The 57,671-nt window shown below is 48.4% G+C and carries 40 protein-coding genes; 35 read left to right on the top strand and 5 right to left on the bottom strand.

The window, feature by feature from the left end:
• Nucleotides 1–83 precede the first annotated feature (83 nt).
• Entirely contained in the window at nucleotides 84–899 is an 816-nt protein-coding gene (locus M1D70_RS28870; protein WP_456288569.1) for a flagellar motor protein MotB, read from the bottom strand.
• Nucleotides 883–1,677: a flagellar motor protein gene (locus M1D70_RS28865; RefSeq protein WP_009594287.1), complete on the bottom strand. Its 795-nt coding sequence runs from the start codon at nucleotides 1,675–1,677 to the stop codon at nucleotides 883–885. The genes M1D70_RS28870 and M1D70_RS28865 overlap by 17 nt, the downstream gene beginning before the upstream one ends.
• 304 nt (nucleotides 1,678–1,981) lie before the next feature.
• On the opposite strand from M1D70_RS28865, the gene uvrB reads away from it, so the two are divergent.
• The 7 genes from uvrB (at nucleotide 1,982) to M1D70_RS28830 (ending at nucleotide 14,736) form a co-directional block, all read left to right on the top strand.
• Nucleotides 1,982–3,973 (top strand): excinuclease ABC subunit UvrB, encoded by a 1,992-nt coding sequence (gene uvrB / locus M1D70_RS28860; protein ID WP_145039219.1) that lies wholly within the window; start codon nucleotides 1,982–1,984, stop codon nucleotides 3,971–3,973.
• Between the two features lie 100 nt (nucleotides 3,974–4,073).
• A complete protein-coding gene (uvrA, locus tag M1D70_RS28855; protein WP_009594289.1) occupies nucleotides 4,074–6,941 on the top strand; it encodes an excinuclease ABC subunit UvrA in 2,868 nt (955 codons plus the stop codon).
• Between the two features lie 334 nt (nucleotides 6,942–7,275).
• Nucleotides 7,276–8,853 carry an S-layer homology domain-containing protein gene (locus M1D70_RS28850; RefSeq protein ID WP_456288568.1) on the top strand — a complete coding sequence of 526 codons (1,578 nt, stop codon included), beginning with the start codon at nucleotides 7,276–7,278 and terminating at the stop codon, nucleotides 8,851–8,853.
• Nucleotides 8,854–9,071: 218 nt separating this feature from the next.
• Nucleotides 9,072–9,281 carry a hypothetical protein gene (locus M1D70_RS28845; protein ID WP_009594213.1) on the top strand — a complete coding sequence of 70 codons (210 nt, stop codon included), beginning with the start codon at nucleotides 9,072–9,074 and terminating at the stop codon, nucleotides 9,279–9,281.
• Between the two features lie 244 nt (nucleotides 9,282–9,525).
• Entirely contained in the window at nucleotides 9,526–10,602 is a 1,077-nt protein-coding gene (locus M1D70_RS28840; protein ID WP_456288567.1) for a S1C family serine protease, read from the top strand.
• The gene (locus M1D70_RS28835; RefSeq protein WP_456288566.1) at nucleotides 10,602–12,533 is read left to right on the top strand and encodes a stalk domain-containing protein; all 1,932 of its coding nucleotides are present in this window, start codon (nucleotides 10,602–10,604) and stop codon (nucleotides 12,531–12,533) included. Before M1D70_RS28840 ends, M1D70_RS28835 begins: the two co-directional genes overlap by 1 nt.
• A gap of 247 nt (nucleotides 12,534–12,780) precedes the next feature.
• A complete protein-coding gene (locus M1D70_RS28830) occupies nucleotides 12,781–14,736 on the top strand; it encodes a GTP-binding protein (protein ID WP_456290511.1) in 1,956 nt (651 codons plus the stop codon).
• Between the two features lie 227 nt (nucleotides 14,737–14,963).
• On the opposite strand, the gene M1D70_RS28825 is transcribed toward M1D70_RS28830, so the two are convergent.
• Nucleotides 14,964–16,172: an MFS transporter gene (locus M1D70_RS28825; RefSeq protein ID WP_009595037.1), complete on the bottom strand. Its 1,209-nt coding sequence runs from the start codon at nucleotides 16,170–16,172 to the stop codon at nucleotides 14,964–14,966.
• Between the two features lie 299 nt (nucleotides 16,173–16,471).
• Between M1D70_RS28825 and M1D70_RS28820 the strand changes: the two genes are divergently transcribed.
• The 3 genes from M1D70_RS28820 to M1D70_RS28810 all read left to right on the top strand — a co-directional run bounded on the left by M1D70_RS28820 (nucleotide 16,472) and on the right by M1D70_RS28810 (nucleotide 20,952).
• A complete protein-coding gene (locus tag M1D70_RS28820) occupies nucleotides 16,472–16,699 on the top strand; it encodes a hypothetical protein (protein ID WP_456288565.1) in 228 nt (75 codons plus the stop codon).
• 1 nt (nucleotide 16,700) lies between these two features.
• On the top strand, nucleotides 16,701–17,798 hold the full coding sequence (locus tag M1D70_RS28815) for a DNA alkylation repair protein (protein WP_036660303.1): 1,098 nt from the start codon (nucleotides 16,701–16,703) through the stop codon (nucleotides 17,796–17,798).
• Nucleotides 17,799–18,438: 640 nt separating this feature from the next.
• Nucleotides 18,439–20,952 carry a U32 family peptidase gene (locus M1D70_RS28810; RefSeq protein ID WP_332294782.1) on the top strand — a complete coding sequence of 838 codons (2,514 nt, stop codon included), beginning with the start codon at nucleotides 18,439–18,441 and terminating at the stop codon, nucleotides 20,950–20,952.
• Nucleotides 20,953–21,008: 56 nt separating this feature from the next.
• Here the strand turns inward: M1D70_RS28810 and M1D70_RS28805 are convergent, their stop codons facing one another.
• Nucleotides 21,009–22,055 (bottom strand): acyltransferase family protein, encoded by a 1,047-nt coding sequence (locus tag M1D70_RS28805; RefSeq protein ID WP_456288564.1) that lies wholly within the window; start codon nucleotides 22,053–22,055, stop codon nucleotides 21,009–21,011.
• Nucleotides 22,056–22,532: 477 nt separating this feature from the next.
• On the opposite strand from M1D70_RS28805, the gene galU reads away from it, so the two are divergent.
• Nucleotides 22,533–23,405, top strand: coding sequence for a UTP--glucose-1-phosphate uridylyltransferase GalU (gene galU / locus M1D70_RS28800; RefSeq protein WP_009595034.1), 873 nt, complete (start codon nucleotides 22,533–22,535; stop codon nucleotides 23,403–23,405).
• Nucleotides 23,406–23,478: 73 nt separating this feature from the next.
• On the opposite strand, the gene M1D70_RS28795 is transcribed toward galU, so the two are convergent.
• Complete coding sequence (locus tag M1D70_RS28795; protein ID WP_456288562.1) at nucleotides 23,479–25,938, bottom strand: Wzy polymerase domain-containing protein; 2,460 nt, start codon at nucleotides 25,936–25,938, stop codon at nucleotides 23,479–23,481.
• Between the two features lie 96 nt (nucleotides 25,939–26,034).
• Here M1D70_RS28795 and M1D70_RS28790 point away from each other — a divergent pair, with 96 nt between their 5' ends.
• The 24 genes from M1D70_RS28790 (at nucleotide 26,035) to M1D70_RS28675 (ending at nucleotide 57,626) form a co-directional block, all read left to right on the top strand.
• Entirely contained in the window at nucleotides 26,035–27,327 is a 1,293-nt protein-coding gene (locus M1D70_RS28790; RefSeq protein ID WP_456288561.1) for a glycosyltransferase, read from the top strand.
• 3 nt (nucleotides 27,328–27,330) lie between these two features.
• Nucleotides 27,331–28,410, top strand: a complete 1,080-nt coding sequence (locus tag M1D70_RS28785; RefSeq protein WP_456288560.1) for a mannose-1-phosphate guanylyltransferase — start codon at nucleotides 27,331–27,333, stop codon at nucleotides 28,408–28,410.
• 33 nt (nucleotides 28,411–28,443) lie between these two features.
• The gene (gene gmd / locus M1D70_RS28780; protein ID WP_456288559.1) at nucleotides 28,444–29,445 is read left to right on the top strand and encodes a GDP-mannose 4,6-dehydratase; all 1,002 of its coding nucleotides are present in this window, start codon (nucleotides 28,444–28,446) and stop codon (nucleotides 29,443–29,445) included.
• Between the two features lie 28 nt (nucleotides 29,446–29,473).
• Nucleotides 29,474–30,382, top strand: a complete 909-nt coding sequence (locus tag M1D70_RS28775) for a GDP-mannose 4,6-dehydratase (protein ID WP_456288558.1) — start codon at nucleotides 29,474–29,476, stop codon at nucleotides 30,380–30,382.
• A 14-nt stretch (nucleotides 30,383–30,396) separates the two neighbouring features.
• On the top strand, nucleotides 30,397–31,041 hold the full coding sequence (locus M1D70_RS28770) for an acetyltransferase (RefSeq protein WP_456288557.1): 645 nt from the start codon (nucleotides 30,397–30,399) through the stop codon (nucleotides 31,039–31,041).
• Nucleotides 31,038–32,156, top strand: coding sequence for a DegT/DnrJ/EryC1/StrS family aminotransferase (locus M1D70_RS28765; RefSeq protein WP_456288556.1), 1,119 nt, complete (start codon nucleotides 31,038–31,040; stop codon nucleotides 32,154–32,156). The genes M1D70_RS28770 and M1D70_RS28765 overlap by 4 nt, the downstream gene beginning before the upstream one ends.
• A 31-nt stretch (nucleotides 32,157–32,187) precedes the next feature.
• Nucleotides 32,188–32,973, top strand: coding sequence for an ABC transporter permease (locus M1D70_RS28760; RefSeq protein ID WP_456288555.1), 786 nt, complete (start codon nucleotides 32,188–32,190; stop codon nucleotides 32,971–32,973).
• A 19-nt stretch (nucleotides 32,974–32,992) separates the two neighbouring features.
• Nucleotides 32,993–33,736 carry an ABC transporter ATP-binding protein gene (locus M1D70_RS28755; protein WP_456288554.1) on the top strand — a complete coding sequence of 248 codons (744 nt, stop codon included), beginning with the start codon at nucleotides 32,993–32,995 and terminating at the stop codon, nucleotides 33,734–33,736.
• A 22-nt stretch (nucleotides 33,737–33,758) separates the two neighbouring features.
• The gene (locus M1D70_RS28750) at nucleotides 33,759–35,987 is read left to right on the top strand and encodes a hypothetical protein (protein WP_456288553.1); all 2,229 of its coding nucleotides are present in this window, start codon (nucleotides 33,759–33,761) and stop codon (nucleotides 35,985–35,987) included.
• Nucleotides 35,984–37,570, top strand: a complete 1,587-nt coding sequence (locus tag M1D70_RS28745; RefSeq protein ID WP_456288552.1) for a glycosyltransferase — start codon at nucleotides 35,984–35,986, stop codon at nucleotides 37,568–37,570. Before M1D70_RS28750 ends, M1D70_RS28745 begins: the two co-directional genes overlap by 4 nt.
• 6 nt (nucleotides 37,571–37,576) lie before the next feature.
• The gene (locus tag M1D70_RS28740) at nucleotides 37,577–38,164 is read left to right on the top strand and encodes a hypothetical protein (protein WP_456288551.1); all 588 of its coding nucleotides are present in this window, start codon (nucleotides 37,577–37,579) and stop codon (nucleotides 38,162–38,164) included.
• 23 nt (nucleotides 38,165–38,187) lie between these two features.
• The gene (locus M1D70_RS28735; RefSeq protein ID WP_456288550.1) at nucleotides 38,188–38,931 is read left to right on the top strand and encodes a sugar phosphate nucleotidyltransferase; all 744 of its coding nucleotides are present in this window, start codon (nucleotides 38,188–38,190) and stop codon (nucleotides 38,929–38,931) included.
• A gap of 18 nt (nucleotides 38,932–38,949) precedes the next feature.
• A complete protein-coding gene (gene rfbC / locus M1D70_RS28730) occupies nucleotides 38,950–39,498 on the top strand; it encodes a dTDP-4-dehydrorhamnose 3,5-epimerase (protein ID WP_220683738.1) in 549 nt (182 codons plus the stop codon).
• Nucleotides 39,499–39,510: 12 nt separating this feature from the next.
• Nucleotides 39,511–40,533, top strand: a complete 1,023-nt coding sequence (gene rfbB, locus M1D70_RS28725; protein ID WP_456288549.1) for a dTDP-glucose 4,6-dehydratase — start codon at nucleotides 39,511–39,513, stop codon at nucleotides 40,531–40,533.
• Nucleotides 40,530–41,414, top strand: coding sequence for a dTDP-4-dehydrorhamnose reductase (rfbD, locus tag M1D70_RS28720; protein WP_456288548.1), 885 nt, complete (start codon nucleotides 40,530–40,532; stop codon nucleotides 41,412–41,414). Before rfbB ends, rfbD begins: the two co-directional genes overlap by 4 nt.
• 129 nt (nucleotides 41,415–41,543) lie before the next feature.
• Complete coding sequence (locus M1D70_RS28715; RefSeq protein ID WP_456288547.1) at nucleotides 41,544–42,473, top strand: glycosyltransferase family 2 protein; 930 nt, start codon at nucleotides 41,544–41,546, stop codon at nucleotides 42,471–42,473.
• A 109-nt stretch (nucleotides 42,474–42,582) separates the two neighbouring features.
• A complete protein-coding gene (locus tag M1D70_RS28710; RefSeq protein WP_456288546.1) occupies nucleotides 42,583–43,494 on the top strand; it encodes a glycosyltransferase family 2 protein in 912 nt (303 codons plus the stop codon).
• Nucleotides 43,491–44,891 carry an undecaprenyl-phosphate glucose phosphotransferase gene (locus tag M1D70_RS28705; protein ID WP_009595033.1) on the top strand — a complete coding sequence of 467 codons (1,401 nt, stop codon included), beginning with the start codon at nucleotides 43,491–43,493 and terminating at the stop codon, nucleotides 44,889–44,891. The genes M1D70_RS28710 and M1D70_RS28705 overlap by 4 nt, the downstream gene beginning before the upstream one ends.
• Before the next feature lie 458 nt (nucleotides 44,892–45,349).
• Nucleotides 45,350–45,955: a class I SAM-dependent methyltransferase gene (locus M1D70_RS28700; protein WP_456288545.1), complete on the top strand. Its 606-nt coding sequence runs from the start codon at nucleotides 45,350–45,352 to the stop codon at nucleotides 45,953–45,955.
• 130 nt (nucleotides 45,956–46,085) lie between these two features.
• The gene (locus M1D70_RS28695; RefSeq protein ID WP_009595040.1) at nucleotides 46,086–46,967 is read left to right on the top strand and encodes a phosphatidylinositol-specific phospholipase C/glycerophosphodiester phosphodiesterase family protein; all 882 of its coding nucleotides are present in this window, start codon (nucleotides 46,086–46,088) and stop codon (nucleotides 46,965–46,967) included.
• A 407-nt stretch (nucleotides 46,968–47,374) separates the two neighbouring features.
• Entirely contained in the window at nucleotides 47,375–48,064 is a 690-nt protein-coding gene (pcrB, locus tag M1D70_RS28690) for a heptaprenylglyceryl phosphate synthase (protein ID WP_456288544.1), read from the top strand.
• Between the two features lie 306 nt (nucleotides 48,065–48,370).
• On the top strand, nucleotides 48,371–50,701 hold the full coding sequence (pcrA, locus tag M1D70_RS28685; RefSeq protein WP_456288543.1) for a DNA helicase PcrA: 2,331 nt from the start codon (nucleotides 48,371–48,373) through the stop codon (nucleotides 50,699–50,701).
• An 80-nt stretch (nucleotides 50,702–50,781) separates the two neighbouring features.
• Complete coding sequence (gene ligA / locus M1D70_RS28680; RefSeq protein ID WP_456288542.1) at nucleotides 50,782–52,794, top strand: NAD-dependent DNA ligase LigA; 2,013 nt, start codon at nucleotides 50,782–50,784, stop codon at nucleotides 52,792–52,794.
• Between the two features lie 362 nt (nucleotides 52,795–53,156).
• A complete protein-coding gene (locus tag M1D70_RS28675; RefSeq protein WP_456288541.1) occupies nucleotides 53,157–57,626 on the top strand; it encodes a S8 family serine peptidase in 4,470 nt (1,489 codons plus the stop codon).
• Nucleotides 57,627–57,671 lie beyond the last annotated feature (45 nt).

The following is a 57,671-nucleotide window of genomic DNA, read 5'->3' as shown; positions in this document are numbered from 1 at the left end:
TTATGCGGATGTATTACGTGTATTATGGATTGCATTCAAACGCATAGCTTGGGAGTACATTTGTCGGTCATTGCGGTAATCGCCTACTCCTTCAGCTGCCGCAACACCGTGATTTCAACTCGGCGGTTCTTCTGCTTGCCTTCGGCGGTCGCGTTGTCCGCGGCCGGCCTCGTATCGGCATAGCCTGCATACTGGAAGCCTCCCGGGTCCAGCTTGCTGTGCTCCAGGAAGAATCGCAGTACTGACATCGCCCGGGCGCCGGAGAGCTCCCAGTTGTCCTTGTAGCTGGAGTAGCGGCCGATCGGCACGTTGTCCGTATGCCCCTCGATGCTCACCGTGGTGTTTAAATCGCCGAACAGGCTGGCTAATTTGCCCAGAACCGGAGCGGCTCCAGGTTTAAGCTCGGCCTTGCCGACATCGAACAGGAAGCGGTCGCTTAACGTAATGGCAATCCCCTGCGGCTCGTCCGAGATGAAGATGTCCTCTTCGAGCTGGTTATCCTTCACGTATTTCTGAATTAGCCCCATAAAGTTCGCCAGCTCTTCCTCCTGGGCACGGAAAGCGAGCTCGCGCTCGGTTAGGGGTTCTTGCCCTGTATCCTTGTCCTCGCCTTCCTCATCGGCAGCAGGCTTCGGCGGAGGATTCTTATGGTTCTCCGTATCGGCAGTGCCGGTAATCCCCGAGCCCATCTCCAGGATGCTGTCCCCGCTCTGGAAGGTAGCCTGCAGGGATTGGGTGACGAGCTTGTATTTTTCCGTGTCGAGCCGGCTCATGGCATACATCACAACAAAAAAGATCAGAAGCAGCGTAATCAGGTCGGCATAAGTAATCATCCAGCGGTCGCGCTGTTCGCCTTCGGCCTGTTTGCGCTGACGCCGCCGTCTATTCGGCTGTCTCATGCGCGATCCCCCTTGAGGACGGAATGTCCGTGGTGCCTGCGGAAGCGAAGGAGGCTAGCTTTTTGCGAACCAACAGCGGGTGCTCTCCGTTCTGAACGGCCATGATTCCTTCGAGCAGCAGCTCCATTTTTACAATTTCTTCTTCGGAACGTGCTTTAATCTTGGACGCAATGGGCAAAAAGATAATATTGGCACTTGCGACGCCGTATAAAGTGGCGGTAAACGCGACAGCGATGGACGGGCCGAGACCGGTCGGGTCCTGCAGGCTGCCCAGCACGTGGATCAATCCCATGACGGTACCGATGATCCCCATGGTAGGGGCATAACCCCCGGCGGACTCGAAAATTTTGGCATAGCCTTCGTGCTTCTGCTCGGCGGCATTGATATCGAGCTCCAGGATTTGACGCACCATTTCCGGGTCGTTGCCGTCCACGACCATCTGCATGCCTTCCCGCAGGAACGGATCCTCGTGTTCGGCCGAGATGCGCTCGAGCGCCAGCACCCCGTCTCTTCTGGCCGTTACCGACATATCGACGATGGCATCAATCAGCTCGTCCGACGAACGGTTGCTGCGGCCGAAGGCCAGCTTGAGCGCAGCGGGGATCGTGCGGAGCCGGGTGGCGGGGAAACTGACGATGACGGCGGCGATGGTCCCGCCGAATACGATGAGCGCAGCCGCGCCTTGCAGCAGGCCGCTCAGATGCCCGCCTTCCCATAAAAACCCTCCGATCAACGCGGCCAGACCGGCGAGAATGCCAAGAATAATCGTAATATCCATAACGCTGTATCATCTCCTTAAGGAAGTTAATTAAGATCATCGATTTCGTATGTTGCCAGTTCGACATGAACGATGAAGGCTCCCGAAGTCGTGGAAGCCGGGGACTTAAACATTTGCCCTGGAACTTATTGAAATTTTCATTAAACTGTTTGCATCAAAAAAACGTAAAGGGTATAATGAGACGGGAACAAATATTCTTATTCCTTACGCAGACACCACTAATTTCCCATAGTATATCATCGGGAAGTTTCGACATATCTTTTAGCATGAATTTCATTTTAGAGTATGAGGGTGATGAAGGGCAATGAGCGATTTAGTTGTCAGTACCAAATCCTTTGAGATCCAGTCTGAATTCCAGCCGCAGGGCGATCAGCCCACGGCTATTGATGCGTTGGTCGAAGGACTCCGCCAAGGGAAAAAACATCAGACGCTGCTAGGTGCAACAGGAACGGGTAAGACGTTTACGATCGCGCAGACAATCGCCAAGGTAAACCGTCCCACACTCGTCATCGCGCACAACAAGACGCTGGCTGCGCAGCTGGCCAGCGAGTTTAAGGAATTCTTCCCGAACAACTCGGTGGATTATTTCGTGAGTTATTACGATTACTATCAGCCGGAAGCCTACATTCCTTCCTCTGATACGTATATCGAGAAGGATTCCAGCATTAATGAAGAGATCGATAAGCTTCGCCACTCCGCCACGAGCTCGCTGTTCGAACGGCGCGACGTCATCATCGTGGCAAGCGTATCCTGCATATACGGTTTGGGTTCGCCGCACGAGTACGGGGAAATGCTGCTTTCGCTCCGGGTAGGCATGGAGAAGCCGCGCAACGAGATTCTGTCGCGGCTGGTCGATATCCAATACCAGCGGAACGATATCAACTTCGTGCGCGGCACGTTCCGCGTGCGCGGAGATGTCGTCGAGATCTTCCCGGCCTCGAAGGGAGAGCATGCCGTTCGCGTCGAGCTGTTCGGCGACGAAATCGAACGGATCACAGAGATCGATGTTTTGACGGGCGAGCTGGTTGGGGAACGCGAGCATATCGCCATCTTCCCGGCGTCTCACTTCGTCACCCGCGAAGAGACGATGCGGGTAGCGCTCGTGAATATCGAGCGCGAACTGGAAGAGCGCCTTGAACTGCTGCGCTCGGAAGGCAAGCTGCTGGAGGCTCAGCGACTGGAGCAGCGCACCCGTTACGACATCGAGATGATGAAGGAAGTCGGATTCTGCTCCGGGATCGAGAACTATTCGGGTCCCCTGACCTTCAGGGAGCCTGGGGCTACGCCATATACGCTTCTCGACTACTTCCCGGACGATATGCTGTTCGTCATTGACGAGTCGCACGTTACGCTGCCGCAAATCCGCGCGATGTACAACGGTGACCGGGCACGTAAAACGGTGCTGGTCGATCATGGCTTCCGCTTGCCGTCCGCGCTCGATAACCGGCCGCTGAAGTTCGAGGAATTCGAGGAGAAGGTGAACCAGATCATCTATGTATCGGCCACGCCGGGACCGTATGAGATGGAGCACTGCGATACGATGGTCGAACAGATCATCCGGCCGACAGGCCTGCTTGATCCGATCATCGACGTGCGCCCGACCGAAGGGCAGATCGATGACCTGATCGGCGAGATCCATGACCGCGTGGACCGGGACGAGCGCGTGCTCGTGACCACGCTCACGAAGAAAATGGCCGAGGATCTGACCGATTACCTGAAGGAAATCGGAATCAAGGTCCGTTACATGCACTCCGATATCAAGACGCTGGAGCGGATGCAGATCCTGCGCGATCTGCGGCTTGGTACATTCCACGTGCTGGTGGGTATTAACCTTCTACGGGAGGGACTCGACCTGCCGGAGGTTTCCCTCGTAGCGATTCTGGATGCGGACAAGGAAGGTTTCCTGCGCTCCGACCGCTCGCTTATCCAGACGATCGGACGGGCGGCCCGGAACTCGGAAGGCAAGGTTATCATGTACGGGGACAAGATCACCGATTCGATGGATCGGGCGATCAAGGAAACCGAGCGCCGCCGCAGCATCCAGGTTGCTTACAACGAGGAGCACGGCATCACGCCGCAGACGATCCGCAAGAAGGTCCGCGATGTCATCGAAGCGACGAAGGTCGCCGAGGGCAAGGCGGATTACCTGGCGGGCGAAGGACAGAAGATGTCGAAGAAAGAGCGTCAGAAGCTGATCCAACGCCTCGAGGCCGAGATGAAGGAAGCGGCGAAGAATTTGCAATTCGAGCGTGCGGCCGAGCTTCGTGACGCGCTGCTGGAACTGCAGGCCGAGTAATATGGAGAGACGAATGACAAGGGGGACGGCCTATGCGGTCGTTCTCTTTGTGAAATATAAGCACCACATGCATGCCATATGGAGTAGGAGATGATATCGTTTGGCCAGTGAAAAAATTGTGATCAAAGGCGCCCGCGCACACAATCTGAAAAATATCGACGTCACGATACCGCGTGACAAGTTTGTCGTTCTGACGGGGCTTAGCGGCTCGGGCAAATCCTCCCTCGCATTCGATACGATTTATGCCGAGGGGCAGCGCCGTTACGTGGAATCCTTATCCGCTTATGCGCGCCAATTCCTCGGACAGATGGAGAAGCCGGATGTCGATTCCATTGAAGGCCTGTCGCCGGCGATATCGATTGACCAGAAAACCACGAGCCGTAATCCGCGTTCGACGGTAGGCACCGTGACGGAAATTTACGATTATTTGCGTCTGCTGTTCGCCCGGGTCGGACACCCGCACTGTCCGGAGCATGGAGTGGAGATTACCTCCCAGACAGTCGAGCAAATGGTAGACCGCATCATGCAGTATCCCGAGAAGACGAGACTGCAAATTCTCGCCCCGGTCATTTCCGGCCGCAAGGGCGAGCACAAGAATCTGTTTGCCGACATTGCGAAGCAGGGCTTCGTTCGGGTGCGCGTCGATGGGGAGCTTCGCGATCTGTCGGAGAACATCGAGCTCGAGAAGAATAAAAAGCATACGATCGAGGTGGTTGTGGACCGGATCGTGGTGAAGGATGATATCGAAGCACGCCTCGCCGATTCGATCGAAACGGCATTGAACCTGTCAGGCGGCCAGCTCCTGGTCGATATCATGGGTCAGGAGGAGCTGCGGTTCAGCTCCAACTTTGCCTGTCCGATCTGCGGCTTCAGCATGGAAGAGCTGACGCCGAGAATGTTCTCCTTCAATACGCCATTCGGTGCTTGCCCGGATTGCGACGGCTTGGGCGTGGAGATGATCGTGGATCCCGAACTGCTTGTGCCGGATATGAGCAAAAGCGTCGAGGAAGGCGCCTTTGCCGCATGGAGCGGGGGTACCTCCACGTATTATCCGCAGTTTCTGAAATCGGTCTGCGCGCATTTCGGCATTCCGCTGGACAAGCCGGTCAGTACCTTTAGCCAGGAACAGATGAATAAACTGTTGTACGGCACGGGCAAAGAGAAGGTTCACTTCCGTTATGAGAATGACTTCGGTCAGCGGAAGGAAGCGCACGTCACCTTCGAGGGCATCATTCCGAATCTGGAACGCCGCTACCGCGATACGAACTCCGAGGGCATACGCGAATACATCGAAGGCTATATGAGCAGCAAGCCGTGCGATGTGTGCAAAGGCCATCGTCTCCGCAAGGAAAGCCTAGCCGTTACGATCAATGATCGCAACATGGCCTATGTTACCAGCTTGTCGATCGGAGAATCCCTGAAGTTCTTCGATCATCTGGAGCTTAGCGAGAAAGAAAAACAGATTGCCAATCTCATTCTGAAGGAGATTCACAGCCGCCTGGGCTTCCTGGTTAATGTCGGGCTGGATTACCTGACCCTCAGCCGTTCGGCGGGAACGCTGTCCGGCGGCGAAGCGCAGCGGATCCGGTTAGCCACGCAGATCGGGTCGAGCCTCATGGGCGTGCTGTACATTCTGGACGAGCCCAGCATCGGGCTGCATCAGCGGGATAACGACCGCCTGATCTCGACGCTGGAGCATATGCGGAATTTGGGCAACACGCTGATTGTGGTCGAGCATGACGAAGACACGATGATGGCTGCGGACTATATCATCGATATCGGTCCGGGCGCAGGCATTCATGGCGGCCAGGTCATTGCGGAAGGAACCCCGAAGGAGATTATGAACGACCCCAACTCGCTGACGGGCCAATACCTGAGCGGCCGTAAGTTCATTCCGGTCAGCAGCAAGCGCCGCAAGACCGATGGACGCTGGCTGGAGATTAAAGGCGCGAAGGAAAACAATCTGAAAAATATTAACGTGAAAATTCCGATTGGCGTGTTCACGGCGGTAACGGGCGTATCCGGATCCGGCAAGTCGACGCTGGTCAACGAGATCCTGTACAAGACGCTTGCTCGGGATTTGAACAGGGCGAAGGTACGTCCGGGGCAATACCGTGAAATGAAAGGTCTGGAGCACATCGAGAAGGTCATCGACATCGATCAGTCTCCGATCGGCCGTACGCCGCGTTCCAACCCTGCAACCTATACAGGCGTCTTCGACGATATCCGGGATATCTATTCCCAGACGAATGAAGCGAAGATTCGCGGATACAAGAAAGGCCGCTTCAGCTTTAACGTGAAGGGCGGACGCTGCGAGGCCTGCCGCGGAGACGGCATTATCAAGATTGAGATGCACTTCCTGCCGGATATCTACGTGCCTTGCGAAGTGTGCAAGGGCAAGCGTTACAACCGCGAAACGCTGGAAGTCAAATATAAAGGCAAGAACATCGCCGAAGTCCTGGAGATGACGGTGGAGAATGCAACGGACTTCTTCCAGAACATTCCGAAAATTCACCGTAAGATGCAGACGCTGATGGATGTGGGCCTGGGCTACATTACGCTGGGTCAGCCTGCCACCACGCTGTCCGGCGGCGAGGCGCAGCGCGTGAAGCTGGCTTCCGAGCTATACCGTCGCAGCACAGGCAAAACGATGTATATCCTGGATGAGCCGACCACCGGCCTGCACGTGGACGATATCGATCGTCTGCTCGTCGTGCTTCACCGCCTGGTGGAATCCGGGGAGTCCGTCCTCGTCATCGAGCATAATCTCGATGTCATTAAGACAGCGGACTATCTGATCGACCTGGGTCCGGAGGGCGGCAGCGGCGGCGGTACCATTATCGCTACGGGAACGCCTGAGGATCTGGTCAAGGTGCCAGAGTCTTATACAGGCAAATATCTGAAGCCGATTCTGGAACGCGATACGAAGCGAACCGAGGAATTGAACAAGGTGGAAGCAGCCCGCTAATAAACGTTAGCGGACGTAAAGTTGTTCTTTGTCGGCATAGGAATTGCCTGACCATGAAATGACCGCCTCGCGATTTTCAATCCCGGGGTTAGTAGAAAAAGGAGAGGAGTCCCTGGTGGAATTGCCAGGGACTCTTTTTTTGTGATGGTCGACAGCCATCGAAGCATGCCCCGGACCACGAGCCCTCCGGACAGGGAGCGGTGCGAGCAAGTCATTTAGAGAAACCTTCAAGGAATGCACCTATGTCCGGCGTTATTTTCATGCTATCCTCCAATATCTTCGCATTCCAGGATATGGTATGATCTTGGTGATTTCGTTAAAACGGAGGGATTGTATGAAGAGGATCACCTGTTCCATTCTGATCGTTTTGGCAGCAAGTGCTTTATACATAAACTCAACCGACGGCGTACAGGCAGAGGTAGGGGTACCCGTTTCGGATCGCGTGCAGGCAGAGATGGGAGTATCCGTTACGGATGTGGAACACTTCGATGCACAGGAAGCCCTTACCCGATTAAATAAAGGGTTCCTTCCCCTAGACGGGCAGGGGGAGTCTAGCTCGACAGAGGCTATAAGCCGGCAGGATTTTGTCATATTTATCGTCGAAACGTTAAACCTGAATGCGGATAGTCCTCCGGATGTCATTACCTTTAAGGATGTGCCTAAGGATCATTATGCCTTCACGGCGATCGAAACTGCGGTTCAGGAAGGGCTGGTAAAAGGGGTCGGCAGCGGGAGATTCGGGCTTGGATTGCCGCTGACGCGTCAGGATATGGCTATGCTGTATCAAAGAGCTCTGCAAGGGATTTCCGATAAGATCGAATCTGGCGCGGAACCTTCACAGCAGGACTTACAGGAGGGATCTTCCGGCAACGATGCCAAGGAAGCTATGGCACTGGCCTTGGAATTAGGACTGTTTCGGGTATCCGGCATTGACGGTTTGAACCCCAAGGGTATCGTCACTCGGGAAGAAGCTGTCTGGGCTACAGCCAAATGGCTGGAATCCGTGGAGTCAATCGATTTGAATATTGACGTGGGCGAAACGGAAACACCGCAGAAAAGTCCTCTTCCGGTCATTCATGGCGTCGTTGCTAATTCATCGGGATCAACCTCGGCAACTCCTGTTCATTCCGGACCAACGCAAGCTCCGACAGAGACGGGACCTTCAGCTACCGTATCGGAGGCTTTGCCAGCAACGGCACCATCAGCTCCTAATGATCTGAGGTTCCACCATGTGAAGGGGCAGGCTCAATTAAGCTGGACGCATCAGCAGGGCGTATCCTACAATATCTATTCCAGCGGACAATCGGGAGCGGGGTATGCCTTATTAGCTGGCGGAGCGAATGTGAACGCAGGTTCTTATGCCATATCGGATGTACGTTTCCAAGAGCCCTCTTACTATGTGATCGAGGCTGTGAACAGCGTCGGCAATAGCGGTTACTCTAACGAAGTTTCGAGCCGCCCGAATAAAGTATCCGGCCTTCAGGCCATCCTAAATGAGGAAGATGAATCCATTGCTTTAACCTGGTCAGATGCACAGGAAGGCGTAACCTATCATGTATACTACACAGGACCCGACGGAGCTGGGGCGCGTTTGAACGATGAACCGTTAGAGAGTCCGGCCTATCTCATTCCGAATCTCCATATGCTGGCAGGTCTGCCCGGCCGGTATACGATCCATGTGTTCGCCGTGAACGAATGGCATATCCGCAGCGAACCGTCCAACGAGGTTGTTTTAAATGTCAAAAAGGACCCTAAGGATCGGATCACGATCATGGATCCTTCCGTGGCTTTGCCAAGCGAGGATCTGGCGGAGGAGGCGGTAACCGAGCAGGAGTCGGCTTCAGAGGAAGCAGAGGTGCAGGAGGAGTATGAGGATCCCTTTCTCGATCCAACCCGGGTACCTCTCGGATAACGGAACAACCTGTGCAAGGCTCCATTTCGTTAGCTTGATCTAGTCCCTGCCATGATGAAAGTCATGCTAATGTCTGACAATTTGGTTAAAAATGAGAAATTTCTATGACTTTTTTTCATTTTTCGGGGCGGAGGGCTTGCATCTGGACGGGCACATGGATAACATAGAAGAAGATATGTAAATTTGCCCGAGAAGAAACCCACGAGGAGGTACGTTTCATGATCCTTGCAGCAGCATCGGATGCGACCGCGACATTTAAGACATTTGACATTTTCATGATTTTGTTTACGATTCTGATCTTTGTTGGCGTGGTTCGCCTGTTGATGGCCCGTCAAAAAAATAAATTCGCAATCGCTTTCGGTCTCGTCAGCTTATTTGTGTTCTTGTATTCTGACTATGCCATGATTACAGGATGGTTTAACAATTAGGTTGGCGTGATGCGCGCTATTAAAGCGGCTTCATGACGAATGGAATGAAATACATACAAACAAGACGCCCTTCTGCTACCTGCAGTGTGAAGGCGTCTTTTTGTTTCTTCGAGGGCAAGTTACACGATCCGCAGGAAAAACGTAAAAGAAATAGGTCTATCAGCAATGGTTACAAATGGAAAAACATGATAAATTGAGGAGTACAAGTTGGGTAGAGGATGGAACCGGGGGAGGAACATACCAATTGAAAAACGTACAATGGCAAAAAAGATCCGCGGCCATGCTGCTGGGGACCGTCATTTTGGCAGGAAGCAGCGGCATGCTCACGCAGGCAGAGGTTGCGGATGCAGCAAGCGCGAAGCCTAAGAATACATATGAGCAAAACGAGGTGCCTCAAGTCATCAGCCGAATGTCGCCGTCGGTGGTCGGCATTATCGGGAAGGCCGCTCAAGGAAGCGGCGAAGTGGACGACAGATACAACCTGGCGCATGGCACAGGAGTCATCTGGAAGTCGGACGGCTGGATCGTGACGAACGCCCATGTGGTGGACGGGCTTACCGGAATCACGGTCGTGACCGCAGACGGCAAATCCTATAAAGCCAAGGGCGTATACAGCGATCCCAAGAGCGATATTGCGTTGGTCAATATCAATGCCAAGTCCCTGAAGCCGGCCAAATTTGCGGCAACAGCGCAGCATGCGCTAGTCGGGGAAACGGTTGTTGCCATTGGCACGCCGATCTCGTTCTCGCTGCGAAACTCGGCCTCGGTGGGCGTGGTTAGCGGGCTAAACCGGAGCGTAGACGGCTCTTATCGCCTGATTCAAACCGATACCGCCATTAACCCGGGCAACAGCGGGGGCCCGCTCGTCAACTTGAAGGGCGAGGTCATAGGAATCAACAGCAAGAAGTTCGCCGCCGTCGGCATTGAAAATATGGGCTTCTCCATACCTGCGGAAACGGTCCGCTACGTTGTTGGCCATTTATTGGAATTCGGCGAGGTGATTAGAGCCGGACTCGGATTGGAGCTGGAAGAGAGCTGGTCCGCCATCGTGGGTCTCCCTTCGGACGATCCGTTGACCGTTACGAAGGTGTTGTCCGAACAGGCCAAGCAGGCCGGCATTCAAGAGGATGACGTATTATATGCGATTAACGGCAAGCGCATTTATTCCGTTGTTGATATCAACGAACGGTTAAAGCCCTATATGCCCGGTCAGCAGGTTCAGCTGCTGATGCAGCGGGATGGGGATATCGTGAACGTAAAACTGACGCTCAGCCAGGACGGTAACGGAGCTGCTTCGTCAAGCGTTGGGGAGGCCGAGTAATGGACAAGAGAGAAAGAACGGAAACTAGCCGTCGCCTGCGGCAGGTGACAGCAGGGACCTTATCGGCGCTGATGTTATTTACGACGTTGTCGCTTCCCGTATGGGGAGACGAGGCGGTTGTGCCGGAGAAGCGCATACTGACCGTGCAAAACGGCAGCAGCACAGCCTCGGTCAATGGCACTTCCTACACGATTGCCAAGCCGCAGCTGAAGCAGGGTGTATTGATGGTACCGCTGGGCGTATTCAAGAAAGCGTTTGGCAGCGAGATCAGATTGGAGGGCGAGAACCGGATACGGCTGCTGCAAGGGCCGCATACGGTCGTGCTCGTCATGGACAACAAGACGGCATGGATCGACGGGAAAAAGGTGCAGCTGCCGGTAGAACCGACCATGGTGTCCGGTACGCTGATGGTGCCACTGCGCCCGGTTGCGGCGGGAATCGGCGCCAAGGTAAGCTCCTCCCAAGGCAAGCTGGCCATCAGCCTCATGGTCACGGATAAGGAAGAGAAGCAGGATGAAGGCGAAATCAACAACACGACCGGGAAGACCCGAATCGGGAACAGCTATTATGAATGGAGTTTGAATTATCCCTCCTGGATGATGGTTGGAAGAGGCACGGACGATGAGAGCGGTTCTGCTTTCAATGATGCTACGGGCCGCTATTACCTGGAGGTGCACGCATTCTCCCACAAGGTGAAGCTGAGTCCCGATGATCTGCTGGAACGGCTCCTGAAGGAAGTGGGCGACTCCGGTGATGTTGTGCTGCACCAAGAGACGGTCACAAGCGCAGCGGTTCCGTATGCCAGAGTGATCTCCCGCGATGTCGACGGCGTCTTGTGGGAAGGTCGGCAGTATTATGCCAACGACCGCGTCTATGAACTGTATTTTGCCGATGCCGAAGCGGTTCACTATAAAGATATGGACCAACACGCGAGCTTGCTGGGCTCTTTCAGAACAGCCTATCGGGCAGGAGACAAATCGGTAAAAGACGTATCCTCCATCGTGGATGGGTTCCGCGAGGCAGGAAACGAAGAATACGGTATTTGGTTCGGTATTCCGGCAGGCTGGGAAATCAACAACAAGGATATGTTATACGGCAGCGAAGGAGAGGGCTATCTGTCCGTCTCGGTGACATCCGCTCCAACGGGGGCCGATGGTACCCTCGCCGCTTGGGGGCAGCGCCTCAAAGACTGGCTGACGGAATCCTTCGTCGAGGAATCGTACGAATACGTCGGACTTACGCCTGTGGAGATTTCCGGCGTCAAAGGGCAGATTCAAGAGGTTCGGTACAACTTCGGGAATAAATGGATAACGGAATATGAAGTGATGGTCCAGAAGAACGGCTACCGCTATTATCTGGAGTATGCGATACCGGATGGGCAGGAAAGGACGGCTTCCAACTGGAAAAAGGTTCTCGAATCAATCGAGATCGATTACGATGTGGTGCCGGCAAATTTCGGCCGCATCGGCGAAGAGGGCTACCTGACCGATAAAACCCAGATGAGAAGCAAAAGCTCCGAGAGGTACCGCTATCATATCGATATTCCAAGGTACTGGGAGCCGCTGAACGATCAGTTCGAGCAGGGAATCGTGGAGTACGGCTTTGCCGGGGGCGGTTTTGAAATTACTGCCCAAAAGGATACAGCAGCTGAAGTCATCGTCAGCAATCTGAAACGGTATTATAACGAAGCCAGCGCGGCTTCGTCGGTGAAATTGCTGGGCGTCGATAAGATCACGTTTGCCGGCGTGCCTGCCGTGTCGTTCAAGGTGCATCAGGTGAAGAACGGCGTGGGTTATACGACCGAGGAAATCGTCTTTGAAAGCGGGGATATCGCGTACACGATCATGACAACGCTGAATGATGCCAATGCAACGGAAGTGCAGCAAGCGGCGCTGGCGCGCACGCTCTCCTCGTTTGAGCTGGTGAAATAATCCGCAGAATAGAATTATGAACTCATATCATATGGATTAAAGCGAATGTTTGATAACACCGATAGCTGTCCTGCTGCACTCATGGGGTGCGGATGGGCAGCTATTTTGGTTTAGTCAGCGGAATGACGGGCCCCCATCCGAATAATGTAGAACATATGTGCCGATCAGGCGGCCTGATATGTTAAAATTAAAAAGTGAGAGCAAATGGATCATTCATGAAACCGGCTTGCAGAAGAGGGATAAGCGGATGAAAAAAACGATAGGCATGTTCGCCCACGTGGATGCGGGCAAGACCACGCTGGCGGAGCAATTGTTATATACGACCCATACGATTCAGGAGCGCGGCCGGGTGGATCACCAGAGCGCATATCTTGATCGTCATGACATTGAAAAAGAACGGGGCATTACCGTATTTGCCGATCAGGCGACCATGCATTTTAACGGTTCCACGTATTATTTAATCGATACGCCGGGTCACGTCGACTTCTCGCCGGAAATGGAGCGGGCCATACAAGTCATGGATGCCGCCGTTGTCGTCATCAGCGCCGTGGAAGGTGTCGAGGGGCATACGGAGACGGTGTGGCAGTTACTGCGCAAGCATGGCGTGCCGACGTTCCTGTTTATCAATAAAATCGATCGGGTAGGTGCAGACGTGCCGCGCGTGCTGGCGGAAATTCGCAGCGAGCTTGCCGAAGACGTCTGTTGGATCACCGAGGAGGATGTGCTGCAGGAAGGCCTGATGCAGTCTTCGCTCATTGAGTTTATCGCGGAGCGGGACGAGAAGCTGCTGGAGCTTTATATGGAAGAGGGATATGAGGTTTCGCGATGGCTGGATGCGATGATAGCAATGATGCGGAAGGGGGAGCTGTTTCCGTGCTTCAGCGGATCTGCCCTGCAGAACGTGGGCGTAACCCATTTCATGCATCAGTTGGATCTGCTGACGGTAACGGATTACGATCCCGAGGCGGCATTTGCCGGGAGGGCTTATAAGATTCGCCATGATGAACAGGGCGCCCGGCTGACCTATATCAAAGCCACTGGCGGCACGCTGCAGGTGCGGGATGAAATCACGTATGTCTCCGGAACGGAGACGATCACGGAGAAGGTGACGCATATCCGCTTGATCAATGGGGGACGGGCAGCCCCTGTCGACCGTGTGCATGCGGGCGACCTGTTTGCGGTTACCGGCATTTCCGCTGCGGCGGCAGGAGTCGGGATGGGGGCTCTTAGCGGCCGGACGGTGTACGAGCTGGTGCCGACGCTGAAGTCCAAGGTGCAATTCGAGTCCTCGATTCATCCCAAGGATATGCTGCGCTGCTTCCGGCTGCTGGATGCGGAGGATCCTTCCCTGTCCGTGCAGTGGGACGAGCCGGCACAGGCGATTCATATTCATGTGATGGGCATCATTCAGCTTGAAGTGCTGGAACGAATCGTGTTTGAGCGGTTCGGTTACCGTATTGCCTTCGGCGAGCCGGAGATTTTATATAAAGAGACCATAACGGAGGCTGTTGTGGGAAGCGGCCATTTTGAACCGCTGAAGCATTACGCGGAGGTGCACCTCCGGCTGGAGCCGGGAGAGCGGAACAGCGGCATCGTGTTTGCCAATGCGTGCCATCCCGATATGCTGCCGGTCAATTATCAGCATCTGGTTGCACAGCATGTTGGCGAGAGGGATCACCACGGGCTGCTTACAGGTTCGCCGGTCACTGATCTCAAGATTACACTGATAAAGGGACGGGCGCACAACAAGCACACGCATGGCGGCGATTTCAGGGAAGCCACGTATCGCTCTTTGCGTCAGGGGCTGGAGAAAGCAAGCAATCTGCTGTTGGAGCCATACTATCATTTCAAGGTAAAGGTGGATGCCGAGTTTATCGGACGGTTAATGTCGGATTTGACCCAGGCCAAAGCAAGCTTCGATCCTCCGGAAACGGTTGGAGACAAGGTGACGGTCACGGGATCGGCACCCGTATCCACCATGATGAAATATGGAATGGAATTAGCGGCGTACACCAAAGGAAGAGGTGCGATATCGCTGGTATACGGCGGATATGATCGGTGCCATAACGAGGAAGAGGTCATTGAACGCAAAGGATACGACAAGAACGCAGACCCGGAATACAGCTCCTCTTCGATATTCTGCGCCAAGGGCAGCGGTTATGCGGTGCCTTGGGATGAAGCGGATCGTCATATGCATGTGTGATGCGGTGGAAGAGACTAAGTAGTTAGGCAAGAGGTTCGCGGTTGTAAGGGAGTTGAAAGATCCATTCAATAAGGTGTGATTGAAAATAGCTGTGGGATTCGTGTATGTACATGCTGGTTCATGAAGAGGATCTTCTCGAAAAGAACCGGGGAGAGGGTTTATTGATATCCGTAATGAGTAACGCACGCGTCATATTAAAACTTAACGCGTGCGCATACGGGAGGCATTTATGAAGAAAGAGAGCCTTTTTCAACAGGCTGCCCGCGCGACGGCCGCATCGTCCAATACGTAATGGCGGTCGTAATCAGCATTAGGATGCCTGTCATTAAGAATACCGAGTGAATGTTAAAGATGCCGCTGATCATGCCGCCCGCGAGCGGCCCGGCCATCCCGCCGATTTGGTTGGCGGTTTGGTTGAGGCTGAACGCGCGCCCGCGGAATTCGCTTGGCGTATGTTTGACCACAAGGCCGTTAAGTGCCGGGAATACGGCACAGAAGAACGCGCCGTAAGCAAAGCGGATGGCCGAGAATGCCCAAATGTTGCTGAACAGGATCTGGGCGAGCGATCCGATTCCGCTGGCGAGCAGGCCGATCAGCAGCACCTTTTGGAACCCGATTTTATCGGCCAGCCGTCCCCAGCGGGCCGCAAACAGGATGCTGGCGATCCCGACGATGGAGAACACAAAGCCGGCAATCATCGAGGTATGCGATGAAGAGCCGCCGATCTGAGCGATATACAGCGGCAGGACGGGCTCGATCGTCATGACGGAGAACTGCGTCAGTACCGTAAGCATGAGCACGGTCATCAGCGCCTTGTTGTGTCCGGCGACCTTAAACGTGTTCATGACGGAGACGCGCTCTTTGCTCGGTACGAATTTCTCTTCTTTGACCCAGAATATGACGAGCAGCGTGGCTGCGAAGCACAGCATCCCTGCCAATCCGAATGCCATCCGGTTGCTGAACAGGGAGGCCAGGGTGCCTCCGATCATCGGGCCCATGATGCCGCCGGTTGCGGTGGCCGTGGACATCATGGAGAGGGCGTAGCCGACTTTTTTCTCGGGGGTATTGGTGCCTACGATCGCGATCGCGCCCGGAATAAAGCCGGAGAGCAGGCCTTGCAGCAGGCGGAGAATCAGCACTTGATACTCGTTCGTGACGAATGCCATCAGTACATAGATGACAAAGAGCACCAGCCCCGCGCGGATAATCATCGGTTTGCGTCCATATTTATCGCCGACGGCTCCCCAGAAGGGAGAGGACAAGGCGCCCGCAAAAAAAGCGGAACTGAACAGCAGTCCCGACCACAATTCCGTATGCTTGGTAACGCCGAGCTCAATCAGAAAAAGCGGGAGAAATGGTATGACCATCGAGAAGCTTGATGAAACGATAAATGAGCCGAACCATAGTATCCATAAATTCTTTTTCCAACTTTCCATGTCTTCTTCATCTCCTGATGTGCGATTTGTTGTACTCCTTCGAGCTTCGCCTCCTGTCTTTTTTAAATAAGTAATGGTGTATGTATTACATGTATCAGAAATAAGAAAGTGTAAGCTTCAGGGGCTTACCAGCCTTATTTTTGGAAGAAACGCTTCCTTTACATGTGGATCTTTCATTGGAGTAAGTACGTCGATAAACGTATGACTTTGCATCTCGATTGGTGTTCAGTCCATCCGTGCATCGGTTGAGGTCCCAACAGGGTAATCCGGATGCGGATAAAGCAAAACGCCCCCCCAATTTGGTAAACTGGAATCAACCAGACTACCGCACTAAAGCGAAAGGCGTGCAACTTCATCCTACACCACATGTTTTGGATTGGGAAGAGGCGGGGAATGGGGTTAGAGCGGTCGGCGGCTCATTTGGGGATGAGGCGGAACCGCCGGTTTATCGCATAAATAAAGGGCTTTCAGGATTCCATGAGACGTGGATGCAAGATCGTAAAAATTATTTTTTTGGGGAGATCTGATATGAGAGAAACGCTGAAGGATCTATATTCGAATACATTGTTCCAGCAAGTGACGGACCGGCTGAAGGAGGCTTATCCGGCATTCGATGCGGACCGGTTCATGACGCTGATTCATAATGAAGCCTGGGAGCAGGAGGAGTTCAAGCAGCGCATCCGGCATATTACGCTGGCCTTAACGGACACGCTGCCTGCTTCTTACCCGGAAGCCGTCGGGATCCTGAAGCAGGTGGCTCCGCATTTCAGAGGCGTGGAATACGTGTTTTTTCCCGACTATGTCGAGGTGAACGGCATGGATGATCTGGAGACGTCGATGGAAGCTTTGGCGGTATTCACGCATTCTTCCACGGCGGAGTTTGCCGTCCGGCCTTTTATTATCCGGGACCAGGATCGGATGCTGGCCCAGATGATGGCATGGGCGCAGTCCGATGACGAGCATCTGCGCCGATTGGCGAGCGAAGGTTGCAGACCTCGTCTGCCATGGGCACCGCAGCTGCCGGCCCTGATCAAGGATCCGCGCCCGGCGCTGCCGATTCTGGAGCAGCTGAAAGAGGACTCCTCCTTGTATGTTAGAAAAAGCGTCGCCAATCACTTGAACGATATCTCCAAGGATCACCCGGAGCTTGTGCTGGAGATCGCCGCCAAGTGGTACGGCAAGCATCCGCTAACGGATTGGATCGTACGGCATGCGCTGCGTTCGCTGCTGCGAAAAGGGGATATCCGGGCACTGGCTATTTTCGGATACGAGGAGCTTGAGAAGCTGGAAGGACTGGAGGTGCGCGAGCTGCGCATCAAACGTTCCGTGATAACGATGGGGGACGATTTGGAGTTCGCTTTTCAGGTGGTCAACGAAACCGGCTATCCGATGGCGCTCCGCATTGATTACGAGATCGATTATATGAAGGCAAGCGGTAAGCTTGCGCCGAAACGCTATAAATGCTCGGACAAGATTTATGCGCCGGGATGCTGGAAGGTCGAGAAGAAGCAATCGTTTAAACCGATCTCCACCCGCCGTTTCTACTCCGGCGATCACCGCCTTCACATCGTCGTGAACGGCAAACGGTTGGCCAGCATGGATTTTGTGCTGGAGGGCGCGGAGTAAGAGTAGGGGCGTGGTGCAGGACGATGTACTGGCAAACCTGGGGGCAGGTCGTGCACAGAGAAACCTGTGGAAAAGAATCCTGGAACCAGGTGACGGTACGGGACGATTCCGATCTAAAGTTTTGTACATCGTGTGCACTGCTCCCTCTGCACACGGTGCGTGGTCGTTGGGGCATTCTTGGATGGCTGTCGACCGCTGAGATGTAAAGAAGGCTCTGACTAAAGGATTCGGAGTATTGGTAATGCAATATCCCTGGTAAAGGAAAGGGGAAGTAATCTCCTTAGGCAGAGAAATGAGAGTTAAGAGCACTAGCCCGCACGGTGATCATGCGCCAGTAATAGCCGAAGAGGATAATGTGAGGCAAGCTTTCCGATGGGAGGGCTTGTTTTTGTTTTGTACAAAACCGAGTGCCATGCGGATTATGGCAACACTATCAAATGTGTGGAAATCCAGTTAGCAGGTAGAAGAGAAGCCGGACTTTTGGTACACTAGATAAGTTGAAAAGCTTTCAAAGTATTTACAAACATTTGATATAGATGTCGGATGCCCTGTTCTATGAACATAGAGTATGGCTAGCAGGTTTCAAAGGAAGAATAGTAGTACACAGCACGCCGGCTTGGACCGGTCTGGGAGGATATGGATGGACACGAAAGCATTACGAAGAGAAGACGTGGAGCTGCTGGCGCCGGCAGGGGATTGGGATTGCATGCGGGCCGCGGTGGCGAACGGGGCGGACGCGATCTTTTTTGGGGTCGAAAAATTCAATGCGCGCGCACGGGCGAACAATTTCCGGATGGACGAGCTGTCCGAAATTATGGCCTTTTTGCACAGTTATGGGGTTAAGGGGTTCCTGACCTTCAATATACTCGTGTTCGAGAACGAACTGGAGGATGCCAAGGAGCTGATCGATGCATGCGTGGATGCAGGCGTCGACGCAGTGATCGTGCAGGATCTGGGTCTGGTCAAAATGATTCGTGAGATTTCTCCGGATTTCCCGATCCACGGCTCTACGCAGATGACGATTACGTCGCCGGAGGCCGTCGAGTTCACGAAGCCGTTTAACATGGAACGCGTTGTTCTAGGACGCGAGAACAATCTGAAGCAAATCCAGAAGATCGGGGAGCAGGCGAAGCTGCCGATGGAAGTATTCGTGCATGGTGCGCTATGCGTATCCTACTCGGGCCAATGCCTGACTTCCGAAATGTGGGGCGGCCGGTCCGCCAACCGCGGAGAGTGCGCGCAGGCCTGCCGTCTGCCGTACGATCTGATCGTGGATGGCGAGCAGAAGCCGATGGGCGACGTTGCCTACCTGCTCTCGCCAAAAGATCTGGCCGCGATCGATCTCATGCCGGAGCTGATTGAAGCGGGCGTGACCTCGTTCAAGATCGAGGGCCGTTTGAAGAGCCCGGAATACGTGGCTAACGTCGTGAGCAAGTACCGGAAGGCGATCGACCGGTATTTTGACGGCGAGGATGCGAGACCGAGCAAGGAAGAGGTGCGTGAGCTGCAGCAGAGCTTCTCCCGCGGCTTCACCCATGGTTTCCTGGATGGAACGAACAATAAAAAGCTGGTTGAAGGCACGTTCCCGAAAAGCCGCGGCGTGTACCTCGGCCGGGTGGAGCAGATTCTGCGCGACGGTGTCGTCTGCAAGCTGGATGCGCCGCTGAAGCGTGGGGATGGCATTGTGTTTGATGCCGGCGACCCAACGAAAAAAGAAGAAGGCGGACGCGTCTACGACGTGCGCCGCAAAGGCGTCAAGCTGGAGGGCGAGGCGCAGGAAGGCTGGATCGTCGATATCGTTCCCGGCCGGAGCGACGTGGACCTGCGCAAGCTGCATGTCGGCGACCGGATCTGGAAGACCAACGATCCGGCGCTGGATAAGCGCCTCCGTCAGACGTACGAGACGGAGAAGCCGTACCGGGTATTCCCGGTACATGTGCGCGTCAGCGGCCGTCCTGGACAGCCGCTGTCGACCTGGTGGACCGATGTGCAGAAAGGCACGACGGTCCAGGTGGATTCGGAGCTGGAACTGGAGATCGCCCAGAAGCGGCCGCTCAGCCAGGAGATCCTGGAGGAGCAGCTTGGCCGCCTGGGCGGAACGGTGTTCCAGCTTGAGGCACTCGACGTCGACCTGTACGGCGACGTCATCGTGCCGATTCGCGAGCTCAACAGCATCCGCCGCCGTGCGGTGGAGCTGCTCGCCGGCGAGCGGCCGAAGCCGCCCGTGTACGTGAAACGGGCGGTGTCGGTGTATGGCGATGCGGCTGTGCCCGCAGCGCCCGTGGCCCGCGGTGAGGCGAAGCTCACCGCGCTGTGCCGCAGCCTCCCGCAGGTGGAGGCTGCGCTTGAGGCCGGCGTCGAGATGATCTACGCCGACTTCGAGTTCATCAAGCAGTTCCCGGCAGCGGTGGAAGCCGTGCGTGCAGCCGGCAAACAGATTGCGCTGGCAACGCCGCGCATTCACATGCCGGGCGAGAACGGCTATCACAACAACATCCTGCGCCTCCAGCCGGACGCCGTGCTGGTGCGCAACACCGGTGCGCTGTATTTCTACCTGCGCCACCGGATGGAGAACCCGGGGGCGAAGCATCCTCGGCTGATCGGCGACTTCTCCCTGAACATTGCCAACCACAAGGCGGTTGATCTGTTCGTCGAAGCCGGATGCGACGCCGTCACGCCTTCCTATGACCTGAACATCCAGCAAATGGTGGATCTTCTGGGGAAGGCCGACACGTCCAAGATGGAGATCGTCATCCATCAGCATCTGCCGATGTTCCATACGGAACACTGCGTGTACTGTACGTTCCTCAGCGAAGGAACGGACTTCACGAACTGCGGTCGTCCGTGCGAAGAGAGCCGCGTGTCCCTGCAGGACCGGATCGGCATGTCCCATCCGGTACGGGTCGACGAAGGCTGCCGGAACACGGTGTACAATGCCATCGAGCAATCCGGCGCCGAGTACCTGGCGAACTTCATGGAGCTGGGCGTATCCAGCTACCGCGTGGAATTCCTCGAGGAAACGCCGGAGCAAGTCCACGAGGTTATCGATCTCTACAACCGCGCCTTGCGCGGCGAGATCAGCGGCACCCAAGTGTGGAAGAAGCTGAAGGCGACCAACCAGCTTGGCGTAACGCGGGGGCAGTTGGTGAAGTAAGGAAGCAGCATGCGTATTGCGTATATACTGAGCTAATATGAAGGAGTGATGCCAAGTTAGGCATCACTCCTTTTTGCGTCGGAACGCTTCGTTTCAGCTCGTTCATGGCGGTGCTTGGATCGGTAATGGAATAGAAACCCGACGTTCGGCTCGACGATCCAACCGAAGCCGCGTTTGATCCAGGATGAGGATAGCAGCCAGGTTATGATTGCGCCGAGCAGAATCAGCAGCAGCTTGCCTCCCGTGGACCGGAACGCTTCGAACCAGCTCAGATGCTGCATCGTTTTGACGATGAACCCGTGAAGCAAAAAGACGTACATGGTATTCACCCCACGGTCCGTGAAGGGCGTATCCGACCTCGGAATGAGGGAGAGGACGCATAGTCCCATGATGACGGTGAAGGCGTAGGTGATCATACGGTAGAGGCCTGCATACCACGAGTCCAAGCCAAACTCCAGGTAAGGCATCGCCCCGTAGAACCAGTTAGATGGCAGGGTCGGCGATATGACGTACAGCAGGACAAATCCGGCGGAGAGCAGGATGATCGATAGCAGTTGAAAAGGCCGGGTCTTGATGGCATCCAGCCATTCCCTTTTGAAAACATATCCGATGAGAAAAAAGGGCAGGAAGTACAGTGTGCGCGAAATGCTTGCATAATAGTCGACATCGATCGAGTACCCGAGCATGATGGACATCGCGAAACAGACGACGAGCGGGTATTTGAGCATCAGCAGGTACGGCAGAAGCATTTTCCACAGCATCATGCTGAACAGGAACCACAGGATCCAATTGGGGTAAAAGTACGTGAAATCGAGCCGATCCAAGCCTTGCATGTAATAGTCGAACAGGGTATAGAGCGTCTCGAATATGAAATACGGCACGACCAGTCCCGACAGCAGGCCGACGTATTGTTTGGGGGATTGAATGCACTTGGCGAAATAACCGGCCGCAAAAATAAACAACGGCATATGAAACGAGTAAATGAACTGATAGATCGCTCCCATCGCTGCTTCGCCGTTAAACGGCTCAATGAGATGTCCCACGACCACCAACAGGATCAGTATGAATTTGAGGTTATCGAAATAGGCGTCTCTCTCTTTCATCAGCAACCAGCTCCTTTGGCTTTTTGGTCCATCGAAGTTTCGTACTAGTATATCGGAGGGGTCTTGGTCATTTCCATGGATAAAACTGGATTGGGCTATCTGGAGTTATCGGATTCAGCTTGTGAAAGCAGTGCCGGCATAAAAGACCGAGGGAGTCATTACTGGTTCCCCGCCAAGACACAAGCGGCTGATGTTCGGCGGACCGCTGATTACCAAGGAGGTTATGGCCGATACGGATTCCAGCTTCTCAATAGCGCCTTCTTCGCAGACGTTAGACATGTCCTGTTCCAATAACCAATTTAACGACTGTAGTAACGTCAAACTTGGCGAAGAGAGGGGCAACTAGGCCAAAGCGGCAAAGTCACGAATCATAAGTCGTCTGATTTTGACAAAAACCGATTTTAATCGAAGGTTGGTTGGACTCATGGTACAATGGCATCAATATATTGGGAGACTTAAGGGAATGGAGAAGATAGGATGAACATTCGTAAAGCGATCATACCCGCTGCGGGGCTTGGTACGCGGTTCCTGCCAGCTACGAAAGCGATGCCTAAAGAAATGCTACCCATTGTGGACAAGCCGACCATACAATACATTATCGAAGAAGCGGTAGCTTCCGGTATCGAGGACATTATCATTGTAACTGGTAAGGGGAAGCGGGCGATTGAGGACCATTTTGATTCTTCCTTTGAGCTGGAACATAATTTAGCGGAGAAGGGTAAGTGGGGACTTCTCGAAGAAGTGCGTAAACCCTCAAACATGGCGGATATCCACTATATTCGGCAAAAAGAGCCCAAGGGGCTGGGCCATGCTATTTGGTGCGCACGCAAATTCATCGGGGACGAGCCGTTTGCTGTGCTGCTCGGCGACGACATCGTGGAGTCAGAAGTACCCTGCCTAAAACAGATGATGAAGGTCTACGACACCTACCAATCTACCATTGTGGGCGTTCAGCCCGTCGATTGGAACGAAGTCGATCGTTACGGGATCGTAGACGGATTTCAGAAATCAGACCGAATCTATGAAACATCGAGACTGGTGGAGAAGCCATCCCGTGCCGAGGCGCCTTCCAACCTGGCTATTATGGGCCGCTATATTTTACCGCCGGATATCTTCGACTTACTGGAGAATCAAGAGGTTGGGAAGAACGGAGAAATTCAGCTGACTGATGCGCTCTCCACCTTAGCTCATCGGAGTCCGATCTATGCATATCACTTTGACGGGATGCGCCATGATGTCGGCGAGAAGTTGGGTTTTATCGAAACCAGCATTCATTATGCATTGCAGCGGGAAGAGTTGAGAGATGATTTAATTGCTTATTTGAGTGGGGTTTTGGCGAAGGTCCAGTAATCTAATAAGACATAACATATGAAAAAAGGGACAGTTGGGTAGAGGTTTTCTACCACGAACTGTCCCTTTTTAATTAGAATTGTAGATCAGCAAGCTGTTGAACATTTTGCTTCGCATTCGGATCAACTTGGGTTAGCTTCGCCATAAGGGCATCATCACTCAAGTTTTGTTTTTGTAATGCTGCCAGATACCAACGTACAATCTCCTGTTGGGTTGTCTGGGTGAGATCTTCTTGTATGCCAATCTTAAGAGCTTCAGACGCTTGTTCCGGTTGATTCATCATGAAGTACATTTTGCCCGCATGGAGAATCATGTCGGGTGTGTTTTCGAAAGGATTACCTTGGAATTGGCCTTCAGGCAATGTGTCTAGGTGTTGAATGCCGGCTTGAACCTCAGTGAAAGCCTTAGTTGCTTGCGTGAAGTATTTGTCCTTCGCTTCCGTATCACCTGTACCGAGAGCTTTAGTTCCCAGATCGTATCCTTTATTGATGATCTGTTCGTACCAATTGATGTCCCATTTAAATTTATGAGCGTTGTTGATAAGTACTTCATAAGCCCGTTCGGGTTCCTGTTTCATTTCATAACTTTCGATTAGGCTCTTGAGCATGGATTTGTTATAAGGCTCATCTTTTAATGCTTTGTTAAGCAATGCAACCGATGCGTTATAAAAATTCTCATCTTGATTTTGCTTATACACGCTCTGATACAGTGCTGCGGTTAGCAGTACCGAGTCGGGATGGCTCGGGCGTATGCTCAGGTCTTTATCAAGGGGAGCTTTAATTTCCTCAAAGGAAGTGCTAATCTGAACGACTCTACGTGCTTCCATTCCCGAGTCTGCAGCTTGTACATATCGGATGGATGTAATCATGACGAGAATAGCGCAGAGTCCGACGATTATACTATATGCACCTCTTGCAGTTGAATCTTTAAGGCTCCATTTTTTCATTGGTTTATTATCCATTACCGCAGCCATTCCGCCAAGTCCCAGGAATACAAGAATTCCCATAAACACGTAACTCAAGTTAAAGTCCAAAATACTATGAATCAAAATGGAAAGGACGATGATGAGATAAAGGAAGTGACTATTGCGCTCTTCTTCACTGCCTTTAATATAACCTCTAATATACTTATAGAAAGTATACAGAATAAACGACATGAAGATCACGAATCCGACAATTCCGACCTCAATCAAGTACTGTAAAAAGAAGTTATGCGCTTGACGGCTTGTATACGGGTTGTTCTGGTACTGCTCATAAAGTGAAGCCCACGCACCACCACCAGCTCCGATGATCGGATAGTCAGCTAGCACCTTCATGGCATCTTTATAGAACGTGAAACGTTCCAGAACGCTGTGCTGATTAAAGTTAATATTCTCGAGTCGGACGCTAATGCTTTGCGGCAGTATATTTTTCAAACCAGTACCAATGAATAGGAGAATCAGCAGGCCTCCAATTATAACGGAACCAAGCGGAATCCAGAGGTTAGATGTCTTTCTCGAGGACCAACTGCTTAAAGCTTGTTCAAGTTTAGGAACGATGAAACTCTGTATAACCCACCCGAGAAGTCCTATAATAGCGGACGCACCAAGCAAAATGCCCCAGCCCTTAAGGGCACCACTGCCGCTGAAGGCTTCATTTAAACTCAATCCTAGCTCAGTAACCGGTTTAGATATAGCCAGCGAAACCACGCCTGCTATACCGCAGTACAGGATCCATAATAATTGTTTAGCTGGCTTCAGGAATAGGAGTAACAAAACAAACACAACAGGTAACATTACGAGACCGCCACGAGACAACGTCAGCAGCAGCGAAATAATTATGGGTACCAGCATGAAGCTATGAAAGGCTTGACCGTACCATTTTCGAGATGTAGTAACGAAAAAGACTGCCGCGAAGAGGAATGCCATTAGAAAAGCTGCATAAGTATTTGCGTATTGGAATACGGAAGTCAGACGAAGACCGTTAGTATCAGTCATGACAGCATGGGTGTACGTACCGTTTAAAACGGTATTTGAAAACCATTTTGCAATAGCACCCGCAGTCTTGCCCTGTCCAAACCAATGGAGCAACCCGAATCCAACAATTAGATATGCTACAGTCATAATTGTATTTTGAATGATTCGATTCCCTAACTTGTCACGGAGCACGTACAGACCAATGATAAACATAATGGCATAAATACAATTAATGATAACCATATTAATGGCTAGAACATGGGAGGCAGCGCTAATGAGCGAGAGTATGTAAGTTAATGGAAGAAAAAGCACACCCACAGCCAGCCAATCTCTTTGATCTTTTAACTGGATGCTTTTATAGGAATGAGCAACCCAGAGAAATATTAATAGACATGCTAAGATAGCAGCCCAAAAAATTGGCTTCTCAAATTCTAACATTTGCCCATTAAATAGAGCGGTCTGAAACGGCGTCCAAGCGAGGAACAGTATAATTCCTGATATTAACACCCAAAACAAAGCCGATCTCGTCTCACCTTTTCTCGACGCGGCGGCTTTTTTACCGTATACTGGATTCGACAACGTATTTAGCTCCTTTTCTTGTAGATACGACAATATTCTAGCATATGAGGAAGAATGGGGCTAGAGATATGGAAAAGTATGATTTTTCAAGAAACAATGGTGGTGTTAAAAATAAAAAAAATTATAGTCCAAATGATCTATAAAGTAATTCGATTGCTAAAACCGTTATTAATGCTTCTCATCCCTGCCCATAAAAGAAAAGAATTAAAAAGAAAGTTTCTTTCTTTATCCTCAAGTTCTAGCAGGGAACGGACAATCGAGACACTCCAATATATAGACGGGATAAATCTCATAGGGTTTTCTCGGGCAGAGATGGGGATTGGCGAATCTTGTCGTATAGCTGCTAAAAGCATGGATGCGGCTGATATACCTTTTGGGATCATTAATTTTACTGGTACAAACAGTGCTAGAATGGGCGATACGACTTGGGTGCATAAGGAGATAACGAGCCCTATCTATAGCATAAACATTTTTCATATTAATGCTGAGCAGATGCCTGAATTAAATGTGGTGTATGGTGATTCATTTTTCAAAAATAGATATAATATAGGGGTTTGGCACTGGGAGTTACCGGATTTTCCAGATGAGTGGATAGAGAGTTTTCAATTTGTAGATGAAATATGGGCACCATCAACATTTGTTGCTGAATCAATATCACTTAAAAGTCCTGTTCCAGTGGTCAAAGTTCCTCATTCTATTGAAGTAAAAATCACTTCTCCAAGAACACGGTCTTATTATAATTTGCCAGAAGATGTTTTTTTGTTTCTCACCATGTATGATGTCCGAAGCTTTCAGGAACGTAAAAATCCTGAGGCTTCTGTACGATCTTTTCAACTAGCTTTTGAACCTGATAATATGTCAGTTGGTCTTGTTATTAAAGTTAATAGTTATAAAGCCAGTACGGGTGAAATGGATAAGTTAAACAAACTGATCCGTGATTATAAAAATATTTATATCATTGAGGAAACTTTGAGTAGAAACGACGTTAATGCACTTCTTTTGGCATCAGATTGTTTCATATCTTTACATAGAAGTGAAGGCTTTGGATTGGGACTGGCGGAAGCAATGTATCTTGGGAAGCCGGTTATCGGTACTAACTGGTCTTCTACCACAGACTTTATGAACTCTAACAATTCATGTCCTGTTGACTATAGATTGATTTCTGTAGGGGAAAACTATGGTCCGTATAAGGCTTATCAACAGTGGGCTGACCCTGACATTGAACAAGCAAGCGCGTATATGAAGAAGCTGGTTATTGACCCAGACTACTATCATAGTGTGGCTTCCCGAGGCGAAAAGTATATAAAACAGTACTATTCACCGAAATATATTGGTGAAATGATGAGCAGACGTATTAATTATATTCGTAAGTGGAGATTTGGGGGTTAACAAATGACAACTACTTGTGTAATTATGGCCGGCGGTAAGGGCGAACGCTTTTGGCCAAAAAGTCGGACAAATTTACCGAAACAATTTTTGAATATATCGGGTAATAAGTCCATGATACAGCAGTGTATAGATCGCCTGAGGAAGTTTCTCCCAATTGAACAAGTCTTTGTCATTACCAATGAATTATATGCAGAGTTAATAAAGGCTCAAATTCCTACAATACCTGATGAGAACATCATCATTGAACCGGTAGGGCGCAATACTGCTTCTTGTGTTGGATTAGCCTCTATTATTATTGAAGAAAGATATCCCAATAGTTCAATGATAGTTCTTCCGTCGGATCATATTATCAAGGATGAGTATGAATTTATTAATATACTCAATACAGCTGTCTCAGTGGCAGAGGAAGGTGAAAAGAACCTAGTAACCCTTGGGATAAAACCTACCTATCCTGAAACGGGCTACGGATATATCGAAAGTATGGACGAAGCGGTTTCAGTTAACGGATTGAGTGTTCATAAAGTGAGGAAGTTTGTAGAGAAGCCTAGTATTGATAATGCCACATCCTATTTATCAGCTGGAAACTATTATTGGAATAGTGGGATTTTTGTTTGGAAGGTAGATGTCATACGTAATTATATCAAGGATCTCTTGCCTGAGATGCATGACATTTTAGAAACAATGAAGCTAGCTTTTCAAACAGAGGATAGAAATGAAGTTATAAAGGCAGAGTTTCACAAGATGCCGGATCAATCGATAGATTATGGCATCATGGAAAAAGCAACAGATATCTATGTAATTCCATGCGTCTTCGGTTGGGATGATGTTGGCAGCTGGACTGCACTCGAACGTATCAGCAGTCTTGATGATGGAGGGAATGTCATCAGAGGTAATACGCTCAATATTGATACAAAGGGTTGCATTATCGAGAGTAACGGCAAATTAATTGCCACACTAGGAATTGAAGATCTTATTATAGTTGAGACGGAGGATGTAACTCTCATCTGTAAAAAGGAAAAGGCTCAAGAGATAAAATCTCTAATAAAGGAACTTAAAGTCCAGAAGTTAGAGCAGTATTTATAGTTTTAAATCAAAATAGCGAGGGGTATGTATCAAATGACTAAAAATGCACTAATTACCGGTATTACTGGGCAAGATGGATCATATTTGGCGGACTTGCTGTTGGAAAAAGGGTACAAAGTGTATGGCTTGCGTAGAAGAACTAGTGTTCCAATCTTAGAGAATATTGAGCATATTCAAAATGAAATCGAGTTTATTGAAGGGGATTTGCTAGATTTAAGCTCACTTATACGAGCTGTTCAAATCTCTAATCCTGATGAGGTTTATAACTTAGGTGCGCAATCTTTTGTTGCAACATCATGGGACCAACCGATTCTAACAGGACAAGCGACAGCATTGAGTGTTACAAATATGTTGGAAGCAGTTCGCATAGTTAAGCCTGAAGCACGGTTCTATCAAGCGTCCAGCAGTGAGATGTTTGGAAAAGTTGTTGAAACTCCGCAAAAAGAAACCACACCATTCTATCCTAGAAGTCCATATGGTGTGGCCAAGGTGTATGGTCACTGGATGACTGTGAATTACCGTGAAAGCTATGATATGTTTGCTTGCTCGGGAATTTTGTTTAATCATGAGTCTCCTCGACGCGGAATTGAATTCGTTACGCGAAAAATAACGAATGCTGTTGCTCGTATAAAACTTGGGCTGCAGCAAGAATTGAGACTTGGAAACCTAGATGCCCTTAGGGATTGGGGATACGCAAAAGATTACGTCGAATGCATGTGGTTGATGTTACAGCAAGATACTGCAGATGATTATGTCATTGCAACTGGAGAAACTCATTCAGTTCGGGAGTTTTGTGAAATTGCTTTTGGATATGCTGGACTAGATTATCAAGATTTTGTGGTAACTGACCCTAAATTCTTTAGGGCTGCAGAGGTTGATTTACTGTTGGGCGATCCTTCCAAGGCAATTAACAAATTAGGCTGGAATCCTCAAAAAACGACGTTTAAAGAATTGGTTCAGCTAATGGTCGATAAGGATCTTGAAAGAATAGCAAGAACTACTAACTACAGCCAATCTAACGTACTAGGGAAGTGATGGTTGAGTGAAAGCCCTAATAACTGGAGTGAGCGGTTTTGTAGGGACTCACTTAAGTGAATTACTGTTGCAAAACAATTACGAGGTTTTTGGTTTGTCGCGATCTCAGCCTCAGAATAAAGATATTATATTTACCTCTTGTGATATTAATAACGCTGATCTAGTTAAAGCAACACTTGAACGAATAAAGCCTGATGAGATATATCATCTCTCAGGCGCTGCGTTCATACCGCATTCTTATGAGAAACCATTGGAGGCTTATCATACGATTGTTAATGGGACGTTGTCTTTATATGAAGGTATAAGAAAATTGGGTTTGGATTCCAAAATTCTCTACGTAGGATCTGCTGAAGTTTATGGTGAAGGTCTGAAACGTCCTTTTATTGAAACAGATCTTCTTCATCCCAGCAATCCGTATGCGGGCGCTAAAACATGTGCAGATATGATAAGCGAGCAATACTTTAGGACTTATGAAATGAATATCATCAGAACTCGTCCATTCAACCATACTGGGCCCGGTCAATCTTCTGACTTTGTTTGTTCCAGTTTTGCTATGCAAATTGCACAGCTTGAGAAACAAGGCGAGCAAGCAATCGGAGTTGGGAACATAGAAGTAAAAAGAGACTTCCTTGATGTGAGAGATGTTGTAAAAGCTTACCATGCATTAATGAAGAAGGGTACGATAGGAGAAGCGTATAACATTTGCTCTAATAATGCCATTCCTATATCTGAGATCCTAGAGTATCTTTTTTTTGCTAGTGACTTAGAGGAGTGGAATGTACAAGTAGATTTATTAAAAGTAAGAGAAAACGATGCATCAATAAGAGTCGGCAACAATTCCAAATTGATTTATGATACCAATTGGACTCCACAATTTAATTTAAAAGATACAATGAAAGATCTACTGGAGTATTGGCGTGAGCGCATAAGAAGTTAGTGAGGTGGGATAAGGTGTCTAAAAAAGTTTTGGTTGTCGGTGGTGGAGGTCATGCAAAAATCGTTATCGATATTTTGCAAGGGTATGATGAATGTTATGAGATTGTAGGCTTTACCTCTCAGACATCTGACATAGACAATATTTTAGGTGTTCCTTATCTTGGTGACGATTCTATAATCTCCAAACTTCACGGTGTAAACTGTTTTATTGTGGCTGTAGGAAATAACAAAATTCGGAAAAGTATCTATAAGAGATTAATACAGTTAGGATTGGAACCGATAAATGCTATTAGTAAATCATCATATGTGTCGCCCAACGCTCATATTGGTAAAGGTATTGTGGTTGTAGCGGGTGCTGTAATTAATCCATGCAGCACGATTCATGACAATGTGATCATCAATACCTTGACGGGAATTGACCACGATTGTGTAGTAGGGGCACACGCTCATATTGCTCCAGGCGCGTCGTTAGCAGGAGGAGTAAGGGTTGGAGAGGGAGCGTTTATCGGTATGAAAGCGAGTGTCGTACCAGAAAAAACAATTGGCGAATGGTCGATTATTGGATCAGGTGCCGTCGTTGTATCAGACATACCATCTGCTGTTACTGTAGTTGGCGTGCCTGCAAAAAAAATCTTAAAGCAGAAGGATGAATCAAAATGAAAGCCGTAAAAAGAATACCGCTTGCAGGGCCTGTATTAAATGGTAACGAACGTAAATATGTACTTGATTGTATTGATACAGGATGGATCTCTGCAAACGGGAAATATGTAAATGAATTCGAGAGTACATTCGCAGATTTTTGTGGGGTTAAACATGCCATTTCGTGTGCAAACGGTACTGTAGCACTTCATTTGCCCCTTCTGGCATATGGAGTTGAACCAGGTGACGAAGTCATCATTCCGAGTTTCACGTATATAGCTACTGCTAATGCGATTAAGTATTGTGGAGCAAAACCAGTATTAGTAGATTCGGAAGAGAACACATGGAATATAGACCCAAATAAAATTGAAGAGAAAATCACTCCTAGAACCAAAGGGATTATCGTTGTGCACCTTTATGGACACCCTGTAGACATGGATCCAGTTATGGAAATAGCCAAGAAACATAATTTATTCGTAATCGAAGATGCTGCTGAAGCACATGGTGCAGAATATAGAGGAAAAGTCGTAGGATCAATTGGGCACGTGGGGACATTCAGTTTTTTTGGAAACAAAATTATCTCTACTGGTGAAGGTGGAATGATTACAACAAATGATAGCGAACTTGCAACTAAAATGAGACTGCTAAGGGGTCAAGGGATGGACCCTAATAAGCGATATTGGTTTAACGTAGTGGGATACAATTACCGTATGACTAATCTGCAAGCTGCTGTAGGCCTTGGCCAGCTAGAGAATATTAGATGGCATTTGGATCAAAGAAGAAGAGTCGCAAATGCCTACATTGAGAAGCTTTCTCCATACTCTAATCTACTTGAACTTCAACCTGAAATGGCTTGGGCTACGCACTCGTTTTGGATGGTATCCATTCTTTTAAGTGATCATGTTAAGAAAGAACGCGATGAAATTATGCAGTTATTGGAGGATGACGGAATTGAAACGCGACCGTTGTTCTACCCTATGCATCATTTACCTCCTTATTATGAAGATAGAGTATACCCTGTAGCTGATCGAGTTTCAGCCAGAGGGTTTAATATTCCTACCAATGCTACATTGACAGATGAAGATATTGAGTACATTTGTAACAGAGTAATTTTTCATTGCTCTAATAATATTTAGATATCGTATTGGTTAGTATGGAGGTTACGAATTGCGTCAGTATATAGTTAAAATTTATCGTACTAGATATTTTTGGTCCCATCTAGTAAGAGCCGAGTTGAAGAATAAGTTCAGACGTTCGAAATTGGGAATATTGTGGACCTTTATGAATCCATTGTTGTTGACGCTTCTAATGTCTACGGTATTCGGAGTTGTTTTCAAAATGGAGTTTGCCGATTATGCTCCTTATGTGTTGTCAGGTTTGATCGTATGGGATCTTGTGAGTTCTTCATTTATTGGTGGAGGATACTCGATAATGTCTGGGGAGCAATATATACGTCAATTTAATCATCCTGTCATTATCTATACCTTAAAGTCAGCATTAGTTTCAACTATTTCATTTACTATAGCTATGGCCTCTTTGGGATTGTGGGTAGCAGTTACTAGTCCAGAAAACCTCATTTTAGGATTAGTAACTTTACCTTTAACCATCCTGCTTTATTTTTTTCTCTCTTGGGCAGTAACAACTATAGCAGGCTTTTTAAATGCAAAGTACCGGGATTATCCTCAGGTTACTGCATTAGTTATTCAAGCAGTTTGGTATGTATCCCCAGTATTCTTTAAAAAAGAAATGTTTAGCTCAAGCCCAGCATTGGAGAGTGCATTTTATTTCAACCCTATAACTCATATTTTGAATCTGATTCGTAATCCACTCTTATATGGAAAAATGCCGTCAATGAGTGATTATGTATTTACTATAGTTTCCTTTATGATTTTGAGTCTGTTTGCGATGAGATTATACAAAAAAAATAAAGATAAAGTCATATTCTATCTGTAAAGATAAGGAAGTTTGAGATATGGAGAATTGTTATATTAAAATGGAGAACGTTGATCTCTTCTATCCTTCGCATATATATAATGCAACTACTCTAAAGCAAGAGGTATTCTCCTGGCTGAAACTTGAAAAGAAAAAAGAAAAACTTGATGATGTACATGCTCTGAAAGAGTTTACTCTGAAAATATCACAAGGCGAAAAAATAGGTATAATTGGGCATAACGGGGCTGGAAAGAGCACGTTATTAAAGACCATAGCTGGAATATATCCAATTAAGTCGGGCTTACGAGAAGTCAGGGGAGAGATAAGGTCTTTATTTGATTTGAGCCTAGGCTTTGATCTGGAATCAACAGGAAGAGAAAATATAATGTATAGAGGTTTGTTACTCGGTGAAACCCCCAGGAAGATTAAAGAAATGGAGCAAGAGATAATAGAATTTGCTGAGTTGGGTGAGTTTATCGATTACCCCATAAGATCATATTCTTCAGGTATGCTTGTACGTTTGGCCTTTGCTATTTCGACCTCAATACCCGGCGAGATATTATTACTTGACGAGGTAATAGCTGCTGGGGATGCCACATTTTATTTAAAGGCCAAGGAAAGAATGTCGGGACTTATGAGTAGGGCAAAGATTCTGGTGTTAGTCTCCCATGACTTATCGACTATAAGCGAAGTTTGCAATCGGGTCATACTTTTGAAACAAGGGAGAATAGTTAAAGATGGTTCACCAGATGAAGTTATACAATATTATCGTAATGGCGTATAAATAGAATGTGAGGGATCTAATATTGAGAAAAAGAAGAATCCTTTGGCTTTTGAATCACGATACTTTAAGCAAATTTGAACTGCCATTGATTCGGGATTTAGGGTTTGAGATATTCACCCCGAAAATAGTCCCTAAAGCAATCTTACAGGCCAGTGGATCTGTAACATATGAATATGATCAAACTCTAACAATCCCGAAGGATGATTTATTAATTTTAAATCAGTATGATTTTCATTCGATAACTGACATGCCGCTTCATATAAGCAAGATATTAAACAAACATTTCGCTACAGCAATAACTTATACGGATAGTTCGTTTTTAATTCTAAAAAAATTAATTCAGGATTTTAACGGAATGATCTTCTTTAGAGCATTTGGTGTAGGTATAGAAAGATTCAAAAGTTATAGTGAATTGATAGATCATTTCTTTACGACTGAAGATAAGTTTAAATTAAAGCAGATAAAAAGTAGATTTTTATTTTCCCAATGTTATCCAAATCTAGCGGAGGTTGAAGAGAAACTATACTCGGATAAGGCAGTATATATGCCTCTAGGTCTTCCTCAGGGTTTCTATGACATACAGGAAGAATGGACAGGTTCTTGTAATCAGATATTATTTTTTTGTACTAGAATTAAGTATGACCCTCAAGCTGAGGAAGTTTACCAAGAATTTAAAAAGAACTTTAAAGGTTTTGATTATGTGATAGCTGGTAATCAACCTGTTCCAGTTGAAGATGAAAGGGTGACGGGGTACCTTGAGAGAGAGGAACTCAATAACCTATATAGAAATTGTAAAGTAATGTACTATCATTCAACAAATCCAAGGCATTTACACTATCATCCGTTAGAAGCAATGATAGCTGGTATGCCAGTTATCTATATGGATGGTGGGCTTCTAAGTTATTTAGGTGGTTACCGTCAGTCTGGGAGATGTAAGGATATACAAGAAGCCCGAATGAAAATTAAATCAATCCTGAATGGGGACACAGACTTAATAAACAAAATTAGACAAGACCAACAAGAAATCCTTACGAAATTCTCATATAACTTTAATAGAAGGCAGTGGGAGGAAAACTTTCTACCTCTTGTTACAGACATCGAGGCCAATACAGAAAAAAAAGAAAAGAAACTGGCTCTGTTTCTGCCTATTAATTTGGAAAGAGTGCATTTGGATGATTATCTTGAGTTAGTGGCATTATTAGCCAAAGGAATGGAAGAGTATCAACCAAACAATAACATCGTTCTTAATGTATATCGTAATAATTTTGATTTGAATTCAGACTTTAAGAGCCTTTTAAAAAAGAATATCTCTATAAGAGAATATGAATTGAAAACACTCTCAAACAAAGAGACAAAGGATGCCTTGTCATTAATCTTTAGAACCAAGAAACTTTGGAATGAGAAATATCTGGCACCAATCGATTATGCTCAGAATTTCATAGATACAGATTATTGGTGCTTTCTGAACCCAGATCTAGACCAGCGGATAGCTTCTATGAAGCCATACGGGATATATATCGATAACCTTGGTGATCGATACGAGGAATCAATAAATCCGATATATATATCCAATTTGAAAAATGCGTCATTTATAATTACTTGCTCTGATCAAACAAAAACAGATTTGATTAAGCATCTTGGAATAAATAAAGATATTATTTATACTATCCCATTTGTTTATTCAAAAGCTTTAGTTAGCGAGTCTACGTCAAAAGGAATATATACCTTAGTAGAAGTAGATATTGATAAGGAAGCGATAATTACTAGACTTCTGAATGATATTAGTGATTTCTATAGACTTTATGATACTAAAGAAAAATTTAAAATTATCCTTAATAGCTATAATAATACTCATTTAAATTTCCTTAATAGTTTATATGATTATATTAATAAATCAGACCTCCTAAAAAAGAACATAACTTTATATGTAGATTTACGAAATAATGAATATGATGCATTATATTCACAAGCGAATAATATTTATATTCCACATAATATCAAAAATATTAATTACAAATTAGTTAAAGCTTCTAACTATAGAAAGCCAATTATAGTTAATGATTATCCGTGCTATAGAGATATCGAAAATTTGTTGAACAGCAAGTTCAATTATATAAGTACAGTATCTAATAGTAACCCAGTTATTGAAATATTCAATAGAAAAATTAGGTTTGCTTCAATAATAGAGAAAAAAAACTCATGTTATGAAGATTCAAAAATGATCCGTAAGATATGGGAGAAACTTATATGAATGAAAGAAAAACAGGATTCTTTTTAGGATTTCAACCAGGAGTAAACCTATCTACAGAAGGGATAGGCCGACTGCTTGCATTTGTGTTAAAAGAGAGAGAAGAAGGAATTCATGATGAAATAGTTATTTTCTGCCCAAAGTGGCTAGTTAATCCTATACATGCACTATTAGAAGATAATAAAATTCCATTGGACAATTTTGAAATAGTGTCTACTACTAAGATACCATTAGGAATTAAATTCAAGGATTTCCTTTCTAATCGGCGGAAAAAGGAGAGTTTCAACCAAAGAAAATTTTTGAAATTAAAAGAAGCTTTAAAGTATTTTCTTAAGAAGTGTATTGCTAGTTTTTTTAATTCAACATCATGGTATAAAATTTTATTGGACGTGGCACTTCTTCTTTTAATGGGGATTGTTTTCTTTCCAGCAATATTGCTGTTATTTACATTATTCGTATTATATCACGGTATGAAATTTTCAATTAAAATGATTCAAAAAGCAACCCCTTTTATGTCAATGATTTATAAGATGAAAACATATATAGCAGCCGGGAAGAGCAGCATTTACTCCTCAGTGATAGATACTGAATTAATAAGAATCGTCCATTTGGTTAATAAACGCAAAGATATAGAAAAGTGTTTCATACCTACAATGATATGGCCACAAATAAGGGGTTTAAATTGCAAAAAAATTGTTGCAGCCCCTGACATAGTGTTTTATGATTTCCCTACTCAATTTTCAGGATTTGAAATAACCCATTCGAAAATCCGGGAAACGATTGATTCAGCTGATTTTTTTATTTGCTATAGTGAATTTGTTAAACAACATCATCTTATTGAGAAATGCGGGATTGAGTCGGAGAAGATAACTGTAATTAAACACGCTAATATAGATATGTTAGAACATATAAAATTACCCAAATCTATTCGAAAGTATTATTCACTAAAACAAAATGCAAAACATGTTATAGATAACTTTGTGTTTTCTAATTTCACTGACTCACATCCCTTATATAATATAGATTATGAGCAAATTGACTATGTAATCTACTCATCCCAATATAGGCCTCATAAGAATATTTTTAATTTAATCAAAGCCATTAGAATAATAAATTATGAAAATAGGAGAAATGTGAAATTGATAGTTACTGGGGATTTTCGAAGAGAACCAGCAATTACAGAATATATACGTAAATATCATTTAGAACATGATATTTTTATTTTTAATAATATTAGTTCAGAATTGTTAGCAGCTTTAAACTGTTTGGCTAAATGTGCAGTCAATCCAACCCTTTTTGAAGGGGGATTTCCGTTCACGTTTTCTGAAGCCTATTCGGTTGGAACCCCTTCAGTTATGAGTAGAATTCCTGTAGTGTTGGCTGAAATCAACAGTATTGATCTAAAAAAGAAGATGCTATTTGATCCATATAATCCACAATCTATTGCAGAGAGAATTATATGGGCTGTAGATAACGCAAGCGATTTGTATAAAGAGCAAGAAGAGCTATATCATCAGTTTAGCAATAGAGATTGGAAAACAGTTGCCACCGAGTATCATAAGGTGTTCAATCAATTAGTAGGGTGACACACAATGAAAATTAATGTTAGGAATTTCGCTTTGGCTCTATTTGTATCTCTAACGTTTTGTATATTTCCTAAAATTATTTTAGCAGATTCAAACGAAGATGTGACAATGAAAGTTACTTCTTCAAAAAATGAATACAGAAAGGAACTAACTGTAGATTTAACAGTACAATATATAAATCAGAAGTTATACAATAACAAAAATTTCGTATCTTATCACGTTTATGACAAAGAAGATAATGAATTATTGTGGGAAGGGAAAAGATTGCCTTTTACAATAGACAAGGAAGGCATTGCTAAATTAAACATAGATATTGATCTAAAAGCAGAGGTTGATTCGTTAGATGTAGATTTCGTTAAGATTAATTTTGATATTGTTGATGAATACAATGAATACTGGTATTCGACTAACGCCGATATCAATCTTTCATCGGATACCATTTTTGTGGATTTAAGTCTAGCCAAACGGTTGACTGGCACATTATCTTCAGCAATCTTCGAAACACCAGTTGTTTTTGGGATAAATCTTGTATGTTTTATACTCTTTATCTGCTTGTTACTTCGCCTTAAGAAGAGCGAAGTATTTAATTCTTGACCATTTAGAAAGGCAGGATAACTATGAAATCCATCATCCTAGCCGGCGGAACAGGCTCACGCCTCTATCCCTTAACCAAAGTCACCAATAAACACCTTCTGCCAGTCGGGGCTTATCCAATGATCTTCCACCCGGTATATAAACTCCGCCAAGCAGGCCTTACAGACGTACTCATTGTGACGGGGAAGGACCACATGGGGGATGTAGTAAACCTATTAGGTAGCGGTAGCGAAATGGGGGTTTCCTTCACATATAAAGTGCAGGATGAAGCAGGAGGCATTGCTCAAGCGTTGAACCTTGCAGAGCAATTTGCAAATGGCGAATCAGTGGCGGTCATCCTCGGCGATAACGTGTTTGAGGATGATATCTCCACGTATGTGGCTAACTTTCAAAGCCAAATGTCCGGTGCCAAGATCCTAATCAAGGAAGTTCCTGATCCTAACCGTTTTGGTGTTCCAGAAATCCAAGGCAGCCAAATCATTTCCATTGAAGAAAAACCGGAACAGCCTAAGTCCAATTATGCTGTCACGGGAATATATATGTATGATGATACGGTTTTTGATATTATTAAGACATTGAAACCATCAGCTCGTGGCGAATTGGAAATCACAGACGTCAACAATGCATATATTGAACGAGGAGAGCTTACCTTTGATACGCTTCAAGGCTGGTGGACGGATGCGGGAACGCATGCGTCGCTCGCTCGGGCCAATGAGTTGGCTAGAGATGTTCGATTCGGTGATGATTTCGGAAAACTTAAACTGTAGTTAGGGAGGAATAGAACGATGAACGTAACTCCTTTAAAACTCACAGACGCTTTTGTACTTGAACCGGTGGTCCATGGCGATCACCGGGGTTTTTTTATGGAGAGTTACAACGATTCACTTTTTAAGCAGCATGGCATTGCCTATAACTTCATCCAAGACAACCAATCTTTATCCGCTGAAGCTGGGGTGCTGCGGGGACTTCATTATCAGCTCAACCCTAAGGCTCAAACCAAACTCATACGTGTCCTAACAGGTGCTATCTACGATGTCATCGTAGATATCAGAAAAAGCTCCCCTACCTTTGGTCAGTGGGTCGGTGTCATTTTGAGCGAGCATAACCATCGTCAGCTGCTTGTTCCTAAGGGCTTCGCACATGGTTTTTGTACGCTTGTACCCAATACCCAAGTCCTCTATAAAGTGGACGAATATTATTCCCCCGAGAATGACCGCGGCATATTATGGAATGATCCGGCTTTGGGGATCGATTGGCCAACGTCGAATCCGACATTGTCGGATAAAGACCAGCGGCACCCGCTGCTGAAAGACGCAGAGATGAATTTTGACTAGGGGGCAGTGAGGATGAAACTTCTTATTACCGGTGGCGCCGGTTTTATCGGCAGTAACTTTATTTTATATATGATTCAGCAGCATCCGAATTACCAGATCATCAACATGGATGCACTTACGTATGCAGGCAACCTTGAAAACTTAAAATCCGTTCAAGACCACCCTAACTATTCTTTCGTGCAAGCAGATATAGCTGACAAACCAGCGGTGGACGCGATTTTCCAACAGGGTATCGATGTGGTTGTTAATTTCGCGGCAGAATCACACGTGGATCGCAGTATTCTGGAACCAGAGATCTTTGTGAACACCAATGTCATGGGGACACAGGTTCTTCTGGATGCGGCCAAAAAATATGGGGTGACTAAGTTTGTCCAAGTATCCACGGATGAAGTATATGGGTCCTTGGGCGAAACCGGTTTGTTTTCTGAAACGACGCCACTTGCACCGAATAGCCCGTATTCTGCCAGCAAAGCAGGCGGGGACCTGCTCGTAAGAGCTTACCATGAGACATTTGGTCTCCCGGTTAACATTACGCGCTGCTCGAACAATTACGGTCCATACCAATTCCCTGAGAAGCTGATCCCCCTGATTATTTCTCGTGCCCTACATGATGAATCCCTGCCGGTCTACGGCGATGGCCTCAATATCCGTGATTGGCTGTATGTCGAGGATCATTGCAGTGCGATCGATCTGGTTATTCACCAGGGGAAAATTGGTGAGGTCTATAATATTGGGGGCAACAATGAACGTACCAATCTGCATATTGTGCAAACAATCCTGAGGGAGCTTGGTAAGCCGGAATCACTGATCACTTACGTGACAGATCGTCCAGGTCATGATCGACGTTATGGCATTGATCCTACAAAAATCATGAATGAGCTGGGCTGGAAGCCCAAGCACAACTTCGAGACAGGCATTAAGGAAACGATTCAGTGGTATTTGAGCAACAAAGAGTGGTGGACTAGAATTCAATCCGGCGCATATCGTGATTATATGACCCAGCAGTATGGCAGCCGTTTGGGTGGGAACGGATGAAGGTATTAATCACAGGAGCACATGGTCAGCTAGGGCAGGATATTGCGCGGATATTTAACCTAGCTGGTCATGAAGTTTTTAGCTGCGGTCGAGAAGAACTAAACATAACGGACTTAGATCAATGCTTCCAAGTATGTTCAACCCGCCGACCGGACTGGATCATTCATTGTGCGGCATATGCCGCGGTTGATGCTGCGGAGACGGATGTAGACGGTGCTTATCTCGTGAATGCAGTAGGTACTAGAAACATGGCTCTCGCTGCTGAAAAAATCGATGCCAAGATCGTATTTATTAGCACGGACTACGTTTTTAGTGGTACGAGTGAAAGGCCATATAACGAGTATGATTCTACCGACCCGCAAAGCGTTTATGGAAAGTCCAAGCTTGCAGGGGAACAGATGGTTCAATATTTTTGCTCTCGTTGGTTTATTGTGCGAACTTCATGGTTGTTCGGCCTGCATGGCAACAACTTTGTAAAAACGATGCTTCGTCTAGGACAAGAAAAACCGCTGTTAAAGGTGGTTAACGACCAAAAGGGTTCGCCCACCTACACGGTAGATCTGGCGCAGCTCTTGATAAACTTAATTTCCACTGAAAAATACGGTATATATCATGCCTCCAACAATGGTTCTTGTACTTGGTATGAGTTTACTAGCGCCATTTTTGAAGAGGCTCGTGAACAATTGGGACTTACCATAACCGCTGAATTGCAGCCTTGTACTACTGAAGAGTTTCCAAGACCCGCTCCACGTCCGGCCAATTCGGTCATGGATCATTTAGCTATCCGACTAAACCAATTTGAGGATTTGCCACATTGGCGTGAGGGGCTGAAGCAGTTTATGCTGGATATGAAGCAGCACCCTGAACTATACTTAAAATGAATACAGCGACTCGAAAGGCCTGATCTGTATGATTTGGCCTTTTTTAGCTAGCTCCTTTCTCTATAGACCTCTCAGCTGTTTTGGGTCTACGAGATTATTGATTTCAAGTGTTTTTTCGGAGGTTCCCGTATGAAAAAAGTGCAAGTATTGTTATCCGCCTACAACGGCGAACAATATATATCCGAGCAAATCCAGAGTATTCTCAATCAGACGCATGCTGCTGTCTCCATCCTGATAAGAGACGATGGATCGACTGATACAACGATGGAGCTTCTCGACCAATGGGTGACTACACACCCCGATAAGATCAAGCTCATAAAAGGAACGAATGTTGGCGTTGTGTCCAGTTTCTTTGAACTTCTGCGTGCTGCAGACGCTGAGGCTGATTATTATAGTTTTTGCGACCAGGATGACGTGTGGCTTGATCATAAGGTAGAGCATGCTATTGCCCGCCTGGACTCCTCTATCTATACGGAAGTGCCGGCGATGGTATTTACATCAACCTACCTTACGGATGACGAGTTAAATCGAAAAGGTGCATGGCCAAAGCCTCCTGCTCAGGAGCCCTCTTTCTTCAATGCGTTGTACGAAAATATTGCCATTGGCGCGACCATCACGATGAATCGATCAGCAAGAAACCTGTTTATAAATAGTAAATCGGTAGACAGTCAAAAGGTTCTTATGCACGATTGGTGGTTCTACGTGCTCGTTTCCGCATTTGGAACCGTAATCTACGATAACAAGCCATCCATGTTATACCGTCAGCACAATAATAATGTGGTAGGGGGCAGCAACTCCATCGTGGGTAAGCTGAAGAGCAAATGGACCAGTTTTAAAAGACATACAGGCAAAGACTTGCTGCATAAACAAGCAAGCGAGTTTGATCGAATCTATGGATCGCGATTGACTGGCGAACAGAAAGAGCAGCTGGATTTATTTCTTGCAACTCGAACAAGATTCATGGACAGATTACATTATGCACGCAAGAGCAAATTGTACAGACAATCCAAGGCGGAGAGTTTGTTGTTTAAGTTTTTTATTTTGATCGGGTTTATATGAGGTTGAACGAAATAGGGCAGAGCAAACTTATTCCTTGATATTCCTTCTTTCCCCATGAACTATGCTATAATGTCGATAGATTACTATATTTGTCAGGAGACGTTATGCAATGGATTTAAGCATTTTAATCGTGAACTACAATACCTGTCAGCTGACGGTGGACTGTTTGCGATCCGTGTTTGCATCGGAGACGGAATATACATATGAAGTGATTCTGATAGATAACAACTCGAAGGACGAGTCCGTTCAGACCATTCGAGAGTTATTTCCGCAGGTTAAGCTGATCGAGAACACGGAAAATACCGGCTTTGCCAAAGCCAACAATCAGGGGATGGAAGTGGCGGAAGGCCGCTATATGCTGCTGCTAAATTCCGACACGATTATCCAGCAGGATACGATCCAGACGATGGTCGCTTTTATGGACTACAATCCGATCATAGGCGCTTCCGGCTGCAAAATCGTCCTCCCGGACGGCTCGCTGGATAAGGCCTGCAAAAGAGGGTTCCCAACGCCTTCGGCGTCCTTCTATTATGCTTTTGGGCTCAGCAAGCTGTTCCCGAACAAGCCGGAGTTTAACCAGTATCAGCTGGGGTATTTGAATCCGGACGTAGAGTATCCGGTGGATTGTTTGGTCGGTGCGTTCATGCTGGTACGCCGCGAGACGATTGAGCAGGTGGGCGGGCTGGACGAGACGTTTTTTATGTACGGGGAGGATATCGACTGGTGCTATCGCATCAAGCAGGCGGGATGGGGCATTCACTATTATCCTCGGACGACGATTATCCATTATAAAGGCGGCAGCGCCCGGCGCCGGCCGTTCAAAATCATTTATGAGTTCCATAGGGCGATGATTCTTTTTCATCGGAAGCATTACCGGCAGAAATACAACATATTCGTTAATGGAGCCGTGTATGCGGGCGTTGCTTTAAAATTGCTCCTGTCCCTGCTCACGAACCGGCTTAAGCCCATTCGTCCAGCAACGATAACGCAATCTTCAGGTGGAGTGGAGGTGAAATCATGATCCGCCAGAATCAGGGCTTTCTGACCAAATTGTATATGTTGACCGATTTTGCCTTTATCCAGTTGGCGTTTCTGCTCGCATGGTGGGTGAAATTCGAGAGCGGCTGGTTTCCCTATGAAGAGCCGCTACCTCTCGAAACCTATGCATTGTGGAGTCTGGTGTACGGCGCGGTTGCCGTGGTTGTCGGCATCATGATTACCTTGTACTCGCCGAAGCGGAAAAAGCGTTTTGCCGACGAGTTCATGAAGATCTTCCAGATGCATTTCATCGGGATGTTCATTCTCCTCAGTATTATGTTTTTTGTTAAAGAGGTGGATATCTCCCGTTGGTATCTCGCTATCTACATGATTTTCAACGTAGCATTCATTATCCTATACCGTTATTTCCTCAAGAAATCCCTCAAGCATTTTCGGGAAAAAGGCTACAACCGCCAATTCGTGCTCATCGTGGGTGCAGGGTCGCTGGGCAAGCGTTTCTTCAAAAACCTGAAGCAGTACCCGGAGCTTGGTTATGAAGTCATCGGTTTCTTGGATGATTACCAGCAGTGGGACGAGATCGAGGCGAGACGGCTTAAACCCATTTTGGGCTCGGTTGGCGATCTACATAAGGTGCTAAACGAAAAGCTTGTCGATGAGGTCGTACTGGCACTTCCTCTAAATGCGCACCACAAATATCCGGAGATCATTGCTGCGTGTGAAAAAGCAGGTGTCCGAACGCTAATTATTCCGGACTTTTTCGATTATCTCCCGGCACGGCCGGTGTTTGATAACTTTGCGGGCATGCCGATGATCAACGTTCGCGATATTCCACTGGACCTGGCGGCAAACCGACTGTTCAAGCGGGCGTTTGATATTGTATTCTCGTTAGTGGCCATCATCCTCACCCTGCCGGTGATGATCGGGATTTACCTCGGTGTCCGATTGACCTCCCGGGGACCGGTCATTTTCAAGCAGGAGCGGGTCGGGCTGAACCGCAGGAACTTTTATATGTATAAATTCCGTTCGATGAAGCCGCTGCCGGAAGGGGCGCCGGATACGGGCTGGACGGTGGAGAATGATCCGCGCCGCACCAAGTTCGGTTCTTTTCTCCGGAAGACGAGTCTGGATGAGCTGCCGCAGTTCTTTAATGTCCTGTTCGGACATATGAGCGTGGTGGGCCCAAGACCGGAACGACCTTATTACGTTGAACAGTTCAAAGAGGAGATTCCGAAGTACATGGTGAAACACCACGTACGCCCGGGCATCACGGGGTGGGCGCAGAGCAACGGCCTGCGCGGGGACACTTCGATTGAAGAGCGGATCAAGCACGATATTTTCTACATCGAGAATTGGTCCATTCTGTTTGATATTAAAATCATTCTGCGCACGATCCGCAACGGATTCAAAAACGCATACTGATTGTAATTTTGTGATGACGTCATCTGGCATGAGCCGGATGGCGTCTTTTATTTGCCTGTCCTAGAAGCATATTTCGACTAAAGCTGCTTACCAAGTCCCCCTCGCCTCTTGTAGAGATACCGAATGCTGTCGCTTCCTGTAAGTTTGTGACATAGCCTAGAAAAACTTCGGACATTCGATCCACTCCTCTCACTTCAACATGCATGTACAACACAGCGGACAATGGTAGTCTGGAATTATTTACAAAATATAACTATTATACTATTATAATGAAATACCAGGCTCGTCGATGCTTTGCTAGAGTTTGTTCATTACGCAGAGTCGGAGGTTGGTTATGATGGTCCAATCTCAGTGTTATGGAGATTTCTAATGTTTTCGAAATAACCGTGTTTTTATCTTGCCGCTTCATTTGCCTAACGGAAGGATCACATCCAATAAGCATTATGGGAGGAATCGATATGGAAAACGCCAAGGTCCAGGATTTCATCGAAAGCAGCCAAGCGCAATGGGACGAAGAATACAGATCCCGCATGTGGGATTATTTATCGGACATCACGGAATATGCCAGATACTCGGTCGTGTGCGGATACATCCGAAAGTTTCTTGGGGAAGAGGGCATTCTGGATATGGGATGCGGGGCCGGCCTGTTGTATGACATGCTCTTGGACGATGAAAAATCGAATTATACCGGTGTAGACTTGTCCGAGGAAGCGATCAGAATCGCATCCGGCAAAACGTCTAGGAACTTATTTCAGCGCGCGGACATCAATCATTATGTTCCTCATAAAAGCTACGACGTCATCGTTTTTAATGAATCGCTGCAGTATGTGCCCAATACCGCTAGCAAGCTGTTGGAATATGCACGTTACCTGACCCCGGATGGCGTCATTATATCTTCCCTATATTCACATAAGAACACCCAGGATCCCGATTATCTCATGGTAGAGCATAAGATCGGCGAAATCGAAAGCTGTGATGGGTTTGACGTCGTAGATAAAGTCAGCGTGTTTAATCACAACGCAGGATTGAAATGGTATATTCACCTTTTGAAGGCCAAGAGCTAGTGATCCGTAGTATTTACAATAATCGTTCCGTCATTTGGCAGCAGCCGAGTGGCGGTTTTTTTGTTTGGCCCCTCCATTAACCGGGTATTTACCTAGCAACAGCAATGAACGAAGCAAAGGTGGGGATACCATGAAACGGATCGCAGCTGTCCTTCTATTATTTTCCGCCATTATGATACTGCTTCTGACCCATCTGGAAATGGAGGAGGAAGCGCCGCAAGGATTCGCGGCCTATCGCTTGATTGCCCATGCCATGGGAAGCATCGGCGAACAGCCCTATACGAATGCTTATGAAGCCATGGTTGTTAACTATGAGAAAGGCACCCGGGTATTCGAGATTGATTTGATGCTGACGGAGGATCGCAAAGTCGTAGCCAGGCATGAGTGGACGGAGAGCATGACGCAGCAGCTGGGTCAGAAGGAGAAGCTTCCGGACGATAAGCAGGCGGCCCGCTTAAGCCATGAGGAATTCATTAACACGCCGATTTTGGAACAATACCAGCCGATGGATATTGAGGGGATTATGGATATGATGGAGCGTCATCCCGATATCTACATCGTGACGGATACGAAGGAGCAGAAGGACCGGGATATACAGTATCTGTTCGCGGAGATCGTAAACGCTGCTAAAGAACGGGATCCGAAGCTTCTGGATCGGGTCGTCGTCCAAATTTACAATGAGCCGATGCTTGATATGGTTCAGGACATCTATCCGTTTCAATCGATTATATATACGCTGTATGCCACGCAGGACTCACCTGCTGAGATCACCGCTTTCGTACAGGAGAACCACATTGACGCGGTTACCATGCCGGAGTACAAGGTCAGCCCGAATTTCGTAGCCAAGCTAAGGCAAGCGGGAGCCGTGACCTATGTTCACACCATCAATGACACGAACACCGTGAACAATTATGAAAAATGGGGCGTGTACGGCGTCTACTCGGATCTGCTGACAGAGCCGGAACTGGAGCGGAACAGCCTGAGATTTATGATGACAAAGCGATTGGAGTAGACATAACCTTACATGCCGCGCATCATATCGCGTCCGTCTGTGGAAAAGTTTGTTTGCATCCATAATAATGCTGGGCATGGAAGTCCGTGATCTCCTTAAGAGATCGCGGGCTTTTTCAAGCTATCAGAAAGCATAAACTTCGAAGCTTGGCCTACTTGATATCACAGAAAGCCACCATCCATATCTCTGGGATTGTGCGTCATGCGGTCTGGGATTGTACGTCGGTAGACGTTAGTTAGCCGCCCAAATCTATTCCCAGCGACGCGGTTCGTATATCGGCTGAACCGATAAACCGCAATTACCAAAAAAATGTTCGTATTTTATGCGAACATAAATTGACTTGCTTACCGTGCTAGCATAGACTTATTTTAGTATGATAGTAACCCGTGAACGTGGAGGAATGACGCTTGAAAGAGATGATACAATCCTGGAGGCATGTGTTTAAGCTGGACCCCGACAAGGAGATCGATGACGAGACCCTTGATGCGGTATGCTTGTCAGGAACCGATGCCATTATGGTTGGAGGCTCAACCGGAGTCACCTATGAAAATACCGTGGATCTGCTGTCCCGAGTTCGGCGTTACGAGCTGCCGTGCGTGCAGGAAGTATCCGATCTGGAAGCCGTTGTACCCGGATTTGATCTATATATGGTCCCGATGGTTATGAATACGCAGGATCCGACCTGGATCATGGGCCGGCATCGCGAGGGAATCGAACGCTACGGGTACATGATCCCGTGGGAGCTGGTCGTGACCGAAGGGTATATCGTGTTGAACGAGAACGCTGCGGTGGCGAAATTGACCGGTGCAGAGACTTCGATTGAAGCGAGCACGGCTGCCGCTTATGCCCAGATTGCGGACAAGCTGATGAATCTGCCGATCGTGTATCTGGAATACAGCGGCGCGTTCGGAGATATGGAAACGGTCCGCACGGTTCGAAGATCGCTGGATAATTCCCGTTTTTTCTACGGCGGCGGAATAACCAATGCCGAGCAGGCGATGGAGGCTGCAGCTATTTCGGATACGATCGTTGTGGGCAACGTGGTGTACGATCATTTGGAACAAGCGCTCGAAACGGTCAAGGCCGTGAAGGGCTGATGGGACTATTAACTGATCTGCTGAAAAAATAGAGACCTATTAAGCAAGCCAGCTCAGGCTCTATAATAGTGTGTTTTTTCCATTTGCCTTGTGACGGCTTCGGTTAAGCATGCTTTTATTTCATTTAATTTATGTTCCATTTAACCAATCAACCCAGAACTCACGGTGTCTTAGACACGTAGCAATCTATGCCCTATCCATTCTCTTTAATGTAATCTATTTGCCAGACCCAAACCTTTTTGATGGTTTCACCTTTACCTAAGTTTTCCCCATTATCAAATCTACACCTATTAGGAGGCAATGTTTATGCATTCCATTGACATACACGACGCCGTCAGACGTCTCAATCCGCAGCAGCGCCAGGCCGTTGAAGCAACCGACGGACCACTGCTCATTATGGCCGGAGCCGGTTCCGGCAAGACGCGGGTGCTGACGCACCGGATCGCGTACCTGATCGCCACGCGCAAAGCCGCACCATGGAGCATCCTGGCGATTACGTTTACGAATAAGGCAGCCCGCGAGATGCAGGAGCGGGTATCCAAGCTGGTCGGCCGGGAAGGCCAGGACATCTGGGTATCGACGTTCCACTCCATGTGCGTACGGATTTTGCGCAGAGACATTGAACGGATCGGCTTCACTTCGAACTTTAGTATTTTGGATTCGACAGACCAGTTGTCAGTTATTCGGAACGTGATGAAGCAGCACAACATCGATCCGAAGAAATTCGAGCCGAAGGCGATTCAAGCGGCCATGAGCGCCGCGAAGAATGAACTGATCTCCCCGCAGCAGTATGAACAGAAAGCCGGAGACTATTTTGAAACCCTTGTAGCCAAGGTTTACACCGAATACCAGAAACGCTTGAAGAGCAACAACTCGCTTGATTTCGACGATCTGATCATGACCACGATCCAGCTGTTTAAGGAAGTGCCGGAGGTTCTCGACTTCTACCAGCGCAAATTCCAGTACATCCACGTGGATGAGTATCAGGATACCAACCGGGCGCAGTACATGCTATGCCGCATGCTTGCGGACAGCCATCACCGCATTTGCGTTGTCGGGGACAGCGACCAGTCGATCTACCGCTGGCGCGGCGCGGATATCACGAACATCCTGAATTTTGAGCAGGATTACCCGGAGGCGCGCACGATTCTGCTGGAGCAGAATTACCGTTCGACAGCGAACATTTTGAACGCTGCCAACAATGTTATTGGCCTGAACACGGGCCGCAAGCCGAAGAATCTGTGGACCGAGCAGGGCGAAGGACCGAAGATCAAAGTGTTCCGTGGGGATACGGAGCATGATGAGGGGTATTTTGTCACCTCGGAAATTAGCAAGAACATCAAGGACGGCAAGAGCTATCAGGACCACGCGATTCTGTATCGGACCAACGCGCAGTCCCGGGTGATCGAGGAAATTCTGATCAAGTCGGATATTCCGTACCAGATCGTCGGCGGCATCAAGTTCTACGATCGCAAAGAGATCAAGGACATGCTTGCTTATCTGCGCCTGATTTCCAACCCGGACGACGATATCAGCTTGACGCGGATCATTAACGTGCCAAAAAGAAGCATCGGCGACACAACCGTCGCGAAGCTGGCTGCTGCAGCCGGAGAGCGGGGCATCTCGATCTTCCGCGTGCTGGAAATCGTGGACGACCTCGGTTTTGCCGGACGGACGCGCAATGCGCTGGTGGGCTTCTACGACATGATCGCCGCGCTCAGCCGAATGGTCGAGTTTCTGTCGGTGACCGAGCTTACGGAAAAAATTCTCGAGATGTCCGAGTACCGCCTCGAGCTGCAAAACGAGAATACTATCGAATCCAGATCCCGTCTCGAGAACATCGACGAGTTCCTGTCGGTGACGCAAGAGTTCGAGAAGAACAACGAGGATAAATCGCTCGTCTCCTTCCTCACGGATCTTGCGCTGATCGCGGACATCGACTCGATGAACGATGACGAAGAGGACCGCGACGATGCTGTCGTGCTCATGACCATGCACAGCGCCAAAGGCCTGGAGTTCCCGGTGGTATTCATCATCGGCATGGAGGAAGGGGTATTCCCGCACAGCCGTGCCTTTATGGATAACGAGGAGCTGGAAGAGGAACGACGGCTTGCATACGTAGGGATCACGCGCGCCGAGAAGCAGTTGTTCTTATCCTGTGCGCGCATGCGTACGCTCTTCGGCCGCACGACGGCGAACATGCCATCGCGATTCCTGGAGGAGATCCCGGAAGAGCTGAAGGAAGACACCCAGATGGCGCATGACCGCTACCGCCGAGGCGGCGGAAGCAATGTGGGCGGATCCTATGCGGGACGCGGCTTCGGCGGCGGTGGAGGCAGCAACTTTGGCGGCGGCCGCAGCGTGGACCTCTCCCTCAGCGGATCGACCGCTTCCGCGCAAGCCGCGCCGAAGAGCCGGGTGACGATGACAACCGGTGGGTCATCCCGTCCAGCGGCTGCCTCGGGCAGCGGCGATTTTAAGGCCGGCGACAAAGTCGCCCATGGCAAATGGGGGACCGGTACGATCGTAGCGGTGAAGGGCAGCGGCAACGACATGGAATTGCAGATTGCATTCCCGGCGCCTGTGGGCGTGAAACGCCTGCTTGCGGGCTTTGCGCCGATTACGAAGGTGGAATAAGGGATAGAACTAGGTAAATATGCATCTAAAGCAGCATAACCCATGATGGCCTTATTATATTGAAGGAGGATTGCCCCTGCATGGATTTCAAGGAAAAGATGGAGAAGCTCATTGCGGAGCTGAACAATTATAATTACCATTACTACACGCTGGATCAGCCGCTTGTAAGCGACAAGGAGTATGACGCCCTGTACGACCAGCTGGTAGCGTTGGAGGCAGAGACCGGAGTGACGCTCCCGGATTCTCCGACCCAGCGGGTGGGCGGGGAGATTCTGAAGGGTTTTGCCCCGCACCGCCATTTGGCTCCGTTATGGAGTCTCGATAAAGCCCAGAACATCGAGCAGCTCCGTACCTGGCATGATCGCGTGGTCAGGCTGGTCAATGACTATAATACGAAGAATCCCGGCAATCCTCTGCCGTCGCCTTGTTATGCACTGGAGCTGAAGTTTGACGGGCTGACGCTGAATCTGACCTATCAGGACGGCAAGCTGGTTCAAGCATCGACACGGGGCAACGGAACGGTAGGCGAGGGCATTTTGTCACAGGTGAAGACCATCAAGTCGGTGCCGATGACGATCCCGTACGCGGAAGGCACGATCGAAGTGCAGGGCGAGGGCATCATGAACCTGTCCGTGCTGGAACAATACAATCAAACCGCGGCCGAGCCGCTCAAGAACGCGCGTAATGCTGCCGCAGGAGCGCTTCGCAATCTGAATCCGAAGGTGACGGCCGAGCGTAAGCTGAACGCGTACTTTTATAATGTCGGCTACTCGGATGGAATCACTTTTGCCGACCACAAGGAAATGATGGACTTCCTGCGCGAGAATCGGCTGAAGGTCAACCCGTACATTTTCTATTTCGAGCAGTTTGATGATGTGATGGAGCAGCTGGCCGATATCGAGAAACGCCGTTCCGAGCTCGATTACCTCATTGACGGGGCGGTTGTGAAGGTGACCGATTTCCGCATCCGCGAGGCGCTTGGATATACCGACAAGTTCCCGCGCTGGGCGGTCGCTTACAAATTCGAAGCGGAAGAAACCACGACCGTGCTGCAGTCGGTTACCTGGAATGTGGGACGGACCGGAAAAATCACGCCATTAGCGCGTGTAGAGCCCGTTGAGCTGGCCGGAGTTACGGTGCAGAATTGTACGCTGAACAATATCGGGGATATTGAGCGTAAGAACCTCAAGTTCGCGCTGGGCTCGCGGGTCTTCATTCGCCGTTCGAATGACGTCATTCCCGAGATCCTCGGCAAAGTGACGGAGGAGCAGGATGGCGAAGAGATCCTGTATCCGGAACAGTGTCCATCCTGCGGATTTCCGCTGGAACAGCGCGGCGCCCACCTCTTCTGCAACAACAAGACGGGGTGCAAGCCGCAAATCGTGGCCCGGATCACGCATTTTGCTTCCAGGGATGCCATGGACATTGAAACATTCAGCGATAAAACCGCGATCCAGTTATACGACGAACTGGGCGTGAGAGAACCGGCGGATCTTTATACGCTGTCGTTTGAAAGCTTGCTGAAGCTGGAGCGCTTCGGCGAGAAAAAAGCCCAGAATCTGCTGGATGCCATCGAGAAGAGCAAGGAGCGGGATCTTGCATCGTTCCTATTTGCACTGGGCATACCGAATACCGGCAAATCCACAACCAAAATGCTGGCCGATCACTACCGTGATCTGAACCGCGTGATGGCCGCGACCGCGGAAGAATTGGTCGAGCTGCCGGACGTGGGCGGCATCGTGGCCGACAGCATCGCGGGATACTTCGCCGACCCGTTTGCCCAAGCGAGCATCCAGAAGATGCTCTCGCTAGGCGTCCAAGCGAAAGCGCCGGAAGCGCCGAAGCCGGTCAGCACGGATTCCTACTTCAGCGGCAAAACGGTCGTGCTTACAGGCACCCTCCATCTGCTGACCCGCGAAGAGGCAACCGAACGCTTGGAAGCGCTCGGGGCCAAAGTCACCGGCAGCGTGTCCAAGAAAACCGACCTTCTCATTGCAGGCGAAAAAGCCGGCAGCAAGCTGGCCAAAGCCCAGCAGCTCGGCATCGACATCCTGGAGGATGAAGAAGAGTTCGTGCGGTTGTTGAACGAATAACAGCATACCCTGGATATATTTTGCAATATCAGTTGCAACCCCATAAGAACCGAGGCTATCGATAGCCTCGGTTCTTTCTTTTTCCCGAATTCCTTTCTCCTCCCTTACTTGCGATGTAAGCCATATTTTCCTTGAATCTATGACGTTTTCGAATATTCGTCAAAAGCTCCTAAACATTCGACTGAATTTAACAAAAACATACAGAAAAGGATGAAGGAATCTAATTTTGTGTTCTAGAATAATTTACCACGGGTCAGTCTTATGCGGAAAGGAGTGGATACCATCGTTAGGCAGCCGATATGCTGATAACATCCCGGACCCTAATTTGATTGGGAAATCTATCTTATGGGAGGGGCAAAGCCTTGAGTAAAAAGTTATGGTCTGCACTACTAAGTTTTGTTTTAACCCTATCACTCGTTGCACCAGCGGCTGGGGCCGCTCCGTCAGAACGGCAAGTCGAGCTGGACAATCAGCTCAGTGCCGATGAAGCTAGGCAGATAAGGGATATTCTGAAACAGCGAGCTAAGCTTGCGGAGTTTCCGGTGCTTGAACAAAGCCTGCAGAAATCTGCCGGGGGTCCTACAAGAGTCATTGTAGAGCTGTCTACTGAGCCAGTGGCCTTAGCCAAAGGACTTTCCTCTATTCAGGGTCAATCCTTTAGTTCTTCCGCAGAGGCGAAGGTCGAAGCACAGGTGCAATTGGAGCAGCAGACTTTTATACGCAGCCTGAGCACGAAGAATATAACGCACGAAATTTCGGAGCAATATAGTTACGCATTCAACGGGGTGTCCATGGAGATTGACGGCAGCAAGATTGAATCGCTGCTTGATCTCCCTGGCGTTCTAGGCGTATATCCCGATCTGGAGGTAACGGTTGGACCGAAGGGCGAAGTGAATCCATACATGAAGGATACGGGGCCGTTCATCGGTGCTCCGGAAGTATGGGATCTCGGTTATACAGGTAAAGGCATTAAAGTAGGCGTTATCGATACGGGTATTGATTACGTACACCCTGTTTTGAAGGATGCTTATAAGGGCGGATATGACTTCGTCGACAATGATAACGATCCCTATGAGACGACTCCGCTCGACTGGGAGAATGATCCTTCCGATCCCCCACAGGTCGATGACAGGGGAAGTACGTATTGGACAGATCACGGAACGCATGTAGCGGGTACCATCGGAGCCCGCGATGCTGGCGAATATGGAGTCGTGGGCATTGCGCCGGAAGCGGATATCTATGCTTACCGTGTTCTTGGGCCATACGGAAGCGGCTATTCCAGCTGGGTACTGGGTGGTATTGACCGTTCCGTTCAGGACGGAATGGATATAATCAACCTCTCGCTGGGCAATTCACGCAATGATCCGGACTATGTTACGTCCGTAGCACTCAATAATGCTGCGCTGGCTGGTGTCACGCCAGTTGTTGCAAGCGGCAATACAGGACCAAACCGCTGGACGGTTGGATCGCCGGGGGCGGCGGCTTTTCCGATTACGGTAGGAAACTCCACGGGTCCAAGCGACGAAATAGCGGCAACATCGCACTTTTTCACGAACGCGGAATTGCCGGGCGAGCCCATTGAAAACAATGAGGGCACGGTTGAGCTTGGAGCAGGGCTAACACCATCTGTCACGCCTGACGAGCAGGCAGAAGCACAGATCGATGAAGCTGCCCAGGCAGCATCGACCGATGACGCGGCGCCTTCCGTTAATCCGGAGCAGGGTTCAAACTTAGTTCAATCGGGTGACGGCGCAGCAGAGGAGCCAGCCACTGATGAAGTGCCTGTTGAATCTGCCGACGATGAAGTAGCCCCTCAGGCCGACGATGCCGCTCCGGTTACCGTGGTAGATGCTACGTATAAGCTTGAATTAATGGCGTGGAATCTCGCCGAGGACCCGGAAGTCGTCCTGGATGGAGATTTCGGACTGATTTATGCGGATCTGGGCAAACCAGAGGATTTCGCTGATAAAGACGTAGCGGGCAAAATCGCATTGATTAAACGCGGCGAACTCGCCTTCGTTGAAAAAATTGCGAATGCTAAGGCAGCAGGGGCGACGGGTGCCATCGTATTCAACCAGAACCCTGGCCCGATCGGCGTCTTGCTCGGAGACAGCTTTGCCTTCATTCCAACCTTTAGTATGAGCAAAGAAGACGGCGATTATATCAAATCGCTGCTCGATGCCAACCCGGATCTGAAAGTGAATTTCACCGATTTTATTAAAAACCGAACGGCAGGCGATGAGATTAATGATTCCAGCTCGAGAGGCCCGGCCAAAAAGACGCTGGATATCAAGCCAGATGTGGTAGCACCTGGTACGAGCATTTTGTCATCCGTTCCGGCATACGGGAAGGACATTGCAGGTGCGGATTACAGTCAGTCCTATGACCGCTTAACAGGCACTAGTATGGCGTCCCCGCATGTGGCAGGGCTTGCGGCTCTCATCCTGGAGAAGCACAACGACTGGACTCCGTTCGATGTCAAAGTCGCCTTGATGAATAACGCCAAAGTGCTGAATACCGAATCCTACGATGTGACAGATCAAGGGGCCGGACGCGTACAGGCGCTCCAGACCATTCAGGCAGAGGCGCTGGTGAAGGTCTTGGACAAGACTTCGTATCAAGAGAACGGAACTTCCAACCAAAAGGAAAACATCACCGGAAGCATAAATTTCGGTAACTTTACCGGCAAGTCTGCCAAGACCGTTCAGAAAAAGATAAAGGTAGAGAGCGTTGGAAACGCGGGCGGCACGTTTAATGTGCAAATCAATAACACGCAGGTCACGCCGGGAGTAAGTGTTACAACCGATAAAAGCACCTTCACCCTCAACGGTCAAGAAGAGGTTACAGTGACCCTTCAAGTGCCGGAAGGGATAGAGGGCGTATCGGAACAACAAGGGTATATTACCTTTACGAATGGAACCCACACCTATTCGGTTCCTTACGTTGCGTACTTTAATCTTGAAATCACGGGCGTGAAATATACAAAAGCCTATAGTGACACCGAAACCTACTTGCCGCATGTTCCGTTGACCGAGACCGGTGAACTGGGCAAGCTCAACCTGGCTTTCGAATTCTACAATCCGATGCAGATCGTCATTGTGGACTTGTATGACAGCCTCAACCCGGAAGCAGGTGTTGACGGTGACGGCATTATCGGCCAAATATTCGGAGGTGAAGCCTACTTTGATGCCAATACTTCCTTTACGATCGGTTGGAACGGGAAGTATGCCGACTATGAAACCGAGGAAGAGGTAGAGGTTCGGGATGGATTGTACTCGATCGAGCTTCTTTCCTTGGATACGAATCTCGTGGTTCACTCCGATTACGCCACAATTCCTTTCTTCGTGAAGAGATCCGCACCTGAGGTCCAAACTGAGCTTGATGTCAAAATCTCCGGCAAGAACAATCCTGCACTAACCGGTACGATCGAAGATCTCTACGTAACGGCTGTTCCGGCGTTGTGGGATGAATGGGCTATTGATTTTGACGTAAGCGAATGGCTGGATGCCACTTATGTTATTAAAAGAGCAAATAAAACGGTAGCGAAGGAAGGCAGCTTTGATGTCGAGCAGGATGGCGCCTTTACCATCGCGTTAGACGGATTGTCTTCAGGGAACTATACGGTAGAGCTTACCGTGAAGGACCGCCAAGGTCTGGAAGGAAAAGCGACGGTTGACCTGCAGTTGACAGGCGCGCCAGGACCGGGCAACCCGGACCCAGGTAACCCAGGCGGAGGTTCAGGCGGTGGAGGCTCATCTTCCGGCGGCGGCTCCACGGGAACTCCGTCCACTCCGGCTCCTGAAGTATCAGGGGATGCTAAAGTAACCACCAAGAAAAATGCGGATGGCACCGAATCCGCAACGGCAGCTTTGTCTGAAGCAGCGGTTACTACAGGAATTACTAGTGACAGTAAAGAAGTGAAGCTGGACGTATCCAAGCTGGATTTCAGCAAATACAGCGACGTAGCTCTGACCCTAGGCAAGACGACTGTCGATAAACTGAAAGCATCAGGTAAACCGCTTGTTATCACGGGTAACGGTTTTACCTTGACGGTGCCTGCCGAAGCTTTGGATGATTTCACGACGAGCAGCGGATTCAGCCTGACGGTTTCCTTAGCTGCAAGCAAAGCGGGATCTGGAAACACCTTGAACACTGTATCCTCGATCGTTTCGGTCAAACACGGGGACAAGTTCAAACATCCGCTTTTACTGACATTGAACTACGACCCGGCCAAAGTGAAGGATGCCCGCAAGGTGGGTGCCTACGTACAGTCGGAAAAAGGTGACTTGCAATCCGCAGGATTGCTGCAATCGGCTGAGCGCGGATCGATCACGTTCCGTATCGACGGACCGGGCTCTTATGTGGCCGCCGAGAATAACGTGACCTTTAACGACATCGTCAGCCACTGGGCTAAGGATGAGATTGAGGTTGCTGCCTCGCAGCATATCACGAACGGTACCGGTGCGGGACGGTTCTCGCCGAACAATGCGGTAACCCGTGCCGAATTTGCGACGCTCCTTGATCGTATTTTCGAGACAGGCATCGATTGGGAAACACGCAGCAAAGAAGCGGGGGCGAAGCATCCGCTGACCCGCGAGGACATGGTAGTCATGATTGCGGAAGCGTTGAAGATGGATTCCGAAACGGCATCCTTATCATTTAGCGACACGAATCTGATTTCGGAGGATGCACGAGCGGCCGTAGCCTTTGCCGTAAACGAAGGTCTGGTGAAGGGAGTGAGCGGGAACCGCTTCGCACCGGGCGAAACTTCCACTCGGGCACAGGTATCCGTCATTGTGTACCGTTTACTGGATTATCTGAATAAAATCTAATGAAGGCTAAGCTGCTTCAATACAATTCTGGTTGAGCTAAAGAGG

The sequence above is a fragment of the Paenibacillus sp. AK002 genome (genome assembly GCF_053903045.1).
The sequence above is the reverse complement of the archived record's forward strand: the minus strand, read 5'-3'. Positions and strand labels throughout refer to the sequence as shown.

Coding starts and splice junctions, on each gene's coding strand:
- M1D70_RS28870 (WP_456288569.1), bottom strand. CDS start 899: ATGAGACAGCCGAATAGACGGCGGCGTCAGCGCAAACAGGCCGAAGGC.
- M1D70_RS28865 (WP_009594287.1), bottom strand. CDS start 1,677: ATGGATATTACGATTATTCTTGGCATTCTCGCCGGTCTGGCCGCGTTG.
- uvrB (WP_145039219.1), top strand. CDS start 1,982: ATGAGCGATTTAGTTGTCAGTACCAAATCCTTTGAGATCCAGTCTGAA.
- M1D70_RS28850 (WP_456288568.1), top strand. CDS start 7,276: ATGAAGAGGATCACCTGTTCCATTCTGATCGTTTTGGCAGCAAGTGCT.
- M1D70_RS28845 (WP_009594213.1), top strand. CDS start 9,072: ATGATCCTTGCAGCAGCATCGGATGCGACCGCGACATTTAAGACATTT.
- M1D70_RS28835 (WP_456288566.1), top strand. CDS start 10,602: ATGGACAAGAGAGAAAGAACGGAAACTAGCCGTCGCCTGCGGCAGGTG.
- M1D70_RS28830 (WP_456290511.1), top strand. CDS start 12,781: ATGAAAAAAACGATAGGCATGTTCGCCCACGTGGATGCGGGCAAGACC.
- M1D70_RS28825 (WP_009595037.1), bottom strand. CDS start 16,172: ATGGAAAGTTGGAAAAAGAATTTATGGATACTATGGTTCGGCTCATTT.
- M1D70_RS28815 (WP_036660303.1), top strand. CDS start 16,701: ATGAGAGAAACGCTGAAGGATCTATATTCGAATACATTGTTCCAGCAA.
- M1D70_RS28810 (WP_332294782.1), top strand. CDS start 18,439: ATGGACACGAAAGCATTACGAAGAGAAGACGTGGAGCTGCTGGCGCCG.
- M1D70_RS28805 (WP_456288564.1), bottom strand. CDS start 22,055: ATGAAAGAGAGAGACGCCTATTTCGATAACCTCAAATTCATACTGATC.
- galU (WP_009595034.1), top strand. CDS start 22,533: ATGAACATTCGTAAAGCGATCATACCCGCTGCGGGGCTTGGTACGCGG.
- M1D70_RS28790 (WP_456288561.1), top strand. CDS start 26,035: ATGGTGGTGTTAAAAATAAAAAAAATTATAGTCCAAATGATCTATAAA.
- M1D70_RS28785 (WP_456288560.1), top strand. CDS start 27,331: ATGACAACTACTTGTGTAATTATGGCCGGCGGTAAGGGCGAACGCTTT.
- gmd (WP_456288559.1), top strand. CDS start 28,444: ATGACTAAAAATGCACTAATTACCGGTATTACTGGGCAAGATGGATCA.
- M1D70_RS28765 (WP_456288556.1), top strand. CDS start 31,038: ATGAAAGCCGTAAAAAGAATACCGCTTGCAGGGCCTGTATTAAATGGT.
- M1D70_RS28755 (WP_456288554.1), top strand. CDS start 32,993: ATGGAGAATTGTTATATTAAAATGGAGAACGTTGATCTCTTCTATCCT.
- M1D70_RS28745 (WP_456288552.1), top strand. CDS start 35,984: ATGAATGAAAGAAAAACAGGATTCTTTTTAGGATTTCAACCAGGAGTA.
- M1D70_RS28740 (WP_456288551.1), top strand. CDS start 37,577: ATGAAAATTAATGTTAGGAATTTCGCTTTGGCTCTATTTGTATCTCTA.
- M1D70_RS28735 (WP_456288550.1), top strand. CDS start 38,188: ATGAAATCCATCATCCTAGCCGGCGGAACAGGCTCACGCCTCTATCCC.
- rfbC (WP_220683738.1), top strand. CDS start 38,950: ATGAACGTAACTCCTTTAAAACTCACAGACGCTTTTGTACTTGAACCG.
- rfbB (WP_456288549.1), top strand. CDS start 39,511: ATGAAACTTCTTATTACCGGTGGCGCCGGTTTTATCGGCAGTAACTTT.
- rfbD (WP_456288548.1), top strand. CDS start 40,530: ATGAAGGTATTAATCACAGGAGCACATGGTCAGCTAGGGCAGGATATT.
- M1D70_RS28715 (WP_456288547.1), top strand. CDS start 41,544: ATGAAAAAAGTGCAAGTATTGTTATCCGCCTACAACGGCGAACAATAT.
- M1D70_RS28710 (WP_456288546.1), top strand. CDS start 42,583: ATGGATTTAAGCATTTTAATCGTGAACTACAATACCTGTCAGCTGACG.
- M1D70_RS28705 (WP_009595033.1), top strand. CDS start 43,491: ATGATCCGCCAGAATCAGGGCTTTCTGACCAAATTGTATATGTTGACC.
- M1D70_RS28700 (WP_456288545.1), top strand. CDS start 45,350: ATGGAAAACGCCAAGGTCCAGGATTTCATCGAAAGCAGCCAAGCGCAA.
- M1D70_RS28695 (WP_009595040.1), top strand. CDS start 46,086: ATGAAACGGATCGCAGCTGTCCTTCTATTATTTTCCGCCATTATGATA.
- pcrA (WP_456288543.1), top strand. CDS start 48,371: ATGCATTCCATTGACATACACGACGCCGTCAGACGTCTCAATCCGCAG.
- ligA (WP_456288542.1), top strand. CDS start 50,782: ATGGATTTCAAGGAAAAGATGGAGAAGCTCATTGCGGAGCTGAACAAT.